A 54,167-nucleotide genomic window follows, 5' to 3' on the forward strand; every position below is an offset into this window, starting at 1 on the left:
GGTGCACGCGCTCCAGCAGCATCTCGAAGGTGACGCCGTCGAACAGGTCCTCGCCCGGATGCAGTTCGAAGGCCAGGTCGACACCGGCCTCGCCGTAGGCGTCCAGTATCGGCAGCCAGCGTTTGGCCAGTTCGTCGAACGCGGTCTCGATCAGTCCCGGCGGGCGCTGCGGCCACGGGTAGAGGAAGGGCCAGGCCAGCGCGCCGGAAAAGCTGATGGACGCGTCCAGGCCCAGATTGGCGGACGCCTTGGCCGCCAGCAGCATCTGCCGAACCGCCCATTGCTGGCGCGCCGCCGGGTTGCCGCGCACGGAGGCAGGCGCGAAGCCGTCGAAGGCCTCGTCGTAGGCCGGGTGCACGGCCACCAGTTGCCCCTGCAGGTGGGTGCTCAGTTCCGTGATCGCCACGCCGTTCTCGCCGGCCACGCCGGCCAGTTCGTCGCAATACGTCTTGCTCTCCGCCGCCAGCGCCAGGTCGAACAAGCGGGTGTCGTTGGACGGCACCTGCACGCCGCGATATCCCAGTTCGCCCGCCCAGCGCGTGATGGACTCCCAGCTGTTGAACGGCGCCTGGTCGCCCGCGAACTGCGCCAGGAAGATGGCCGGCCCCTTGTTGATGGTGGTCATGTGATGGTTCCCTCTCACACCGTGGCGCTGATGGTGCAGTTGGTGACGGGACTCCAGGGCAGGTAGGAAATGCGCAGCTGCACGGAAGCGGTGACGGTGTGCGCGCCCGGCGCCAGGCCGCCCGGCTGCAGCACCAGGACCTCGGCCACCTCGCCGAACTCCCAGCGCTCGTCGTAGGTGGTTTCCAGCTCGTCCAGCGTCCAGGTCTTGCCGCGCACCGAGAAGCGCACGCTTTCGCGCGGCACCTTCACGCCGTCCACGGTGACGCCGATGTCTTCCACGGCCGACAGGATCTGGCCGCGGTAGTAAGGCAGGCGCGCCCCCATGCGCCAGCCGGTGACGGTGTCGCCCTCGCGGGTGTTGCCCACGCTGCCGGGGAAAATGATGTGTTGATCGTACATGGTTCCGTTCTCCTTAGACTTCGCCCAACAGGCGCTTGAACATCTCTTGCTGGCGGCGCACCTGCTCGCGGCCATCGACCTCGAAGGCGTCCTCGATATGGCGCTGGCCCTCGTATTCGCTGGACAGGTGGCCGCTGTAGCCGCCCTCGATCAGCACGGGGATGATTTCCTCGTAGGGGATGGCCGGCTCCTTGCCGCTGTCGTCGATCTCGTAGAACTTGGCGTGGATGTTGAAGATCCACGGCATGAATTCCAGCATGCGCCGCGGGTTGCTCCAGATGTTGTGGCGCAGCGTCTCGGCCATTTGCAGGTCCACCGCGTTGCCGCCCAGCTTGCGCACGTCCATCAGCACGTAGTCGGGCAGCACGCGCGCGGCGTGCGCCTCGAGGATGAATTCGACGATCTTCGGCGTCGCGCCCAGGCGCAGGAAGCGGTCGCGGAACACGGGCGGGTAGTTCTTGGTGTACATGCCCATGTCCGGCACGTAGCCCACGTGGTCCGAGCCGGTGGCGCGCGTCAGCTCCGTGTAGCGCAGTATCCACGGATGGTCGAAGTGGAACGGCGAGTGCACCTCGATGCCCATGCGCACGTCCAGTTCCTCGGCCAGCGGCACGCAGGCCACCACCACCTCGGGCGGGGTGTTGACGATGACGCGGACGTTGCGGCAGCCGATGCGGCGCGCGAAATGCAGGTCGCGCTTGAGCGAGGCCACCATCTCGTCGAAATTCAGCTTGCGGTCCTTGTACAGCTTCACGTCCAGGAACATGTCGTGGCACTGGGCGTAGGCGCCATGGCGTTCGAGCGAATCGAACCAGCCGGCGATCTGCTCCTCGGGCACGTTGGGGAAACCGGTGAAGGATTGTTCGCTGACGACTTCGATGCCGCGCGCGCCCAGGCCGGCGGCGTGGGCGATGCAGTCGTCAAGGGTCATCTTGCGCAGGAAGGTCTCGTACTGGTAGCTGTAGAGCGAGACGCCGCGCTTGATGCTGTGCTTAGTGTTCATGCAAACCTCGGTTGGAAGAAATGGTTCAAAGGGAAGCGCGCGGTTGCGCTGGCGGCATGCGCAGGCGCATCAGGCATGCCACGATGGCGCACACCGCCGCGATCAGGCCGAAGGCCAGGAAGGCGCCCTGCAGGCCGCCCACCCAGCCGCGCATCAGGTTGACCACGGCGGGCGACAGGAATTGCGCCACGAAGAAGGAACTGGCCCACCAGCCCATGGCGCGGCCGCGGTGCTCGAAGGAGAATTTGCTCTGCGTCCAGGCGATGAGGGCGGGCACGATGATGCCGTTGGCCAGCTGCTGCATGAAGGCGAAGGCCAGCGCCACCTTGTAGTCCGGCGCCATGCCGATGCCGCTCAGCCCCACCGCGTAGCAGAAGAACACCAGGAAGATCTGCGCGCCGGCGCCGAAGCGGGTGGTCAGCTTGAATACGATGGCGCCGATCGGCACGCCGATGCTGGGGATGGCCATGCTCAGGCCTATCGATTTCGGATCGCCGACGCCCAGGTCCTTCAGCAGCAGCGAGAAGTTGATCACCTGGACGTAGTAGATGGTGGACAGCAGCACCGTCACGCCGCACACCATCAGGCCCACCATGTAGGGGAACGGCGTGGCGGCGGGGGCGGCGCCGCCCTGCCCGCGGCGCGGCTCCGGCTCGAACAGGTACACCACGCTGGCCAGGAAGATGGGTATGGCGACCGCGTACACCAGGAAGGGCCACTGCCAGCCCTGCGCGGCCAGGAAGCCCGAACCGGCGATGGTGAGGGTGCCCAGCATGGAGCCGACCACGCCCTGTATCATCAGCCAGCGGTGGCGGGCCCGCTCCTCGTAATAGTCCGCCAGCAGCGTGTTCACCACGGTCAGCACGCCCGCCTCGCCGATGCCGATGACGACGCGCCCGGCCACCACGGCCCAGAAGTTATCGATCAGGAAGGGCATCAGGCCGCCCAGTCCATACATGGCCATGGACCACAGCAGCAACTGGCGCCGGCCGAAGCGGTCGGCGATCACCCCGGCGGCCGGCGCGAACAGCGCGATGCAGGCGCTGGGCGCGGTGATCAGCAGCGGCACCATCAGCCTGGCGTTGGGCACGTCGTGGAAATGGGCCAGCAGCGTGGGCAGCGTGGGCGCCAGCGCGATGATCGCCATGACCGGCAGGAAGCCGGAGAACACCAGGATCCAGCCCTGGCGCCAGTCTGCCTGGCGGCGGGCGGGCGGCGCGGACGCCCCCTCCTGGTGGGAATACTTGGAACCGTGGCTGCGCATTGGACTTGCCTCCTGAATTATTATCACTGCATGCCTGTCTCGGCGGGAAAAACATAACCGGGATTATGATATCGCTTTCCCAGCCATTTCCCAACCAGGAAAACGCCGGGAGCAACGGCTTTTTATCGATACGTCGTATCCAAATCTTGAATACCCCCGAGGGCCGGTTGGGACGGATTTTTCCGGTATAGTAGGAAAACTTTTTCCCACCAGCCCCGCCATGTCCACTAAACGCAACGATCCCGCCCCCGCAGTCCCCGCCAGCGGCAAGCTCGCCTCCATTTCCGCCGTCGCCCAGCACGCCGGCGTCTCCATCGCCACCGTGTCGCGCGTGTTGAACGGCACCAAGGCGGTGAACGACGACACCCGGGCGCGCGTGGAGGCGGCCGTGGCGGCGCTGGGCTACCGCGCCAACGCGCTGGCGCGCAGCCTGATGCGCGGCGAGACGCGCTTGCTGCTGGTGCTGGTGCCGGACTTCGCCAACCCCTATTTCGCCGAGATAGTCAAAGGCGTGGAATCGGTCACGCGCAAGAACGGCTACGGCCTGGTGGTGGCCGACGCGTCTGAAACGCTGTCGCGCGACAGCCCCTCGCTCGATTCGCTGTACAACCGCCTGGCCGACGGCGTGATCAGCCTGGCGCGCTTCGCCGACCTGAAGCCGCTGCTGATGGAGATCCCCGACCTGCCGTGGGTGGCCTGCTCGGAGTTCGTGGAGGACGGCGAGATTCCCAACGTGAGCATCGACCATCGCCAGGCGGCCATCGACGCGGTGCAATACCTGATCAATCGCGGCCACCGCCGCATCGCCCTGCTCACCGCCGACGAGGACTACCAGTGGGCGCGCCAGCGCCGCGAGGGTTACGAGTTCGCGCTGCGCCGCGCCAACATCCCCATCGATGCGCAACTGGTGCGCATCGCGCGCGGCACCGATTACGTGTACGGCATGGAGGCCGCCGGCACCCTGCTGGCCATGGAGACGGCGCCGACGGCGGTGTTCGCGGTGTCGGACACGCTGGCCATCGGCGCCATCAAGGCCTTCCGCCGGGTGGGCCGCCGCGTGCCCGAGGACATCGCGGTGATGGGCTTCGACGACATCCCGGTGGCGCGCGTGTTCGAGCCGGCGCTCACCACCATCGCCCAGCCGGTACGCGAGCTGGGCGCCACGGCGGCCGAGCTGCTGCTCAAGCGCCTGGCCGGCGGCCCCGCCGAATCGTGCACGCTGCAGCACGCGCTGATCGTGCGCGCGTCCGCCTGACGCGCCCGCCCCGACAAGCAAGGAGGCGCCATGCGTTTCAATAAACTGGACCTGAACCTGCTGGTGGCGCTCAACGCGCTGCTGGCGGAGCGCAGCATCAGCCGCGCCGCCGAGAAGATCCACCTGAGCCAGCCCGCCACCAGCAACGCGCTGGCGCGCCTGCGCGCGTACTTCAACGACGACCTGCTGGTCAGCTCCGGACGCCAACTGCTGCTCACGCCGCGCGCCAAGGAGCTGGTGGAGCCGGTGCGCGAGGTGCTGATGCGCATCGACAGCACCATCGCCGCCCAGCCGCGGTTCGACCCGGCCGCGGAGACGCGCGTGTTCACCTTCCTGGTGTCGGACTACACCACGGCCGTGCTGGTGCCGGCGCTGCTGGAGACGCTGTACCGCGAGGCGCCCGGCATGCGCATCAACCTGCGCGACCAGTCGGACAAGCCGGCCGAAGTGCTGGAACAGGGCGACGCGGACTTCCTCGTCATCCCCTCGCAGTTCCTGTCCAAGGAACACCCGTCCGCCGCGCTGTTCGAGGAGGACTATCTGTGCGTCACCTGGGACGGCAACTCGCGCGTGCGCGAACGGCTCACCTTCGACGACTACCTGGCCTGCGGCCACGTGATCGCCACCTTCGCCAGCACCAACCCGCTGTCCACCTTCGACGGCTGGTTCATGGAAAGCTTCGACGTCAAGCGCCGCGTGGAAGTGACCGCGCCGACCATGACCGCCCTGCCATCGCTGGTGGTGGGCACCGACCGCATCGCCACCGTGCACCGCCGCATCGCGCTGCGCGCCCAGGAAACCCTCCCCATCAAAGTGTGGGAACCGCCACCGCGGATTCCGCGCCTGGTCCAGATGCTGCAATGGCATAAGCACCGCAACAACGATCCGGCCATCAGCTGGATACGCGACCGGATCGTCACCGCCGCCATGCGCGTGTAGCGGCCCACCCGGCCGGCGCGCACCGGCCACTGAAACAACAAGGAAAACTCGAATGAATGAAGCCGTCAGGAGCACGGAGGGCAGCGCTTTCCATGCCGCCTCCTCTTTCACGCCCCGCCGCCGCACGCTGGCCTTGGTCGCGGTGGCCCTCGCCTTTGTGATGGACCTGCTGGACACCACCATCATCAACGTCGCCATCCCGTCCATCGGCCAGACCATGGGCGCGGACAAGGCCGCGCTGGAATGGATCATCGCCGGCTACGCGACCGCGTTCGCGGTGCTGCTGATCGTCGGCGGCCGGCTGGGCGACAGCTACGGCTACCGCCGCATGTTCCTGATCGGGATCGCGCTGTTCACCGCCACCTCGATGGCCTGCGGCATGGCGCCCACCGCTTTCGCGCTGCAGGCCGCGCGGCTGCTGCAGGGCGCCAGCGCGGCGCTGATGGTGCCGCAGGTGATGGCGCTGGTGCAGGTGATGTATCCGCCCGAGCAGCGCTACAAGGTCTACACCGTGTTCGGCTTCCTGGGCGGCTTCTCGGCCGCGCTCGGGCCCATCGTGGGCGGGCTGCTGATCGACGCCAACTGGTTCGGCCTGGGCTGGCGGCTGACCTTCCTGATCAACCTGCCGATCGGCCTGTTCAGCCTCGCCGCCGGCGTGCTGCTGCTGCCGGCGGGGCGCGGCGTGAACGCGGTGGCGGTGGACCTGCGCGGCGCGGCGCTGTCCATCGTGGTGCTGTTCGCCATCCTGGCGCCGCTGATCGAGGGACCGGGCCGCGGCTGGCCACCGGGCCTGGTGCTGCTGCTGGCCGCAACCGCGCCGCTGGCCTGGGGCACGGTGCGTTACCTGCGCTGGAGGCAGGCCGCGCATGGCGACGCGCTGGTCAGCCCGGCGCTGTTCAAGCTGAGGAAGGTGTCGCTGGGATTGCTGTGCACCCTGTGCATCAACCCCGTGCTGCCCGGCTACCTGCTGGTGATGACCTTCGTGCTGCAGACCGGCATCGGGCTGTCCGCCTCGCAGATGGCCTACGCCTGCGCGCCGATCGCGCTGGGGGCCATGGGCGCCATCACGCTGCTGGGTCCCTGGCTGTTCCGGCGGCTGGGCGTGCGGGTGATGATGATAGGCGTGGGCGTGACCAGTTTCAGCCTGTGCCTGGCCGCGTGGTCGGTGCATGGCGGGCTGCTGGCGCACGGCGCGCTGGCGGTGGCGCAATTCGGCATGGGCCTGGGCATGGGCTTGTGCGGACCGCAGCTGTCCAACGCCACGCTGCAAGACGTGCCCATGTCCGACGCCGGCGTCGCGGCCGGCCTGCTGACGGCGGTGCAGCAGATCGCCGCCGCGCTGGGCGTGGCGCTGGCGGGCATGGCATTCTTCCACGGCCTGCACGCCACGACGGCGAGCGCGTCCGACTACACCAATGCCTATTTGCAAGTGCTGCCGCTATTCCTCGGCCTGATGGCCGCCGCCCTGTTTGGCGCCACGCGGCTGGCCAAGGCAATGGAAAAACAACGGCAAGTGTTAGGGGACCAAAGTTCTCTGGAATGCCCGATCATCCACGACCAGGTTCGGTGATCGGTAGATTCCGAGGCGGCGACGCTCCGGCCTTGGTTTCTTTTTCCGCTACCCTTTTACTTTCGGCCTCCAAAATCTTTTGACAGGTGTTGATGGTTGCGCGCAGTACCAACACTGGATTCACTTGAGTCTCGTTATCCCTTGGAGACTGAGCCTTCTCAGCGAATCCGGCCAGCTTTTCAAGGGATTCAGGGTTTTGCATAATTTCAAGCATCCATGCCAGGCAACCATCCTTCGTGTAGCTGAGATTGATCTCCCTGACGATTTCGGTCACTGCGGCAGCAAGTGCGACATTGGAATCCGTTGTCGCTTTGGCGACATCACCTAGACGCCCTGCCCCGGAACCCGATGCGGCCACGCTCGACTTCGCCTGATTCAGTTCAATCCCCGCGAGCCGTTTCACCTCATAGGCGGCATCGAGCTTACGCCGCTTGTCGGCCAGATCCAACTGTGAAGTCTGCTGCTCAGCCTGTAGTGTCGCGAGGGAAGTCACCAATGAATCGATGTCCGCCTGCACCGGAGGCTTAACATTTCGAGCGACAGCCAACTTCTGCTGAGCGTCCGCAACTCCTTTATTTGATGATTCAAGTTTTGCGCTTGCTTTGTCCAACTCAGTCTGGGCGACAAGCACCGCATCTGTAGCAGTTTGAACCTTAGCTTGCGCCGTCGACACGGCTGCATCGCCGGCCGTTGCGCCGGCCTTCGCATCAGCGCTGGCGATCAGTAGCGCTTGCGACGCGACAACCGGCCCTGTGAGTTGCTCAATGGCGATCAACCCCATCATCGTGCTCTGATAGCGCCGTTGCATCGCTGCGAAATCGGGCTGGGTGACGGCTCCTGAGGCATAGCCCTCGCACAGCCGGTACATTGCGTCGCGAAGCAGCTGAATGGACTGAGTCCGAAGGCCTACAAACGCGCCGCTTTCAGAGAGCGCGGTGGCAAAGCTTCCTGATGTTCCCGAACCTCGATTAAGCGAGATTCCGGCAGATGCGCCAATCACTGTCAGCGCATCAGGGCTGGGTTCAGCGCAGATCACAGATAACGATTGTCCGACTTCTGAACGCGATTGAGAAATAACAACCCGTTGTTTTACGTCAAGTGCCAGCGATTGACTTCGTAAATCAACATTTTTGGTTGAAGTGGTGAACTCGGCGCATGAGCTCAACAATGCCCCGACGATTATCGAGATGACTCCACGGCACACAATACGCATGGCAGGATCCTTCACGGTTTGTTGCGCTTATACCGCCTACTGCGAGCAATTGACACAACGTCGATCGGCTGCTTGCCTTGGACGCATAAACGTGTCCAAGTGAGTTAGCACACTGCGCTAGCGCATTGCCATTTCGACATATTGCGAATTATCAATAAAACATCGCCAAACTTACCAAATATCTCGCCGCCTGCCCATTGAAATATTCGCTATTGCAGGTTATGAGGCTTTATTTTGACAAGTGAGAATTGAATAGTTTTAGAACGAGGAATTTATGCAAGAAATTGTCTATCAATGAGTAATCCGCCTATACATCGATGATGTCCATGCACTTGCGGATGATGGCGGCCTTGTCCTGGCCCGCCGATGGCGTCCATTCGTGGCTGATGAAGCCACGGTAGCCCAGGTCGGCGATGGTCTTGGCGATGTGGCGGTAGTTCAGTTCCTGGCTTTCGTCGATCTCGTTGCGGCCGGGGACGCCGCCGGCGTGGAAGTGGCCTATCTTGCCGATGTGCTGGCGCAGGAAGTTCACGATGTTGCCGTCCATGAGCTGGGCGTGATAGATGTCCACCAGCAGTTTGACCCGCCGGGAGTTGAGTTGGGTGACGACGTCCAGGCCCCATGGCAGGTGGTCGAACATGCTGCCCGGCGCGGCGGGCGGTCCGCCAAGGTGGCCGGAGTTGATGTTTTCCATCACCAGCGTGACGCCACGCGCCTCAGCGTGCGCACGCACCCGCTGGAGGAAGGCGATGGCGTTGCTCTTGCCCTCCTCGTAACCCAACGCTCCCCGCTCGCCGCAGGTGACGATGATGTTCGGGATGCCATTGGCCGATGCGGCGTCGATGCGCTCCCGCAGCGCGGCCTCGAACACGCCGTCGCGGTCGGGCGTGCCGATGGCGTTCCAGCCGGGCGGTCCCGCGGACGCGCGGCCCGGCTTGGAGCTGCCGCCGCCATAATCCACGCGCAGCACGGACACGATCAGGCCATGGCGCTTCAATGTCGGCCAGTCGGCCGGGTCGCTGGCGAAATCCAGGCCCTGGATGCCGAGCGCGGCAGCCATGCGGCAGGTGTCCTCCATGCCGGCGTTGAAGAGATGCGGCGTCAGGCCTTGGCGCAGGCGCCCGGTCAGCGGCGGGAAGGCCGGATAGGCCGGCGCCTGCGCCTGGGCCGTGCTTTGCGCCATCGCCGGGGCGAGGCTGGCGGCATCGGCCATCACGGCCAGCGCGGCCAGTTGCTTCAGTATCCGCCGTCGTCCGGCGGAAGAGGGTTCGACTCGCATATGGTTGCTTTCTTTGAGCATAGAAAAAAGCCTGGCGCTTCGCGAGAAACGCCAGGCCCGGTCACCTGGATTCAGCGGACGCCCGCTCAGGCATCCAGTCCCAACGCGCGCCTGGTCAGCGCCAGCGATTCGACGCCGGACACGGTCGGGAAGTATTCAAGGCCGATGTCGCCCCGGTAGCCCTTCTCCCGCAGCACTTGCATCACGCCCGGCCAATCCAGCTTGCCGGTGCCCGGTTCGTGGCGGCCGTCGGTGTCGGCGACCTGCACGTGGGCCACCAGCGGTATGCGCTCGCCGATGGCTTGCGCGAAGTCCTCGCCGGTCTGCGCCGAGTGGTACACGTCGGCCAGCAGGCGCAGGCCGGGACTGTCGACGGCGGCCACGATGTCGAGGCCGCGCGCGATGGTGTCGACGAACATGCGCTGGCCGTTGACCACCATGTACACCGGCTCCAGCCACAACACCGCGCCCGCCTCCGCTGCCAGCGCGGCGGCGCGCTTCAACACGGCGACGGCGGCGTCGAACTGCTCGTCCACCGGCACGTCCGGCCGGGTAAAGCCGGACGCCACCACCATGCCCGCGCCGGGGAAGCGCCGCGCCACGGGGATGGCGTCCGCCACCGCCGCCATCACCTTGCCGTGGTCGGCCGGATCGACCAGGCTGCAGCGCGGCTCCACGCAGAAGCTGCGCAGGCGCACGCCCGTCTCGTCCAGCGCGGCGGCGATCGCGTCCAGCGGTTTTTCCCGCCACAGGTGGAACTCCACGCCGGTGACGCCGGCCGCGTGGGCGGCGCGTATGCGGGAGGCCAGGTCGTCATGGCCTTCCACGAACATCCATTCAATACAAGCTGCGAATTGCATAGTCTTCTTTCATTTAATGTGTGTATTCATCGCCGCGCGCGGCCCAGGTGCGCGCCGCCGAGGGCCGCCGCGACGGCCAGGCAGATGGCGCCGATGGCGGCCACGCTGGCCAGGAAGCCGCCAGCCGCGGTTCCGATCAGGGTGACCAGCGGGGGACTGAGGAACTGCCCCAGGAAGAAGGCGCCGCCCCACAGGCCCATGCCGCGTCCGCGATGTTCGTAGCCGTAGTGCCCCAGCGCCCAGGTGACCAGCACCGGCAGCAGCAGCCCGCCGCCCACCTGGCCCAGCGCGTCCAGCGGCAGGCCGATGGCCAGGTTGGGCGCCCAGGCCACGCCGATGTAGCAAACGCCATAGAAGGCCAGGATGACGCTCATCCACAGGTTCACCGGCACGTTCGCGTAGCGCTTGAACAGGTAGCCGCCGATCACCGTGCCCAGGCTGGCCACGGTCGCCAGGATGCTGATGCGTTCCGGCGAGGCCACGCCCATGTCGCCGAAGATGCGGCCGTGCTGCACCGCCTGCACGAAGAACACCAGCGAGAACAGCACCGTCACGCCGCACACCAGCAGCGTGGAACGCCACGGGAACGGCGAGCTCGCGGCTTGCGGTTCGGCGCGGTGTTCGGCGCGAAGTTCAGGGCCCGGCTTGCGCGGCTCCCAGCACGCGTGGAACGCGAAGGCGAAGACGGCGAAGCCGCTCAGGTACAGCAGGAAGGGATAGCGCCAGTGCAGCCCGGCCAGGAAACCGCCGGAGAGCAGGATGGCGGAACCGATCAGCGGCGCGAACATGTTCTGGTAGCCCAGCCACTTCTGCCGCTGCTGCCCTTCGAAGTAATCGCCCATCAGCGCGTTGCCCACCGTGAGGATGGCCGCCTCGGCCAGCCCCACCACCACCCGGCTGGCGACGATCAGCCACAGGCTGTCGAACATCATCGGCGCAAGGCCCAGCAGCGAGAACGCCAGCAGCGCGGCCAGCAGCAGCTTGCGCCGCCCCCAGCGGTCGGCGATGGCGCCGGCCGCGCCGGAGAACAGCGCCACGCACAGCGAAGGCACGGTGATGATCATCGGCACCAGCAGCTCGAAGCGCGGCACGGACGAGAACTGCTGGAACAGCTGCGGCAGGCCGGGCACCAGCGCGGCCAGCGCCAGCGTGGGCATGCTCATCACGGCCAACAGGGCGATGCCTTGCGCCGCGCCGGCCTGGCGCGCGGGCGCGCCGCCGATGGCCGCGGCTTCGGCCTGTGCCCCGCCCGCCGCTCGCGGCGGGGTGGATGGAAGAGGATTCACGGTGGTCCTTTCAAAGTATCGGTGCCTCGGGCGTAGGAAGGGCGCAGGTCAGCGCGCGGCGCGTTCCAGCACGTTCCGCCTGTACCAGCTGTTGAGCATCATGCCGCTGGCGATGGGCTCCGGTCCCTTGTCGCTTTCGACGATCACCCAGCCAGCATAGCCCAGCTCGCGCATCGCGGCCATCAGCGCCGGGAAGTCCACCAGGCCGGTGCCCATCTCGCCGAACCAGCGCGGGATCTCGCGCTCGCCGCCGGCCGCGATCATCGCGCGTTCGGCGTTCTGCAGCTTGTACTCGTCCAGCGTGTCCACCGCCAGCGCGTCCTTGAAGTGGAAGTGCCACACGCGGGCGTGGAAGCGGCGGTACAGCGCCACCACGTCGTGGCCGGCGATGGTCAGTTCGGCCGTGTCGAAGGCCAGGCCCACGCTGCCGCCGTCGCACAGCGCCATCAGCTGTTCCAGTTCGTCCGCGCCGCGCAGCGCGGAGAGCGCGTCCACGTGCAGCACCGTCTTCAGGCCCAGCGCGGCGGCCATGGCGCCGACCTGGTTCCAGCAGTCGGCCGCCGCCGCCAGGCGTTCGGCGTTCAGCGCGCCCTCCTTCCAGAACGACGGGAAGGGCCGCACCACCAGGAATTCGCCGCCCAGCTCCGCCAGCATCTCGGCGTGCAGCCTGGCCTGCGCCACGATGCGCGCGTGGTCCGCCGGCTGGGTGCTCATCAGGCCGAAGTGCAGTTCCTCGAAGCTCATCAGCGTGGGATCGAAGAAGGTGCTGGCCACGCGGTCTATGCCCCAGTCCTTCAGTTTCAGGCGGAAGTGCGTGGCCGAGCCGAAGTTGATGGCGATGTTCTCGGGACGCCCGATCGGGTCCCAGCGGCCGCTGCCCGCGTTCAGTTCCACGGCGGCGAAGCCGCAGGCCGCCGTGACCTTGAGCGCGCGCTCGATCTCCTCCAGCCTGGCGAAGCTGGTGAAGCCGGCCTTCCACTGGTTGACGCCGTAGCCCCATTTGATTTGTTGGTTCATGTTCTGCCTTCCGGGTTATGCGTAGATTTTCTTGAGCACGTGCTGGATGTACCAGGCCGACAATGCCGTGCTTTCGGGGTAGTTGCCGCCGCCGACGTCCGCCTTGTCGTGCTCGACGCCGACCCAGCCCTCGTAGCCGCATTCCTTCATCGCCGCCAGCAGCGCGGGGAAGTCCACCAGGCCCTCCGGCGTGCCCATCTCGTGGAACCAGCGCGGCGTGGTGGGCGCCATCACCTCGGCGTCCGGACGGCGGCGGTAGTCGCCGGTCAGGTCGACGTGGTGGGTGTCCTTCATGTGGAAGCCGCCGCAGCGGTCGTGCAGCTTGAGGTACAGGTCCACCGGGTCCACGCCGGCGATCACGTGCTGCGCGGTGTCGCAGTAGAAGAACACGTAGCGCGGGTCGGTGTATTCGTAGAACTTGCGCAGCTGCTCGGCGCTGCGGATGCCGCAGAAGAACTCGTGGTGGCAGCAGGTCTTGACGCCGTATTCCAGCGTCATCTTGCCGACCCGGTTCCACAGCTCGGCGCAGGCCTTCAGCTTGTCGTCGGTGACCGGCTCGACGTCGTAGTACAGGCCGGCCGGCATGACGATGAAGTTCTCCACGCCCAGGCCCACGCTGGAGCGCATGATGTGCTGGGCGTAGTTGAAGATGTGGTCGTGCGTGGCGCGCACGTGCGGCGCGCTCTGGCGCTCGTCGTACATGACCGCGTGGAACAGGCTCAGCACCTTGTCGATGCCGCGCTCCTGCATGAAGGCGCGCGCGTTCTCCAACGATCCGAACAGCTCGCGCAGCGGTCCCAGGTGGAAGTCGAAGGTCTCGATGGCCTCGTAGCCGATGGCCGAGATCTGCTTGAGGAAGGCGTCGAAGCGCTTCACCGAGGTGTACTGGGACAACTGCCCCTGCGGGGTGTCGATGCGCCAGTGGTCCATATAGGCCCAGCGCAGTTTGGGGGTGGTCGCTGTCATTTCTTTCCTTTGGGTGGGTGATGCAATGAAGGTTAAATTTATAATTAGAATTATAGTTATATTTTTATCCGAAGCGCCGCGCGTGGCCGCGCATTGGCGGCCGGCGCGCGTCAGCGCTTGGGCACGAACAGCAGGAAGGCCAGCACCATGTCGCCCAGGTCGGTGAGCAGCTCGTTCCAGCTGCTGGCCTCGCCCATGCCGCCGACGCTGTCCAGGCCGAGGAAGCGGGCCTGGGTGGCGTAGATCAGCAGCATGGCGGAATCGATGGCGCGCTCCGGGTTCGGGTGGCGGATCTCGGCGCCGCAGGCCCGCAGCAAGCGGATGAACTTGGCGTGGTTGTCCTCGGCCGACTGCCGCCCCGCCGAGTTGATGGCCGCGTCGCTGGGGCCGCGCAGCATGAAGGCGCGCAGCACGCTGGCGTTTTCCTTCAGCAGCGTGCCCAGCCCCGCCACCACGGCCGGCACCACCTGCTCCAGGCCGCGCGCCTCTTGCGCGATGCGCTCGGCCTCCTCGGTGAAGCGCTCCCCCATGCGTTCCAGGAAGCGCACCTGCACCACGCGCAGCAACTCGTCCTTGCCATCGACGCGGCCATACAGGGAGCCGGTCGAAACGCCGGAGCGCTGGCAGATCTCGGCCAGCGTGATCTGGTCGTAGGCCCGCTCGCGCAGCAGGTCGATGGTGGCTTCGATGATGCGTTCGAAGGACTGGCGGCTGCGGCCTTGTTTCGGCGCGCGCGCGTGGGCGCTGGTGGACGGCATGGGAATGGTAGGCAAAGTATAGTTAAGTAAGAATCAACATTCTGATTATAGCCAAAGCCCGTGGCGAAGGGAACGCCGGCCGCCTCACAGCCGCCCCGCCTTCAGCTGGGCCACCGCGTAGTCCACCGCGCGCGCCGTCAGCGCCATATAGGTCAGCGACGGGTTGACGGTGCCGCCGGAGGCCATCGCCGAGCCGTCGGTGACGAACAGGTTGCGCACGCCGTGCACCTGGTTGCGCCCATTGAGCACCGACTCCGCCGGGTCGTGCCCCATGCGCGCGCCGCCCATCTCGTGGATGGAGACGCCGGGCAGCGCGCGCGCCGGGATCAGTTGCACCCGCTTGGCGCCGGCCGCCAGCAGCATTTGCTCCGCCTGTTTGCCCGCGTCCACCGCCATGCGCCGCTCGTTCTCGCCGTAGGCCACGTCGAAGCTCAGTTGCGGCAGGCCGAAGCCGCCCGGGTTCTTGTCGTTCAGCGTGACCCTGTTGTGCGCCTGCGGCAGCTGCTCGCCGAACGCGCCCAGGAAGGCGATCCAGCGGCCCGGCCGCGCGATGTTGCGCTTCATGCCTGCGCCGAAATCGTCCGTCAGCGCGGCGGTGTTGGTCCAGTCGTCGCGCATGGCGCCGCCCTGGAAGCCGTAGCCGCGCGTGAAGTCGGCATCCGCGTCCTGCCCGCCCAGGTTGCGGAAGCGCGGCATGTAGACGCCGGTGGCGCGGCGGCCCTTGTAGTTGCTGTCGTCGAAACCGGGGATCTCGGCGAAGGCGCCGACGCCGTGGTGGTCGATCAGGTAGCGGCCCAGCGCGTCGCTGTGGTTGCCGATGCCGTTGGGGTGGGCCGCGCTGCGCGACTGCAGCAGGATCTGCACGCTGCCGAAGGTGGACGCGCACAGGAACACCACCTTGGCCTTGAAGGTCATGCGCTGGCCCGTCTTGGCGTCGATGACGCGCACGCCGGTGGCCTGCCTGGTGCGCGGATCGACCTCGATGGCCTCCACCACGCTGTCGGTGCGCACCGTCAGGCGGCCGGTCTTTTGCGCCGCCGGCAGGGTCGCGCTGAGCGAACTGAAATAGGCGCCGAAGGAGCAGCCGCGGTTGCAGATGCTGCGGTTCTGGCACGGGCCGCGGCCATTGTGCGGCACGGTGAGGTTGGCCACGCGGCCGATGGTCAGGCGGCGGTCCTGCCACTTGGCCTCGATGCGCTGCTTCAGCGCGCGCTCCACGGCCGTCATCTCCATCGGCGGCAGGAAGTGGCCGTCGGGGAAGCTGTCCATGCCCTCGGCCTGGCCGCTCACGCCGATGAATTTCTCGACGTGGGTGTACCACGGCGCCAGGTCGGCGTAGCGGATCGGCCAGTCGTTGCCGTGGCCGTCGCGCGCGTTGGCGCGGAAGTCGTCGTCGCCCCAGCGGTAGGACTGGCGGCCCCAGGTCAGCGAGCGTCCGCCCAGCACGTTGGTGCGGTGCCAGCGGAAGGGCTTCACCTGCTCGTAGGGGTTTTCGCGGTCGTTGATCCAGTAGTGGCGGTTGGCCCAGCTGAAGGCGCCGCGCTCGATCTTGCTCTGGATTGGATACTCGCGCTCGTCCAGCTCGCGGTCGGGCAGGCCCTGGTTGGGCGCCTGCCACGGCGGCGTGAATTCGTGGGTGTAGCCCTTCTGGTGCTCGACCAGGCCGCCGCGCTCCAGCACCAGCGTTTTCAGGCCCTTCTCGGTGAACTCCTTGGCCGCCCAGCCGCCGGTGATGCCGGAGCCGATGACGATGGCGTCGAATTGGGTGGATTTGCTCATGTCGCTCCTTCTTAGATGACGGTCTGGTAGGGCCAGGTCTTGATGTCCAGGTTGGACTCGAACTTGCCGGGCACCGGCAGATAGCGCAGTTCCCTGGTGCTGCCCGCCTCGGAGGTGAAGTAGCCCAGCACCACCAGGTCGCGCAGGCGCAGGTAGAACGGCGCCTTGGGGTCCGTGACCCGGTCGGCCAGCGAGAAGGTGCGGCCGGTGTAGGGGCTGGACTCGCGCAGCGCCTGCAGCAGCGCGGCGCCCTGCTCCGCCGTGCATTCGGCGTAGCCGCGCTGGAAGCGCTCGCGGGCGCTGGCGTCCAGCGCGGCCAGGCCGTCGCGGAACCGGGCCGCCTCGTCGGCGCGCATCCAGCGCGCCACCAGGGCGTCGATGAATTGCGGCACGCCGGCCTCGGTGGCGCCGGGCGTGTCGGTGGCGGGGACGATGACCTCGGCGGCGGCCGTCAGCACCGCCAGCTCCGCCTTGCCGAGGCCCGGGTTCGATGGCGCAGGGGCGCCCGCCGCCTTCAGCGCGGCGGCGGCCGAGGCGCTGCTCCACACGCCGGCCACGGCGGCGCCGGCCAGCAGCGCGGCCAGCACGTCGCGGCGCGAGACGCCGCCTTCGGCGTGCCCGCCGTGGTCCGCGTGATCGTGGTGATCGCCGTGCGCCGCGCCGGGCAGGCTGGTGAACTGCACTTTACTGATCTTCATGCTTGCCTTTCTACTGAACTAGAACTGCGCGCCCGCGCGCAGCCCGAACGTGCGGGGGGCGCCCAGGCCGAAGCCGCCGGGCAGCAGGCTTTCGATGGTCACCGTGTTCTCGATGTTGCGCACATAGGCCTGGACGAAATAGCGCTGCGACGGCGCCGTGTAGCCCAAGCTGGCGTCGGACTTGCGGTAGGACGGCTGCCGGTAACGCACCGCCGCCGCCGAGTCGCTGAGGAAGTAGGCGCCGTTCAGGCGCGTGCCCACGCGGGCCGCGACGCTGGCGCCGCTCTCCAGCGCGAAGGTGTGGGCGTAACCCAGGCTGGCGTTGTAGGCCGGCGCGCGGTCGATCTGCTGGCCGGACCAGTCCCGCCCCGCCACCGGCTGGTAGGCGTTGAACTTGCCGTCCGCCGTGGCGGCCGAGAAGGTGACGCGGTCGTCCGGCGTGGCCGCGTAGCTGCCCTCGACCTCCACGCCCTTGATGTTGGCGCTGGAGGCGTTGGTGGTGAGCGCGCCGCAGTTGGCCGCCGTGCCGGCGCCGGCGCAGACCACGGAGGTGAGCTGCATGTCCTTGTAGTCGTAGTGGAAGGCGGCGGCGCTCAGGCGCAGCTTGTTGCCGAGGAAGCGGCCCTTGACGCCGCCCTCGATGGAGACGATGTTCTCCGGCTTGTAGCCCGAGCCGCTGGTGTCGTTGAAGCCGCCCGCCTTGTAGCCGGTGGAGACGCTCCCGTACAGCATCACGGCCGGCAGCATGTCGTAGTCCGCGGCCAGGCGGAAGTTGGACTTCGCGCTCTCGACGCGGGCGCTGTAGCCCGGGCCCGTGGCGCTGCCGCTGAGCGGGTCGTGGCCGGACTTCTCGTCGCGCGTGGCGCGCGCGCCCGCCGTCACGCGCAGCTTGTCGCCCAGGCGCCAGGTGGCCTGCCCGAAGGCGGCCTTCGAGCCGCTGTGCACCTCCGGCCGGAACGGCACCGTGATCAAGGGACCGGGCGTCTGTGTGTTGTAGGTGGAGGCGCGGAAGATCTCCTCGTCGAAGTGGTACAGGCCCGCCACCCAGCTCAACGCACTTTTGCCGGCCGAGTTGAGGCGCAGCTCGTGCGTGAGCTGGGTCGACTCGCCCCGCACCACGCTGTACAGCGGGAAGCCGAAGTAGGTGCCGTTGTTGATCTGGTCCACCTCCGCGCGCAGCCGCGCGAGCTGGTAGGTCAGGTCCACCGCGCCCAGCGTGGTCTTGAACTCGGAGCGCAGCGAGCTGGCCACGTCGCGCTTGTGGGTGTCGCTGTTGATGAAGCGGCTGGCGGCGGTCAGTTGCGCGCGCGCGCCCCGGTCCACGTACACGGGGTCGGCCAGGTTGTTGCCGCCCGCGATGGGCGCGCCGCTGAAGAAGTTCGTCAGCGGCACGGTGCTGCCGCCGTTGCCGCCGGACTTGCTGCGCTCCGCCGTCAGCAGCCACGAGGTGGCGGGCGAGAACGTGAACAGCGCGTGCAGGCGGGCCGCGTTGTCGTCCTGGTTCTCCAGCCCCACCGTGTTGGGGCCGGGACGCAGGTAGGTGTCGCGCCGCACGGCGGTGGCGGCGGCGCGCAGCGCCAGCGCGCCGTTCACCGGCACATTGAGCATGGCCTCCGCGCGGCGCGCGCCGTAGTCGCCGATGTCGGTGTCCACGCGACCCTCCAGCCGGGGGCCGGGCTTGTTGGTGATCAGGTTGATGGCGCCGGCGGTGGCGTTGCGTCCGTACAGCGTGCCCTGCGGCCCGCGCAGCACCTCGATGCGCTCCAGGTCCAGGAAGGCGCCCAGTTGCGCCTCGGTGCGCCCGACGTAGGCGCCGTCCACGTTGAAGGCGGTGGACGAGTCGCCCTTCTCGCCGGTGTCCAGGCTGACCACGCCCCGGATGGCGACCTGCAGCTTGCCCGAGTCGGTCGATATCTGCACGTTGGGCGCCAGCTCGGTCAGCGCCACCGCGTTGGTGGCGCCGGCCTGGCGCAGTTCCTCGCTGCCGATGACGGACAGCGACAAGGGCGTCTTGGACGCGGGCTGGGCGATCTTCTGCGCCGTGACGACCACTTCGATCATCGGCGCCTCCTGGGCGGCGGCGGCGCCGGCCGCGCACCAGCCGGCCAGGATCAGCGCCTGGCGCGGCCGGACCAGGGCCATGCGGTTTGCAACGGTTGGGTGGGGCACGCTTGTCTCCGGATTTCTGGTTTTTTTATGCTTGCTGCGGATGAGCATAGCACAATTTATAGAACCAACATTCTAATTTTTATTGATGCGCCGCCGACGTGCTGCGCGCGCCCACCACCTGCTCCGCCAGCAGGCGCAGGCTGGTTTTCACCTGCTCGTCCAGGCACTGGCCGTCGGCGCCGAACAGGCGCGTGCCGGCCGTGTTCAGGGTCACGCCCAGGGGCGTGGGCCAGCCGCGCAGCGCGTGCACGATGGAGCGCATGGCGCCCAGCGTGGTGTTGCAGCCCTGCCAGCCGGCCGCCGTGACGATGCAGCCCACCGGCATGCCGTCCAGGTACACGCGCTCGTCCGCGCGCAAGTCCTCCAGCAGGTCGATGGCGTTCTTCACCAGGCCGGACACGCCGCCGTGGTAGCCGGGCGAGGCGAAGATCACCGCGTCGGCGCGGCGCACCGCCTCGACGATGGCGCGCTGGCCCTCGCTGCGCTCGTTCTGTTCCGGCGAATAGCCTTCCAGCGCGGCCAGCGCCTCGCCGCCGAACAAATCGGTGTGCGCGCCCAGTTCACGGGCGTGCTCCAGCGCCACCCGCAGGGCGCTTTCGGTGCTGGAGCCGGGACGGGTGGTGCCGCCGATGCCGACGATGTAGGGCGCGCGGCCGTTGGCTTTCGCGACGATGGATGGCTGGTTCATGATGTCTCTCCTGTTTTCTTGATTGCCTGGTTTGCGTGGCGGACCGGCGGCCCGCCACGCTTGTTTAGCTTGTTTGTTCAAACGCCCCGCGGGACCACTTGCACCGCCAGCGGCAGCTCGTCGCTGGCGCGCCCGATCAGCAGGTCGACCGCGCCGGGCAGCGTGCTCCAGCCGTCGCGCCACACCTGCAGGCGGCGCAAGGCGACCGGGATGCGCACCTCGCGCTCCTCGCCCGCTTCCAGCGCCACCTTGGCGAAGGCCACCAGCGTCAGTTCCGGCTGCGCGCGGTACACCTGCACCACCTCCGCGCCGGCCCTGCCGCTGGTGTTGCGCAGCGTGACCGTCACCAGCCAGCCGCCGTCCGCGCCACCGCCCTCGTCCCGGACCACGCGCGCGTCGCGCATGGCGAAGGCCGCGTAGCCGAAGCCGCTGCCGAACGCCTGGCGCGGCTTGACGCCGTTGGCGGCCAGGCCCCGGTAGCCGATCCGCACGCCGTCGCCGTAGCGCAGGTCGCCGTTGGCGTCCGGTTGCAGCGACAGCGCCGGGTAGTCCGCGTCCTCGCGCGCGATGGTGACGGGCATGCGCCCGCCCGGTTCGCGGTCGCCCGCCAGCACCTGGGCCAGCGCCGGGCCGAACTCCTGGCCCGGATACCAGCAGTGCAGCACCGCCCTGGCCCGGTCCGCCCAGCGCGTGTCGAAGGCGTGGCCGACGTTGGTGACCACCACCGTGTCCGGATTGGCCGCGCAAACGCGCTCGATCAGCGCGACCTGCTCCGCCGGCAGGCGGGTGTCCGGCCTGTCCTTGCTCTCCACGCTGGCGTCGGACGTCTCGCCCACCACCAGAATCACCGCGTCGGCCTCGCGGGCGGCCTGTTCGGCGCGCGCCATCATGGCCTCGGCGCCGCCGGGACCGCGCACGCCGTACCACAAGCCCTGGCAGCGCGCGGCGGTGTAGCGCAGCTCCACCACCACGTCCACTTCCCCGCCCCGCTCCAGCGCGATGCCGACGCAATCGGCGTCGCCGCTTTTCAGGCGGCCCATCACGTCGCCGGGCGCCAGCTGCTCGTCGCGGCGGAACACCTCCTCGCCGCCGACCAGCAGGCGCAAGGCGCCGGTGCCGCCCACGTAGAACAGGTGCTCGCCCGATTCGGCGGCCGTGTAGACGCCGCTGGCGCGGGTGGCGGCGGCGCGCTGCAAGGCGCCGGCAGGATGCACGCCGTGGAACCAGGTGAGCGAGTTGGTGTCGCGCGTTTCGCTCAGCAGCGGCGCGCCTTCCAGCGCGGCGTTGTCGAAGTAGTCCACAGTCATGCCCTTGACGCGGCCGTCGCCCAGCGCGCGGGCCGGTGTCACGGTCATGCGCGGCAGCTTGGGCTGCGGGTCGACGCCGGGCTCGTAGCACACCAGCGCCTCGCCGAAGCGCGCTCGCAGCGCCTCCAGCGGCAGCGCCGCATCCGGCTTGACGGCGATCTTGGCGAAGGTGCCGCCCTGGAAGCAAGGCGCGCTGGCGTTGGGGCCGATGACGGCGATGCGCGGCCAGCGCCTGGTGTCCAGCGGCAGCATGGCGTCCTCGTTGCGCACCAGCGTGAAGCCGGCGGCGGCGGCCTCGGTCAACAGGGCGGCCGCCTCGCCGTCCGGCATGGGCGCCCCCTTCCCCGCGCCGAAGCGGCGCGCGGCGGTGGCCACGCGTTCGGCCGCGTCCCGCAGGCGTTCCAGCGGAACCTCGCCCCGCTCCACGGCGGCGGCGCTGCGCGCGCCCAGGTGGCGGGCCGGTCCCGGCATTTCCAGGTCCAGGCCGCCGGCCAGCGAGCCGGCGGTGGAATGGGTGCCGAACCAGTCGCTCATGAACACGCCGGGGAAGTTCCACTCGTCCTTGGCCACGCGCCGGATCACGGGCGCCGCCTCGGCGCACCAGTCGCCATTGACCTTGTTGTAGGCAGTGAGCATGCCGGCGCAGTCCGCGCCCGCCGCCATCTCGAACGGCAGCAGGTAGACCTCGCGCAGCGTGCGCTCGTCGACCACGGCGTTCATCTGGTCACGCGCGGTCTCGCTGTCGTTGCACACCAGGTGCTTGGCGATGGCGCCGGTGCCCACCGACTGGCAGCCCCGGATCCAGGACGCGCCCAGCGCGCCGCACAGCAGCGGGTCCTCCGAGTAGTACTCGAAGGCGCGGCCGGCCAGCGGGCTGCGGGCCAGGTTCAGGTTGGGGGCCAGCATCAGGTCCACGCCGTGGCGTATCGCCTCACCGCCCACCAGGCGCCCCACCCTTTGCGCCAGCGCCGTGTCCCAGCTGGCGCCCAGCGCCACCGGCGAAGGCGTCAGCAGCGAGACGTCGCGCTCGTCGATGCGGGCGCCGGCCACGCCCATCGGGCCGTCCGCCATGTGCAGCGGCGGGATGCCCGCCTCAGGCACCGCCGCCGTCGCCCACATCGACGCGCCGGCGGTCAGCATGGCCATCTCGTCCAGGGTCAACTCTCTCGTCATTCCGATCTCCTCCCGCATGGCCGCCGGCGCTTATTTAAAGGCCGGGAACACGTGTTCGGCCAGCAGGCGCAAGGTCTGGTTGGCGTAGGCCATGCGCTCCTCGGTCACGGGGCCGGTGGTGGTGCCGCACAGGATGTTGCCGATGCCGACCTCCTGGTAGGCGCGCAGCTTCCCGATCACCGTTTTCGGGCTGCCGTACAGGCACCACGTGGCCATCCACTCCTCGGTCAGCGCGTGGCCGGTGCGGTCGGTCTTCTTGTTGGCGTCGTCCGACTCCGCCTTGGCGTTGAAGGCGGCCTCGCGGTCGATGGCCTCCTGGTAGGACGTGAGGATGCGCAGCATTTCCTCGTGCGCCTGCTCGTCGGTCTCGGCCAGGTGCACGGCCTGGTAGCTGTGGGTGGTCCACGACAGCGCGTCGGCGACGGTGTCGTCCGAATGGCCGGCGGCCAGCAGCTGGTCGTGGTAGCTGGCGAAGTACTTCTTCACGTGGCTGATCGGGTCCGTGCCGCCGATCTGCGGCGGCGTGAACGCCGGGATGAAGGCGGGCCAGCCGTTGACGGCGGCGCGCGTGATGCTGCTCTCCTTCATCGCCACCGGCATCAGGCGCGCGTGCTTGCGGCCGTACGGGCCGGGGGCGATGCGCTGCAGCACCTTGCCCTTGTGGAAGCCGTGCAGCTCGATCGGCTCGTCCTCGACCTTCTTGGCCCATAGCGCCTCCGCCGCCTGCAGGTTTTCCTCGGCGATGCGGCCGGCGTCCTTGTAGTTGACGCCGAAGCCGATCATCTCCTCCGGCGTGGTGCCCGAGCCGATGCCGACCAGCAGCTTGCCCTTGGTGAGGTGGTCGAGGATGTTGATGCGCTCGACGAAACGCACCGGGTGGTGCAGCGGCACCGAGGTGACGGAGAAGCCGAAGTGCATGTCCGGCAGCTTGGCCGCCAGGTAGGAGGCGAACATGTAGCTGTCGCTGGCCACCGGCATGTAGCCGTTGAAGTGGTGGTCGGGCAGGAAGATGGCGTCGAAGCCCAGCTTGCCGGCCAGCAGCGCGTGCTGTTCCAGGTCGACGATCAACTGCTTGTCCGCGTCCGCGCTCATGGTGCGGCCATTGAGAAAGACTGAGAAGCGCATAGTAGGTTCCATAGTGTTGGGTTAGACGGCGTGGCGACCCGGACGCGGCGCACCTCGGCGGTGTCGCCAGCCTTAAATCATAATCCGAATTCTAATTATGTTATTGCGGTTTCAAACCGAAGTCAACGAAACCTTGAAAATTGTGGCAGCGCCGCGGGCGCGCCCGGCACAGGCGGCGCTGGCCCAAGGCCGCCATAACGTGATATTGTTGCGCAATCAATAAATGATTGCGCAAACATAATGCCCACAAAAATCAGGGGACTACGTTGGTGGATGATAGGTTTGATCATGCTGGGCGCGGTCATCAACTATCTGACGCGCAGCACGCTGGCCGTGTCGGCGCCCACGCTGCTCTCCGAACTGAACATCACCACCCAGGAATACTCGTACATCACGGCCGCCTTCCAGGGCGCCATCATGCTGCAGCCGCTGTGCGGCTACGTGCTGGACGTGATCGGCCTGAAATACGGATTCGCCCTGTTCGCGGCGGCGTGGTCGGTGATCTGCATGGCGCACGGCCTGGCCACCAACTGGCAAGCCCTGGCCACCCTGCGCGGCCTGCTGGGACTGGCCGAGGGGTCGGCCAACCCGGCCGGCATGAAGGCGGTTTCCGAATGGTTCCCGGCCAGGGAGCGCGGGCTGGCGGGCGGCATCTTCAACATCGGCGCCTCCCTCGGCTCCATGCTGGCGCCGCCGCTGGTGGTGTGGGCCATCCTGCATTACAACTGGCAGTCCGCGTTCGTGATCACCGGCGCGCTGGGCCTGGTGTGGGTGGCGGCCTGGCTGCTGCTGTACGACGCCCCGGCCCGCCACCGCCGCCTGTCGGCCGCCGAGGCGCAACTGATCGCCGCCGGCCAGGAAACGCACCTGCAAGGCGACGGCGCGCGCCCGTCCATTCCCGCCATCCTCAAGATGCGCAACTTCTGGGGCATCGCCCTGCCCCGCTTCCTGGCCGACCCGGCCTGGGGCACGCTGTCGTTCTGGGTGCCGCTCTACCTGACCACGGTGCGCCATTTCGACCTGATGCAGATCGCCATGTTCGCCTGGCTGCCGTTCCTGGCAGCCGACCTGGGCTGCCTGTTCGGGCCGCTGGTGGTGCTGGCCCTGCAAAAGCGGGGGGTGCGCCTGATCAACGCCCGCCGCGGCGCGTTCACCCTGGGCGCCTGCATGATGATGGGCGTGGCCTTTGTCGGCTTCGTGGACAGCCCCTACGCCGCGATCGCCTTGCTCAGCCTGGCCGGCTTCGCGCACCAGACCCTGTCCGTCACCGTCATCACCATGGCGTCCGACCTGTTCCGGCGCAACGAGGTGGCCACCGTGGCAGGCATGTGCGGCACCTTCGGCAACCTGGGCCTGCTCATCTTCTCACTGCTGATCGGCGGGCTGATGGCCAGCGTCGGCTACACGCCCTTCTTCGTCAGCCTGGCGGTGCTCGACCTGCTGGCCGCCGTGCTGCTATGGACCCTGGTGCGCGAGCCCGCCCCCCTCATCGAAAAAACAGCATGATACGAAACCCCATCCTCCCCGGCTTCAATCCCGATCCGTCCATCGTGCGGGTGGGCGACGACTATTACATCGCCACGTCCACCTTCGAATGGTATCCGGGCGTGCAGATCCACCATTCGCGCGACCTGGTCAACTGGCGCCTGCTGACGCGCCCGCTCACGCGCGCCAGCCAGCTCAACATGCTCGGCGCGCCCGACTCCTGCGGCGTGTGGGCGCCTTGCCTGAGCCACGCGGACGGCTTGTTCTGGCTGGTCTACACCGACGTCAAGCGCTACGGCCGCACCTCCAGCGGCGGCGCCGCCGGCGCCGCTTCGCTGCGCGACTTCCACAATTACCTGGTCACCAGTCCGGCCATCGACGGCCCGTGGTCCGATCCGGTCCACCTCAACAGCAGCGGCTTCGACCCCTCGCTGTTCCACGACGACGACGGCCGCAAATACCTGCTGAACCAGCTGTGGGACCACCGCCCCGGCGGCAACCGCTTCGCCGGCATCGTCGCGCAGGAATACTCGGTGGCGGAACGCCGGCTGACCGGCCGCCGCGAGAACATCTTCAAGGGCACGGCGCACGGGCTCACCGAGGGCCCGCACCTGTACAAGCGCGACGGCCACTACCACCTGCTCACCGCCGAGGGCGGCACCGGCTGGAACCATGGCGTGACCATGGCCCGCGCCCGCCATCCGCATGGGCCGTACGAGCTGCATCCCGACCAGACCATCCTCAGTTCGCGCCACCGTCCGGACGCGGAGCTGCAGCGGGCCGGCCACGCCGACCTGGTGGACACCCGGGACGGCCAGACCTATATGGTGTACCTGTGCGGCCGGCCGCTGCGCAATCGCGGCACCTGCACGCTGGGGCGCGAAACCGCCATCCAGCCCGTTGTGTGGGGCGAGGACGGCTGGCTGCGCACCGTCGATGGACGGGGAACGGCGGAGGCCAGGGCCGCCGCGCCCAAGCTGCCGGAGCACCGTTTCGACCCCGAGCCGGCGCGCGAGGAATTCGACGCGCCGCGACTGCCGCTGGCCTTCCAGTGGCTGCGCACACCGTGGCCGGAAGAGCTGTTCAGCCTGGCCGCGCGGCCCGGGCATTTGCGCCTGTATGGCCGCGAAAGCCTGGGCAGCCTGTTCCGCCAGGCGCTGGTGGCGCGGCGCCAGCAGGCGCACTGCTACAGCGCGAGCACCGTGGTCGAATTCGAACCCGAGCATTTCCAGCAGCAGGCCGGGCTGGTCTGCTACTACGGCGGCGCCAAGTTCCATTACCTGTACATCACGCACGACGAGACGGTGGGCAAGCATTTGCGCGTGATGAGCAGCCTGCCCAACCACGTGCAGTCGGACAGCTTCACGGCGCCGGTCGCGCTGCCGCCCGGCGTGCCGGTGCAGCTGCGCGTGGACGTGGACGAGGAGCGCCTGTATTTCGGCTACCGGCTGGACGACGGCGACTGGCAATGGCTGGCGCAGCAATTCGACGCCAGCATCCTGTCGGACGAGGCGAACGCGCCCGGCCAGCCCAACTTCACCGGCGCCTTCGTCGGCATGGCCTGCCAGGACATGGCGGGCACCGCCCTGCACGCCGACTTCGACTATTTCGAATACCGCGAGCGGCCATATTGCGTCAACCCGATGGGGGCGCCGTCCGCGGCCGAGCCGGCCTAGGCGAACGATCCGGTGGACCGGGTCAGGCTGCGCGCGCCGGCATCGTCCTCAGCACGTCCGCGATAGCCGCGCGCATCGGCTTGGCCCGCAGCTGCGCGTCGTACGGACATGGGCGCGAAGGCAGGCCGTCGCGGCGCTTGGCGTCCTTCCACGTTTGCAGCCAGCTGACGTCGTCGCTCAAGCCCCACAACAGGAAGTCGCGGCAACGCGGATAGCTCAGCGTCAGCTCGAGGAAATCGCGCGCGATGCCCGCCGCCGCCGCGTCGCGCTGCGCGATGTCGGCCGGCAGTTCGCGGTCGCTGACGTCGAACTCGGTGATCAGCAAATCCAGCCCCATGCCGCTGGCCTCGTCGAGGAAGGCGCGCCACTCGCGCAGACCGCGTGCGCGCGCCTCGCCGTCGCCGGCGCCGCCCCACGCGCCGATATGACTTTGCAGGCCCAGCGCGTGCACGGGCGTTCCGCGCGCCTTCAGGCCGGCCAGCAGTTTCAGCACGCCGGCGCGGTGTTTGGCGCTGTCCTTGCCCGGCCCCATGTAATCGTTGTAGACCAGCTGCGCGTGCGGCGCGTGTTCCCGCGCGAGGCGGAACGACAGGTCGATCTGCTCCAGCGCGCCCATCTTCTCGTTGAGCGCATTGGCGATCAATTCGCCGGTGCCGGGGTTGACGGCCTCGTTGACCACGTCGTAGCTGTACACGTCCTTGCCGAAGTGGCCGCAGGTGGCGGCGATATGCTCGCGCAGCAGACGCTCCGCCTCTTGCGCGGGATTGGCGCCGAAACCGTGGCGGGTGACCCATTCCGGCAGCCAGCGCGGGTCCTGCCACACCAGGCAGTGGCCGCGGATCAGCATACCCTGCCGCTTGGCCCAGCCGAACAGTTCATCGGCCCGGCGGAAATCGTGCGGCCCCGGCTTCGGCTGCAGCGCCTGCCATTTGCTTTCGTTTTCCGCCACCAGTACGCCGCATTCGCGCGCCATCAGCGCGCGATAGGCCGGATTGTTGAAATGGGTCCGGCTGGCCTTGTCGTTCATCGTGCCGATGGCGTTTCCGAAGCGCAGGCCCTTGCGGGCCGCCAGCGCCTTCAGGGTTTCCCCGCCTTCCTCGTCCTTCCCGGCCGCGCCCCAGGCGGCGGGCGCCGCCAGCATGGGGGCCAGCGCGGCCAGTTGCAACAATGATTGTCGGCGCGTCGTCATGGATCGTGTCTCCGGTTGTTGTATGTGATGCACGAGTGTAGGAGCGCGCCGGCGTGAGTGTCAACATATTTTGTTATACGCAACCATTCACAATAAGCCATCCGTTTCTCTTGCATGGCGGATTCGTGTAACATGAAAACTGTTTTTCTTGATAGCGCAAACATTCAATAAAAGGAGACCGCACTTGATAACACCACGCCCCGCCGCCGCGCTCGTCGCACTCGCGCTTCCCCTCATGTTCGCTGCCGCCTCGGCGCAAGCCGCGCCGGACTTCCGCAACCCCGTCATCACGGGCTTCAGCTCGGACCCCAGCGTCTGCCGCGTCGGCGGCGACTACTATCTCGTGGCCAGCACCTTCAGCTACTTCCCCGGCGTGCCTGTCTTCCACAGCAAGGACCTGGTGCACTGGCGCCAGATCGGCAACGCCCTGACCCGCCCTTCCCAGCTGCCGCTGGAAAAGCAGGCCACGTCGCGCGGCATCTTCGCGCCCACCCTGCGCTGCCACGGGGGCCGGTTCTACCTGGTGACCACCAACATCAGCAACGGCGGCAATTTCATCGCCACCGCCACCGATCCGGCCGGCCCCTGGTCCGAGGTCACGTGGCTGAAGGATGGCGGCGGCATGGACCCCTCGCTGCTGTTCGACGACGACGGCAAAATCTATTACACGCGCCACGGCGGCGGTGAACACGGCGGCGCCTACCAGGCCGAACTCGATCCGCAAACCATGCTGCCCAAGGAGGCGCCGCGCGAGATATGGAAAGGCACCGGCGGCGTGTGGCCGGAGGGGCCGCACCTGTACAAGCGCAACGGCTGGTACTACTTGATGATTTCCGAGGGCGGCACCTCCTACAACCACAGCATCACGGTGGCCCGTTCGCGCTCGCCGTGGGGGCCGTTCGAGGCCCATCCCAGGAATCCGCTGATCACCCACCGCGACCATCCCGGCCTGCCGCTGCAGGCGGTCGGCCACGGCGACCTGGTGCAGACAGCCGAGGGCGATTGGTGGATCGTGATGCTGGCCATCCGCCCCCACGAGCGCACCCACCATATCGGCCGCGAAACCGTGCTGGCGCCGGTCACCTGGAGCGACGACGGCTGGCCGGTGATCAACCATGAAAAGCCGGTGACGCTGCGCATGTCCGGTGACCGCCTGCCGCCATCGCGGCCCTGGCCCGCCGCGCCGGACACCGAGTCCTTCGACGGCAAGGACCTGGGCGTGGAATGGTATTCGCTGCGCGCGCCGGCCAGCGCCCTGTATTCACTGAGCGAACGCCCCGGCCACCTGCGTCTGAAAGGCAGCGGCGACACGCTGGCCACGCTGACCACGCCGGCCTTCGTCGGCATCCGCCAGCGCGACCTCGCCATGCACGCCTCCACCGCGCTCGATTTCAAGCCGGGCGCGGACGGCCAACTGGCCGGCATCGTCGTGCGGCAGGACGAGAACAACCACTACCAGCTGGTGGTGACGCGCGACCAGGGCCGGCGCATGGCGCGGCTGGTGTCGGTGGTGAAGGGCCAGGCCACGGTGGTTGGATCGCAGCCGCTGCCCGATGGCGGGGACGGCGAGGTGACGCTGGCGATCGACGGCACGCCGGCCGCCTACACCTTCAGCGCGACCGCGCAAGGCAAGACCCACGCGCTGGGCGCCCTGCCGACCGCGCCGCTCAGCTCCGAGAAGGCCGGCGGATTCACGGGCGTGTTCATCGGCCTGTACGCGAGCAATCCGGCCAAGGCGGCGATGCCGCCCGCCGATTTCGCGTGGTTCAAATACCAAGGCAAGGAATAAAAAAAAGCCCGGCGGCTTGGCGCCGCCGGGCTTTTCAACCGCCGCCCTACCCCGCCGTCAGAACGTCGAGCGCAGCGACATGGTGTAGCTGCGGCCCGGACGGTTCTCGTCGAAGATCGCGTTCGAGAACTGCGTGTAGGTCTTGCTGATGGCGTTGTTCAAGTTCCACGCGCTGAGCGACAGGTCGACGTTGTACGGGAAGTTGAACGCGCGTTTCAGGTTGACGCTGGCCGACAGGTCGATCTGCGCGCGCTCGGTCGAATACGCGTACGCGCCGCCGGGCACATTCAGGCCGGTATTGGTGTTGACCACCATGGTCGACGTGAACTGGCGCGACACCCGCATGCTGTAGCCATTGCGCTCGTAGTACACGGTCAGGTTGTTGGTGCGGGGCGGCACGCCGGCGATCGGCGCCGCGTTCGGCGCGCTGTCGGTCTGCTTGGTGTAGGTGAAGTTGCCCGTGAAGCCGAAACCCTTCACCGGCAGCATGTCCAGCGGCTGCTGCCACGTGAACTCGAGGCCGCGCACCTTCAGCTTGGTGTCCGTATTGAATGGCTCCGTCACTTCCACCAGGTGCTTGTCGCGGCCGCCGCTGGCGGTCACCGACTGGTTTTGCGCGTCGGTCAGGCCCACGGTGCCATACATCTGGTCCAGCTGCGCCAGCGAGAAGGTCGACGTGCGCGAGCCGGGCCGGCTGGTGATGTCCTTGGCGAAGCCGCTGACGGCGACATAGGCTTCGCGCGTCATGTAGTACTCCAGGCCCAGGTCCAGGTTGTTGGCCTCGAACGGTTTCAGGTTCGGGTTGGTCACGTTGCCCTGGCGCGCGCCCTGGTCGCCGATCGACAGGCGGGTCTGGCGCAGCTCGGCCGGATTGGCGCGGGTCATCGACTTCGACGCGGATGCGCGGGCGATCAGCGACGGCGTGAGGTTGTAGGCCATGGTGGCCGAAGGCAGCAGGTTGTGGTACTTGATGGTCTCGTACGCCCACGACGCGATGTTCGGGTACAGGCCGCCGTTGCGCAAGGTGGCGTTGCGCGGATCGGCGGCGGCGGTCAGGTCGCCGATGGTCTGCTCGGTTTGCGCGTAGCGCACGCCCGCGTTGTAGCGCAGCATGCGGCCGAGCACCGAGGCGCGGCCGTTCGATTCCACATACACGCCGCCCACCTTCTCGCGGATATAGCCGCCGCTGCCGCTGTTGAAGCCGAGGTAGATGTTGTCGCGGAAGTACTGGTAATCCGTGTCCTGCGCGAAGCGCGGCCAGTCCGCCGTGATGAAGCCGTGGTTGGAGGGGACCGCGTACTTGGTGATGTCGGCGTTGGTGACCTTGGAACCGAGGTAGGTCAGCGGCGTGCCGCCGGCCGTGTAGCCGGTGCCGTAGCCCGGGTAGGCGGTGGCGGCGTCCGCCATCGCGCCCGGCGTGCTGCGGCCGTCGCAGCCGGGGCTGCGCAGCTGGGTGTTGGGCGCGAACAGGCGCGCGCTGACGTTGTTGCCGCAAGCGACGTTCATCCACGCGTCGGCCACGCCGAAGCTGCGGTAGCGGCGCTCGATGTCGTCCAGCGAGCCGCCGAACTTGATGTTGAAGTCGGCGTCGCCCCAGGCCAGGTTCAGGCGCGCGCCCTTGGTGCTGTTGGTGCGCTCGTACAGGTCCATGCGCAGGCCGGACAGGCCCTGGCCGGCCTGGTACCAGCCGAAGTTGCCCGGGTCGTTGGGGTTGAGGTTGCCGGCGTAGACCGGGGTCTGGCCGGGCACCGTGTTGTCGTAGGTGATGACGGACGGCGCCGAGCGGGTGGCGAACAGCACCGTCGGCATGTCGCGGTAGAAGGAGCTGGACGTGTAGTTCACGTGGCCGTCGATGGTCCACTTGTCGTTCGGGCGCCATTCGAAGCCGGGGTTGATGCTGCGGAAGTGCGTGTTCTCCTTCATGGGGCGGTATTCCAGCGACCAGAAGGTGTTCGCCAGCGTGGCCTTGGTGACGGTGCAGCCCTTGCTGCAATCGCTGCGGTCGAACTCCATGCCGATCGGGATGGGCGTGTTGGCGCGGGTGCCGACGTTCATGCCCTGCTGCGTCATGTTGGTGCCCTTCTGGGCGAACAAGGTGTCGAGGTAGATGTCCCACTGGTCGTTCGGCTGCCACTGGAAGCTCAGCACTTCGCCCTTGCGCTCGCGGGTGCCGCTGTAGACGATGTGGCGGCCCAGGCGGCCCATCAGGCCGTTGTCGATCTGCTCGATGGTGGCGCCGGGATTCAGCGCCAGCAGCATGGCGCGGTCGATCTGTTTGCCCGGCACCAGCACGGCGCGCGCGTAGTCGGGCAGCAGGCTCAGCGGCAGGCCGGACGGCACCGTGTCCGGCGTCGATTGCGAACCGCCGCCGGTGGCGTTGGCCTTGTCGGTGGCGTTGGTCTGGAAGGACTTGAGCTGGAAGTTGCGCATGTCGACGGTCTGGAAGGCGTCGGTGTAGAACTTGGTGTTGCCCCAGGCGAAGCCGCCCAGCACGCCCACCTTGCCCCACGGGGTCTGCCAGGTGTTGCTGATCAAGCCGGAACCGGTGTTGCCGAACTTGCCGTCGCGGTCGCGGTAGTTGCCGGAGAGCGTGAAGGCCGAGCGGAAGCCGCTCTTGTCGAAGGGACGCACGCTGCGCATGTTGACCGTGCCGGCCACGCCGCCCTCGATCAGGCTGGCCTGCTGGCTCTTGTACACGCTGGCGCTGCGGAACAGTTCGGACGGCAGGAAGTCCATGTCGACTTCGCGGTTGGCGCTGATGTTGCCGCCCCAGCTGCCGGCCGACGCCGACGCCATCGGCGCGCCGTTCAGCAGCACACGCGTGAAGGCGGCGCCCATGCCGCGGATGGAGATGTTCAAGCCTTCGCCGTCGATCGATCCGCGGGTCACCTGCACGCCCGGCACGCGGGCCAGCGCGTCGGCGATGTTGGGGTCGGGGAACTTGCCCATGTCCTCGGAGAACACGGTGTCGGTCAGGCCGACGTTGTCGCGCTTCTCGTTGGCGGACAAGGCCAGCGAGCTGCGGAAGCCGCTCACGGTGACGACCGCCGGCTCCTTGCCGGTGGCCGTGGTCTGGTCCTGGGCCTGTGCCTGCTGCGCGAAGGCGCTGGAAATCAGACCGGCGATGGTGGTCAGGACGAAGGCCTGGCGCCCCCTGCCCATACGACGCCCGACGGCTACCCTGGATGCGTTGTTCATTGCGTTTGTCTCCTCGTGGTTTGCGGCCCTGTGGGCCATCTGTTTTAGTGCCAAGACCGAACTACAACAATGGTGGGTGCGTGCCGGCGAAGCTGGTTTTCAGCGGCTTTCCGGCGCGTCCCGCGCCTGCGTAACTGTTATATCACTTAAAATGTTTTACGCTACCATTTCACTATATCGGCTTTCAAGATTGTCAGTCAACCAAAAAAGAGCGGTGTGGTTTGGTAATGACACGATGTTGCGAACATCGGACGGTTGCGCTAACAATCCTGCTGGGAGGAGGTCGGAAGGGTGGAGCCGAGCGCGCCGGCGGCGCTCGGAAAATAGATCGAAGTGGCCAAGCAGGACCACTTCCTCATCGATGCTTCCCCGGCCGTTGGAAGGCCAAGGGTGGCCGGGATCGGCCGGGTTTTACCGCCTACCTGATCGCCACCGCCACGTCTTCAGGTGATCGCCATCCGCCCCCCAGCGCCTTGAACGCGGCGACCGCCGCGCGTGCCGATTCGGTTTGCGCCTGCGCCCGCATATCGGAGGCGCGCAGCAGGTTCTCATCGGCCTGCAGCACTTCGACCAGGCTGACCACCCCTTTCCGGTATGCCGCCAACGAAGCCTCCTTGGCCCGGCCGAGCGATTCGACGCCCTGGGTCAGCACGCCGGCCTGCTCCTCGCGTTTCACCAAGGCCGAGAAGGCGTTTTCGACCTCTTCCGTGGCCCGCAGCGCGGCCAGACGATAGGCGGCCAGCGCCTCGGCTTCCTGGCCCTTGGCCAGGTCGATCTGCGCGTTGATGCGGCCGAAATCGAACAGACGCCAGCGCAGGCCGAGAACGCCGGCGGCCTGGCTGGCGCCGCCGGTGAACAGATTGCCCCCGGACAGCGATGTCGCGCCGCCGACCAATCCACTCAGGGAGAACTTCGGGTAGTACTCGGCGATCGCCATGCCGATGCGGGCGTTCGACGCGGCCAGGCGGCGTTCGGCCACGATCAGGTCAGGCCGGCGCCTGAGCACATCCGCCGGCGAGCCGGTGGCCGCGACGCGCGGGGCGGCGGGGATGGCGCGGGCGGGCGCCAGCTCCTCCCGGTGCGTACCGGGCGGCGTGCCCAGCATCACGTCCAGCGCATTCATCGCGGCGTCCAGCCCCGCTTCGAGGAGCGGTACCGACGCCCTCACCTGGGCCAGCGCGCCCTCGGCCTGCCGCAGCTGAAGCTCGGCCGCCAGGCCCTGGCCATACAGCAGATTGATCGTTGCGAGCAGTTCCTGTTGCGTTCGCACCTGCCCGCGGGCGACGTCCAGCCGGGCCTGCAGGCCGCGGATGCCGATGTAGATATCGGCCGTCTGCGCCGCCACCGCCAGCCGTACCGCCGCCGCGCCGGCCTCGGAGGCCTGGTACTCGGCAAGCGCGGCCTCCCTTCCGCGACGCAGGCCGCCGAACACGTCCAGCTCCCAGCCCGCGCCGAGGTTGGCCTCGTAGGCGTTGCCGTGGCGATCGAAATTCGGCTGCGAATTCAAGACCCGCCCCAGCGGCGTTTCAAGCGACTGGTACGCCCGCGCGCCTTGGGCGGAAACCTGGCCGGAAGGGGACAGCGCGGCGTTGGCCGAGCCGAGTCCGGCGCGCGCCTGGGCGACGCGCGCGGACGCTTGCGCCAGGTCCAGGTTCTGCGCCACCGCCAGCACGACCAGGCGGCTGAGCTGTGGATCGCCAAAGCCTTCCCACCACGCGTCGAGTTCGGCGCTGGCATGGGCTTGCCGCTGCTCGACCGCCGTTTGGCCCAGGTAGCGATCCTGCACGGGCGGGGCGGGGCGTACGTAGTCCGGCCCGACCGCGCAACCCGCGGAGAGCATGGCGATGGCAGACAAGAAAAGAGTGCGTTTGAGAGGCATGGGCATCATCCGTGAGGGTGAAAGAAAAAGTATCCAGTGACTATATCATAATTTAGTCACACATGAAGACGCGCCCGCACAACTATCCAGCCTGTTGGTGCCCGGCTTTTCTCCGCAGGCGCACCATGGAGAGCTTGTGACTCTTGACATATTTAGTCACTAGTACCAAAATAGAATCCTGTCTGATTCTCTTATGGGATTGCCATGCTCCGCCGCCTTGTTTTCTCCACCGTCATTGCCGCTTTGCCGCTTGCCTTGCTCGCCTGTGGCGAAAAGCGGCCATCCGATCCACGCACCGAGGCGCCGCTGGTGCGCGCGGCCGCGATCCAGGGCGCGGCCGCCGCGCCGCGCGCGTTCACCGGCACCGTGGCCGCCCGGGTTCAAAGCGACCTGGGCTTTCGGGTCCCCGGCAAGGTGCTGGAGCGCCTGGTCGATGCCGGACAAACCGTCAAGCGCGGCCAGGCGCTGATGCGCATCGACCCCACCGATCTGAAGCTGGCGGCGCACGCCCAGCGGGAAACGGTGGCGGCCGCCCGGGCGCGGGCTCGGCAAACGGCGGAGGACGAAGCCCGCTACGGCGCCCTGAGGGGCACCGGCGCGATATCGGCCTCGGCCTACGACCAGGCCAGGGCCGCGGCGGACGCCGCCAAAGCCCAGCTCAGCGCCGCCGAGGCCCAGGCCGAAGTCGCCAGCAACACCAGCCGCTACGCGGAACTGGTGGCGGACGCGGATGGCGTCGTCATGGAAACGCTGGCCGAACCCGGCCAGGTGGTCGGCGCGGGACAGGTGGTGGCGCGCGTGGCCCATGCCGGCCACCGGGAAGCCCTCGTTCAATTGCCGGAAACCCTGCGCCCCGCGGTCGGCTCGGGCGGGATGGCCACGCTGTTCGGCAAGGAAGGCCTTGCCGTTCCGACCAGGCTCAGGCAGCTGTCGAACACGGCCGACCGGCTCACGCGCACCTTCGAGGCGCGCTATGTGCTGGATGGCGAACTGGCCAACGCGCCGCTGGGCGCCACCGTCACGATTCGGATTCCGGACGCGCAAGCCGCCACGCCTGGCGCCCTGTCGGTGCCGATCGGCGCGCTGTTCGACGCGGGCAAGGGACCGGGAGTCTGGCTCATCCAGGGCGAGCCGGCCAAGGTCAGCTGGCGGCCGGTGACGGTACAGCAGCTGGGCGACGACTTCGCCCGCATCGCGGGCCAGCTCAAGCAAGGCGACCGGATCGTCGCGCTGGGCACGCACCTGCTGCGCGAAGGCGCGCCGGTGCGGGTGGCCGGCGACGCCGCCGCCACGGCGGGAGCGGCGCCATGAGCGCGGGCCGTTTCAACCTGTCGGCGCTCGCCGTGCGCGAGCGCTCCGTCACCTTGTTCCTGATCTGCCTGATCTCGCTGGCGGGCCTGATTTCCTTCTTCAAACTGGGACGGGCGGAAGATCCGGCCTTCACGGTCAAGGTCATGACGGTCGTGACCGCCTGGCCCGGCGCCACGGCCCGGGAAATGCAGGACCAGGTCGCCGAGAAGCTTGAAAAGCGGCTGCAGGAACTGCGCTGGTACGACCGCAGCGAGACCTACACGCGGCCCGGGCTGGCCTTCACGACCTTGACCCTGCTGGACAGCACGCCGCCTTCGGAAGTGCAGGAGCAGTTCTACCAGGCCCGCAAAAAGGTCGGCGACGAGGCGGGCAACCTGCCCTCCGGCGTGATCGGCCCGATGGTCAACGACGAATACGCGGACGTGACCTTCGCCCTGTTCGCGCTCAAGGCGAAAGGCGAACCGCAGCGCCTGCTGGTACGCGACGCGGAAACGCTGCGCCAGCGGCTGCTGCGCGTGCCGGGCGTGAAAAAGGTCAACATCGTCGGCGAGCGGCCCGAGCGCATCTTTGTCGAGTTCTCGCACGAGCGCCTGGCCACGCTGGGCGTCAGCCCGCAGGAAGTGTTCGCCGCGCTCAATAGCCAGAACACGCTGACGCCGGCCGGCTCCGTGGAAACCAGGGGGCCGCAGGTGTTCATCCGCCTGGACGGCGCTTTCGATGAATTGCAGAAGATCGGCGACACGCCTGTCGTGGCGCAGGGACGCACCTTGAAACTGTCGGACATCGCCACCGTCAAGCGCGGCTATGAAGACCCGGCCACGTTCATCATCCGCAACGGCGGCGAGCCCGCCCTGCTGCTCGGCGTCGTCATGCGCGACGGTTGGAACGGGCTCGACCTGGGCAAGGCGCTGGACCAGGAGGTTGGCGCGATCAACGCGGACCTGCCGCTGGGCATGGGTCTGAGCAAGGTCACGGACCAGGCCGTCAACATCGGTTCGGCGGTCGACGAATTCATGGTCAAGTTCTTCGCCGCGCTGCTGGTGGTCATGCTGGTGTGTTTCGTCAGCATGGGCTGGCGCGTGGGGATCGTGGTGGCCGCGGCGGTGCCGCTGACGCTGGCCGCGGTGTTCATGGTGATGGCCGCCACCGGCAAGAACTTCGACCGCATCACCCTGGGCTCCCTGATCCTGGGGCTGGGCCTGCTGGTGGACGACGCCATCATCGCCATCGAAATGATGGTGGTGAAAATGGAGGAAGGCTACAGCCGCGTCGCAGCGTCCGCCTATGCCTGGAGCCATACCGCCGCGCCCATGCTGTCGGGCACGCTGGTCACGGCGGTCGGCTTCATGCCCAATGGCTTCGCCCGCTCCACCGCCGGCGAATACACCAGCAATATGTTCTGGATCGTCGGCATCGCGCTGATCGCGTCCTGGGTGGTCGCCGTGGTGTTTACGCCCTACCTTGGCGTCAAGCTGCTGCCCGACCTGAAACAGGTCGCCGGCGGCCACGACGCGCTCTACGACACGCCCCGCTATCACCGCTTCCGCCGGGTGCTGGCGCGCGTCATCACCCGCAAGTGGCTGGTCGCCGGCGCGGTCGTCGGCCTGTTCGTGGCGGCCGTGCTGGGCATGGCCGTGGTCAAGAAGCAGTTCTTCCCGATCTCCGACCGCCCCGAGGTGCTGGTCGAGGTGCAACTGCCTTACGGCACCTCCATCGTCCAGACCAGCGCCGCCACGGCCAAGGTGGAGGCATGGCTGGCCAAACAGGCGGAATCGAAGATCGTCACCGCCTACGTCGGCCAGGGCGCGCCGCGCTTCTACCTGGCCATGGGCCCGGAATTGCCGGACCCGTCGTTCGCCAAGATCGTGGTGCGCACCGATAGCCAGGAAGAGCGCGAGGCGCTGAAAACGCGCTTGCGCAAGGCCATCGCCGACGGCCTCGCCCCCGAGGCGCGCGTGCGTGTCACGCAGCTGGTGTTTGGTCCCTACTCGCCGTTTCCCGTCGCCTACCGGATCAGCGGGCCGGACCCGGACAAGCTGCGCGCCATCGCCGCCGATGTCCAGCGCGTGATGGATGCCAGCCCGATGATGCGCACCGTGAACAACGACTGGGGCACGCGCTCGCCAGCGCTGCACTTCACCCTGCAGCAGGATCGCTTGCAGGCCGTGGGGCTGACCTCCAGCGCCGTGGCGCAGCAACTGCAATTCCTGCTGAGCGGCGTGCCGCTCACCGCCGTGCGCGAAGACATACGCACGGTGCAGGTCGTGGCCCGTTCGGCCGGCGGCCTCCGGCTCGACCCGGACCGCATCGCGGACTTCACGCTGGCCGGCGCCGGCGGCCAGCGCATCCCGCTGTCGCAGGTGGGCACGGTCGAGGTGCGCATGGAGGAGCCCGTCATCCGCCGGCGCGACCGCATGCCGACCATCACCGTGCGCGGCGACATCGCCGACGGCCTGCAGCCGCCGGACGTGTCCGGCGCCATGAGCCGGCAACTCCAGCCCATCATGGACAAGCTGCCGGCCGGCTACCGTATCGACCAGGCCGGCGCCATCGAGGAATCGGCCAAGGCGACCACGGCGATGCTGCCGCTGTTCCCCATCATGCTGGCGGTCACCCTGCTGATACTCATCTTCCAGGTGCGCTCGATCTCGGCGATGGTCATGGTCTTCCTGACCAGCCCGCTGGGCCTGATCGGCGTGGTGCCCACGCTGATCGTGTTCCAGCAGCCATTCGGCATCAACGCGCTGGTGGGGCTGATCGCGCTCTCGGGCATCCTGATGCGCAACACACTGATTTTGATCGGGCAAATCCACCATAACGAACAGGCCGGACTGGACCCGTTCCATGCGGTTGTCGAGGCCACCGTGCAGCGCGCCCGGCCGGTGGTGCTGACCGCGCTGGCGGCGATCCTGGCCTTCATCCCGCTGACCCATTCCGTGTTCTGGGGCACCCTCGCCTACACGCTGATCGGCGGCACCTTCGCCGGCACCGTGTTGACGCTGGTGTTCCTGCCCGCCATGTACGCCATCTGGTTCAAGATCCGCCCGGCCAACGCGGCTGAAAAGAGCCATCCGGCGGAACGGACGCCATCGCCGGCGCCGGCGCCGGCCGGGCGGCGGGCCGAGAACCAGGCCGATGCGGTGCTCGCCGGGAACGATGCGCAGTGAAGCCTGACGGCGGGGCGCCCATGCCAGGCCCCTGCCCTATTCGCTGAACAACCGCGCCATCACCTGCCGCAGCCAGCGGTTGGAGGCGTCCGCGTGATAGCGCTCGTGCCAGTGCTGTTTGACCGAGAACGCCGGCAACGCGACCGGCACCGGCAGCACCCGTATCGCCTCGCTGACGGCGGTGACCACCCCGTAGCGATGCGGCACGATGGCGATCAGCTCCGTCTCAGCGACGATGCGCGCCACGCCCAAAAAGCTCGGCAGCCGCAGTTGTATATTCCGCTCCACGCCCTCCCGGGCCAGCACCTTGTCCACGATCGCGTGGCCGGTGCCGGAAGTGCGCACCACCACATGGCCCTCGCGCCGAAGCGCATCCACGTCCAGCACGTCGTTCACACGCGGGTGCCGCCGCGACACCAGGCAGGCGAAGCGCTGGTCGAACAGCTTTTGCTGATAAAACCCGGCTTCCAGGTGCGGCATGAAGCCCACCGCCAGGTCCACCGTGCCGTCCGCCAGTTCCACCGGGCTGTCCGCCGAAATCTTGGAGATATCGATGCGGATGCCCGGCCCCACGGTTTTGAGGTGGTTCAGCAACTGCGGCAGCAGCACGATTTCACTGATGTCGGTCATACAGATGCGAAACTCGCGGCGGCTGGCCGCCGGATCGAACACCGGCTGGTCCGCCAGCGCGTGCTGCAAGGCCTGGATCGACAGGCGGACGTCGCCGATGGCGCCTTGCGCGCGCGGCGTCGGCTCCATGCCCTTGGCGGTGCGGCTGAACAGGCGGTCGTTGAAGTGCTCGCGCAGTTTCGCCAGCCCGATGCTGACCGTCGATTGCGGCAGCTCAAGATTCGCCGCCGCGCGCGTGACGTTGCGGGTCTTGTAGATCTCGTCGAAGATCAGCAGTAGTTCAAGGTCGAAACGGGCCATGGCGCACCATTATTTAAAAACATGATTGTAGCAATCTCATTCCATCCATTTCGGAAATAAAGCAAATCGCGCAGACTGGCTCCACCTGAAATTCACATGGAGACGAAATGAAACCCCTGGAGAGCAAGCGCCCGTCGGTGCTGATCGCCGGCGGCGGCATAGGCGGGATGGCCGCCGCGCTGTCATTGTCGCGCCTGGGCATGCCGGTCACGGTGCTCGAACAGGCCTCCGCGCTGGGCGAGATCGGCGCCGGGCTGCAGCTGGGGCCGAACGCTTTCGCCGCGCTGGACGCGCTGGGCGTCGGCGCCGCCATTCGCGACCGCGCCGTGTTCACCGACCGCCTGGTGATGATGGACGCGGTCGACTGCGCGGAAGTCGGCACGTTTGAAGTGGGACAGGCGTTCCGCGAGCGCTTTGGCAATCCCTATGCCGTGATCCACCGCGCCGACATTCACACCGCCATCCTGGAACAAGTCCGCCACACGCCGCATATCGAACTGGTGACCTCTTGCCGGATCGCCGCCATCCGCCAGGACGGCCATGGCGTCCATGTGACGGACGCGAACGGCCGCGCGTTCAGCGCCGATTACCTGATCGGATGCGATGGCGTGAAATCCGTGGCGCGCGAGCAGATCGTCGGCGACGGCGTGCGCGTGTCCGGCCATGTGGTCTATCGCGCCGTGGTGCCGACCGAGGTGATGCCGGAGGAGCTGCGCTGGAACGCCCCTGTCGTGTGGGCCGGTCCCAATTGCCACCTGGTGCACTACCCGCTGCGCAGCGGCGACCAGTACAACCTGGTCGTCACCTTCCACAGCCGCGACCCGGAGGTATGGGACGTGCGCGATGGCAGCAAGGAGGAGGTGCTTTCCTACTTCACCGGTATCGCCGAGCTGCCGCGCAAGCTGCTGGAAACGCCGTCGAGCTGGCGCCGCTGGAGCACGGCGGACCGCGATCCGGTGGCCAACTGGACCCGGGGGCGCATGACGCTGCTGGGCGACGCGGCCCACCCCATGCTGCAATACATGGCCCAGGGCGCCTGCATGGCGCTGGAGGATGCCGTGACGCTGGGCGCGGCCATCCGCCACCGCCAGTACGACATGGACGCGGCCTTCGCGCTGTATCAAAAGTCCCGTATTCCCCGCACCGCCCGGGTGGTGCTGTCGGCCCGCGAAATGGGACGCCTGTACCACGCCGCCGGCGTCGAGCGCCTGGTGCGCAACGACCTTTGGAAGGGACGCAAGGCCGAGGGTTTCTACGACGCGCTGCAATGGCTGTACGGCTGGACCGCCGACAACTGCCTCGCCACATGACCAGGGAGACCGATATGAACACCAAGCTGCTTGAGGCCCGCCGCGACCTGTACAAAAGCATGCAAGAGCAGTGTCTGGCCCCGCTGTGGGAGTCGCTGCACAACCTGGTGCCAAAACAGCCGGCGCCACCTTATGCCGCCGCTCTGTGGCGCTACCAGGACATCCTGCCCCACCTGCTGCGCGCGGGCGAACTGATCACGGCCGAGGAGGCCGTGCGCCGCGTGCTGGTGCTGGAAAATCCCGCCATGCCGGGCCGTTCATCGATCACCCAGTCGCTGTACGCCGGTCTGCAACTGATCCTGCCCGGCGAAGTGGCGCCTGCGCACCGGCACACGCAATCGGCGCTGCGTTTCATCGTCAGCGGCAAAGGCGCCTACACGGCGGTCAATGGCGAGCGCACCACCATGCACCCGGGCGACTTCGTCCTGACCCCGTCGTGGAACTGGCACGACCATGGCAATCCCGGCGTCGACGGCGTGGCCGAACCGGTGGTGTGGCTCGATGGGCTAGACATTCCCATGGTGCGTTTCTTCGACGCCGGCTTTGCCGAGAACGGCGACCAGGCCAGCCAAAGCGTGGTCCGCCCGGAAGGCCACAGCTTCGCCGCCTACGGCAACAACATGGCGCCGGTCCGCACGGTGCACAAGGAGCGCAAGGAGCTCGGCTCGCCCGTGTTCAGCTATCCGTATGCCCGCAGCCGCGAAGCGCTGCATACGCTGGCGCGCAACGAAGACATCGACGCATGGCATGGCGTGAAGCTGCGCTTCATCAACCCGCAAACCGGCGGCGCGCCGATGCCGACCATCGGCGCCTGCATGCAGCTGCTGCCCAAGGGCTTTTCCGGCCTGCGCCACCGCGGCACCGACGGCACGGTGTACAGCGTGGTCGAAGGCCATGGCAGCGCCACCATCGGCGGCCAGCGTTTCGCGTTTGCGCCACGCGACACCTTTGTCGTCCCGTCCTGGGCCACCGTGTCGTTCGACGCGCCGGAAGACGTGGTGCTGTTCTCGTTCTCCGACCGTCCCGTGCTGGAAGCCATGGGGCTGCTGCGCGAGGAATTCCTGCCCGATTAACACCACAAACCCACTTGGAGAGACCCACCATGAACTTCATCTTCCCGCCGCAGCCGATAGTCGGCTTGCCCGTCAACGGCGCGCATGCCGCCTTCCCGGTGCGCCGCGTCTATTGCGTCGGCCGCAACTACGCGGCCCATGCGCGCGAAATGGGATTCGATCCCGAGCGCGAGCCACCCTTCTTCTTCTGCAAGCCGAACGACGCGCAATCCATCGTTCCCGTTGCGGCTGGGGCCACGGTGGAACTGCCCTACCCTTCCCGCACTGAAAACTACCACCACGAGATCGAGCTGGTGGTGGCGATCGGCAAAGGCGGGGCCGACATCGCGGTGGAGGACGCCGCGCAACACATCTTCGGCTATGCCGTCGGCCTGGACATGACGCGCCGCGATCTGCAAATGCGCATGCGCGAACAGGGCCGCCCGTGGGAAATCGGCAAGGCGTTCGACTTCTCCGCGCCCATCGGTCCGATCACGCGGCTGGCCGACAGCGGCGAGATCAACAGCGGGGCGATCGTGCTGACCGTGGACGGCAATCCGGTGCAAGGCAGCGACCTGAGCCACCTGATCTGGAGCGTCAGCGAGACCATCGCGCAGTTGTCCACGCTGTTCGCGCTGCAGCCGGGGGACCTGATCATGACCGGCACGCCCGAGGGCGTGGGCGCCGTGGTCCGGGGCGACACGATGGTCGCGCACATCGATGGCCTGACGCCGATCACCGTCAACGTCGTGTAAGCGCCCGGCGCGATGAAACCGCACACCTGTTACCGCGGCTCCGCGTCCCACCGTGTGCGCATCGCGCTCAAGCTCTAGCCCGCCACCGTATCGACCCGGCCGGCGCCATCGAGTCAGGATGTGTTCACCGCGCGGCTTCGGCCCGGGCCGGCGCGACGCGCCAGATTTCGCCGGTCACGTCGTCGACCACCAGCAGCGAACCGTCGTCCTGCACCGCCACCGAGGACGGCCGGCCCCACACCTCGCGGTCGCTGACCACGAAGCCGGTCGCGAAGTCCTGGTAGGAACCGGTCGGCACGCCGTTCTTCATGAACACGCGCACCACCTTGGAGCCGGTGCGGGTGGCGCGGTTCCAGGAACCGTGCAGCGCCAGGAACATGTCGCCGTGGTACTCCGCCGGGAAGCGGCTGCCGGCGCCGGGGCCGGGGCCGGCCTCGTACACCACCATGCCCAGCGGCGCGGAATGGGCCGTCACCAGCAGGTCGGGCTGGCGGACCTTGTCCCTCAGGTCCGGGCGCACGCCCTGCAGGCGCGGCTCCTCGTTGGCGCCGATGTAGTACCACGGCCAACCGAAAAAGGCGCCGCGCGGTACGCGGGTCAGGTAGTCGGGCGGCAGGTTGTCGCCCAACAAGTCGCGCTCGTTGACGCTGCAGAACAGGTCGCCGGTGCCGGGGTGGCGATACATGCCCACGCAGTTGCGTAAGCCGGTGGCATGGGTGCGGCGGTTGCCGCCGTCCGGATCGAAGCTGAGGACCACGCCGCGGTCGGTCTCGTCGCCCCAGGCGCCGCCCAGCCCGTGCTTCGCCTCCCAGTCCGCCAGCGGTTCCGCCGGGCGCGGGCCAATCTGCTCGCCGATATTGGACGCCGAGCCGATCGACACGTGCATGGTCTTGCCGTCGGCCGAGAACACGAGCGTGCGGGTGGTGTGCGAACCCGGCGCGGCGACCAGCGACGGCACCACGACTTCCGGCTCGGCGCCGGCCACCAGGTCGCCGTTCTTGTACGGGAAGCGCACGATGGAATTGACGTAGGCGACGTACAGGTATCGCGGGTTTGGCCCGACCGGCCAGAACGCGAAGCCGAACGGACGATTCAGGCCGGAGGCGAACACGCTGACCGTGTCCGCCCGCTCGCCCGTCGAGGAACGGAACACCTTGATCAGCCGCTTCGACATCGACGACATGAAAAGGTCGCCGTTGGGGGCCTTGACCAGCAGCCGCCCCTTGTCCGGATCGGTCGCCCACAGGTTCACCTTGAAACCGGCCGGCACGGCGGGCACGGCGTCCCTCGGGCGCGGCACCGTCCGCGGACTGTTGCCCGCGCTGGGCGTGGCGAACGGCGCCGCAAGCCGGTCCGCGCGCACCTCGTGGACGCGCCCTGGCCGGTCCGCGCTCCAGTGCTCGCCGCCGGCCGCCGCCGGCGCGGGGGGCGGGATGGCGGCTGCGGGCGCCGCCGCCTGACCCTCGAACGTCTTCAGGTGGGCGATCAGCGCCGCGCGCTCGGCCGGATCCGGCACGCTCACGGGCATCGTGGTGCCGGGCGTATGGGCGGCCGGATCGAGCAGAAACCGATCGAGCTCGCTTTCACTCCAGTTGCGTCCACCGCCCCCGGCGGAGGCCAGCGCCGCCGAATAGCCGTAGCCCGGGGCGCCGGCGATGCGCCGGCCCAGCAGCTTGAACAAACCCGGCCCGGCGAGCGGCTGAAGGTCCGGCGTCACGCTGTGGCACATCGCGCAGTTGGCGGCGAACAGCCGGGCGCCATCGGGCGGCGCCGCGTCGGCGGCGAGCGGGAGTGTGACTATGGCGAACGAGAGCAGCAGACGTGAGCGGTGGTTTTTCATGGCGGGCGCGCTTTGATGATCAGGGGATTATCCCTGAAACGGCGCCGCCGCCGGATCACAAAGCTGATTGTTTGCGATGCGGCCGGCGCCGGGCCAGCACACCGGCGCGCAGGCCGGCGAGCAGCACCAATTCCTGGGGCGTCGCGCGCGCAAAGTCCCAACAATCAACATGTTGAGCAATGCGGGCGGCCGCGTATCGCGCGCGTCAGGGGCCGAGCCGCACGGCGCCGGTCTTCACGTCGATCGACCACTCCGTGGGCCGGGGGAGCCAGAGCCGGCCGTCGCCGATCTCCATGGGCATCCACAGGTAGCGGCTGTCCCACTGGGCGGTGGGCCGCCACTGGTCGCCCATGAAGATGACGGTCGTCCGCTCGGTGCCGGCGACCTTCAACAGCAGCGTGGATTGGGCGCCGTAGGTCTTGGTCTCGGGCGGGGCGATGTCCTTGAATCCGCTCCACGGTCCTTTGAGGTCTTTCGCGGTGGCGTACTGGTTCGGGTTCGGCGCCCAGCCGGTGAGCGCCGAGCCGAGCAGGTAATACAGGCCGTCGTGGCGCACCAGCGCGCCGCCCTCGATGGGGGCCCCGATGAAGGCGGTGCGCTCGGCGACGTCGAGATAGTCGTCCGACAGTTTGGCGATGAAGAAGCCCTTGGTCGGCCGGCTTTCGAAGATCAGGTAGGCGCTGCCGTCGTCGTCGACGAACTGGCCGATGTCGCGGCTTTCCTGCCCGAGCGGACGGAAGGAGCGGAGATAGGTGTAGGGCCCGGCGACGTTGTCGGCCACGGCCACGCCCACCCTGGCCAGCTGGTAGGCCATGCGGGGGTTGGTCTCGTTCGGATCGAGCGGCCCGTCGATGTGCATGTACATGACGAACTTGCCGGTCTTGGCGTTGTGGAAGACCTTGGGCCGCTCGAGCACCCAGTTGGCGCCGATGCCCCCGGGCGGCCCCATGTCGACCGGAAGGCCGCGGAAGGTCCAGTTCACCAGGTCGGTGGACGAATAGCAGGAAACATAGCGCCTGCCGGGCACGGCGTCCTTGGGGCGGTATTCGCCGAACCAGTACCACGTGTCGCCCAGCTTGAGGATGCCGCCACCGTGCGCGTTGATATGCTCGCCGCGGTCGTCGCGCCAGAGCTCGCCGGGCCGGATGGCCGGCGCCGCGACGCGGGCCTGGGCCTGGGCCTGGGCCTGGGCCTGGGCCTGGGCCTGGGCCTGGGCCTGGGCCTGGGCCTGGGCTTGGGCTTGGGCCTGGGCCGACAGCAGCGCCACGCACAGCAGCGCGGCCTTCGCGCACGTCGAGATCCTTGATTTCATGAGCGTCTCCTTTTAATAGTGCCGCCAGCGCGCGGCCGTCGATTCAACGCCGGGTGGCCGGACGCCTCCCCCTTGCGCGTGGGAATCCCATACCGGCCCAGGCGATACTACGGAAATTTCCCGCAGCGCGCCATCCATCTGCGCCAGGGCGGCGCCTGCGCGGCGGATTAACACCTCGCCGGTGCCCGTTGGCGCAAGCCCGCGCGCCGTGCGCTCGAAAAGCCGGCCGCCCAGTGCCCGCCCCAGGTCGCCGAGCAGCCTGGAGGCCATCCACTTCCTTGCAGCGGTCGGGCAGGTTGGCGATCAGGCCGATGACCCATTTCAGCTCGAAGCGGGCCAGCGCCACGCGTTCCGGCGTGGGCAGACATATATCCCATTGTAGGGTGGGCGCTGCGCGGCCAACTCGGCTAAGCGGTTCGCACGCGATAAAGACGTGGCTGCGCCACGCACACGAGACAAACGACAACACTGTCCACGTAGTGTATCTGCAACAAGTCCGCTTATTTTCGTCATTGTGATGATTGGTGATTATTCCTTCGGACTTTATCTATAGTCTGTCTAAACTAGTTCACACCAATCGACAGGCATGTGCTGCGAAACGTCGCGGGCAACATGCCCACGACGTCCTGTTCGGGATCGATCCACCCATGCTTGCAATTCTGGACTGGATGATGCCAGGGATCGATGGAATTGATCTTTGCCGCGCAATTCGCACGAACCGCAAAGACAGCTACACCTATCTCATCATGCTGACTTCGCGCTCCGAAACCGAATTCGCTGTCGAGGCAATGAATGCGGGCGCCGACGACTTCATCGGCAAACCCTTCCACCCGGGAGAACTCGAGGCGCGTGTCCGTGCCGGAAAGCGCATTTGCGAGCTGGAGCAACTGTTGCGGCAGAAAGCCATCTACGATGCGCTCACCGGCATCTACAATCGCGGCGCGATTATCGACATCCTCGATAAAGCCGTAGCGCGCCAGCAGCGCGACCACGGGGGGCTGACCCTGGCTTTCGCGGATCTCGATCATTTCAAGCAAGTCAACGACGTTCACGGCCATACGGCAGGTGATATCGTTCTGCGCGAGGTGGCGCGGCGCATGGGCCAGGTGCTCAGACCCTACGATTCCCTGGGCCGGTACGGCGGCGAAGAACTGATGGTTGTCCTGCCTGGCTGCGAGGCGAATAGCGCGCTTGAAATCGCCGAACGGATCAGGAAAAACGTGTGCGCCGAACCGATCGCGACCGACTTTGGAGCGATTCACGCATCGGTCAGTATCGGCCTCGCCGTGCTAAGCGAGGGCATGAGATCGACATATGGCGACCTGATCCAACTGGCGGACCGCGCTTTATATGTCGCCAAGAATGAAGGCCGCAATCGCGTTTTCTTGGCAGCGTGAGCGGCTAGCCCGCCGATCACGCTTTCAATACGTCGATGGAGCGCGATCGTTTCTACTGGCGATCATCGGTAGCGACCTCGCTGGCGTCCTCGCGCTCCATGCGCTGTCCGATTGCCAGCGGCTGTCCACCCAGACCTTGTTTCTGGGCCACGATATTGCGCAGCTGGCGATTGCTTGCAGCCAGATCCTTGTTCGCTGTCTGCACGATGAGATTAAGCCGGCGGTTCTCGTCTACCATTTCCTTGTGCGCGAACGCTTCTTCCAAATGTTTGCGCAACTGATCATCCTCCCACGGTTTGGTTAAAAACCGGTAAACCGCGCCCGCATTGACCGCATCGGTGATCGACTGTAACTCGGTGTATCCCGACAATACAATGCGCATCGTGTCAGGATATTTTTGCTTGGCGGTACGCAGAAACTCCACACCTGTCATACCTGGCATGCGCTGGTCCGCCAGGATAACATCGACCCGGTTTTCGGCCAACAGTTCCAGGCCTTCGCGGCCGCTCCTTGCCATGAGAATCCTGATACCCGTGGAGCGCAACGCGCGTCTCAGTGCCAATCCAACATTCCGTTCGTCGTCCACGATCAGCAGAGTGCGCTGCGGCGCACGCAGGCGCAAGAGATTCGCAGGCAGTGTTTTTTTCTCTTGCAGCATGGTTTCGATCGTTTCGGCCGCAACCGGCCGGGAGAACCAATATCCCTGGATCTGATCACACATGTTCTGGCTGAGCGTGTCGCATTGGGCTTCGGTTTCGACGCCCTCGGCAATCACATCGATGCCCAGGTTGTGCGCCATTGCGATGATCGCGTTCGCGATCGCCCCTTTGTCGGCACCCTCGGTGATATCGGCCACGAAGGACCGGTCGATCTTGAGCACGTCGATTGGAAAACGCTGGAGATACGATAGGCTCGAGTAACCGGTGCCAAAGTCATCAATGGACAGCTTTACACCAAGCGCCTTGAACGCGTTCAGCGTGTTGACTGCCTCCTCCACATCGGTCATGACGATCGATTCGGTGATCTCGATATCCAAAAGCTGGGGTGCCAGTCCGGTTTCCGCAAGGACCGAGGCAACCGACTCCACCAGGTTTTCCTGGGCAAACTGCCGAGCCGACAAGTTCACGGCGATGCGTAAATTTCCCAAGCCGGAACGCTGCCACGCCTTGTTCTGCGCGCATGCGGTTCGCATCACCCACGCACCAATCGGAACGATCAATCCTGTTTCCTCCGCGAGTCCTATGAATTGATCGGGCGGAACCATGCCAAGCTCCGGATGCTGCCATCGAATCAGCGCCTCCATGCCGACGATCTCGCCTGTCGTCAAATCCACCTGCGGCTGGTAGTGAAGTATGAATTCGTCGCGTTCAAGCGCATTGCGCAGATGCTTTTCCAGCCGTAGGCGCTCCAAGGAAAACTCGTTCATCGCCGCCGCGTAAAACTGATAGGAATTGCGGCCTAGCTCCTTGGCCCGGTACATCGCTCTATCCGCGTGGTCAACCAGAGTCTCCGGGTCCGCGGCGTCGTTCGGATAAACGGCGATGCCCATGCTGCACGACAAGAAAAACTCCTGCTCCTCGATGACGACTGGCTCGGCGATAGTGGACATGACACGATGCAAGATACTGGGTGCGAGCCCTTCCTCGAAACACTCCGACAGGATCAAGACGAACTCGTCACCTCCGAACCGCGCAGCCGTATCGGTCCCGCGCAACACCAGTTTCAGCCGCGTCGCGATCGTATTGAGGAGGCAATCGCCCGCCTTGTGGCCAAGCGTGTCGTTAACCAGTTTGAAGCGATCAAGATCGATAAAGATCACCCACACCCGATACCCATAGCGGTCCGCGTGGACAATCGCCTGGCGCAGCCGGTCCTGCAAGAGGGAACGGTTGGGCAGACCGGTCAGTTTGTCATGGTGGACCAGATATTGCAGTTCGTTTTCCGCTTGCCTGGTTTGCGTAACGTCCTCGTGTGCGATGACCAGACGCGTGGCGCCCCCGGCTGGAAACCGCGTTACCCTCACGGTAAACCAGCGTTGCGCGGTGGGCGAATTGCGTCGATACCCCATGTTGAACTCGTCGCGCACGCCGCACGCCACCTCTCTCAGGCCGGCCGCTAATACGCCCGCGTCGTGCGTCCCCATGTCGGCCGCCTGTTCATGTATGGCAAGGTAGTTTTTCCTTTCCCATGCGGCACCCAGCAGGACACCGTTCTCAAGCGCGAATTCCTGCCAGGCCTTGTTCACCGTCAGAATAGTCCCATCCTCATCAGTCACGCAGATGTGCTGTGACAGCGCGTCGATCGTCGATTTCATGAAGCGTTCCGACTGTCGCAATGCGTGTTCCATTTGCTTGCGCGCTGTTATGTTTTCGATGACCGCGATCAGGTGCTTGGGAGATTGCCGGCCATCACGTACCAATGAGATGGCCACGGATGTCCAGATAAAATCGCCATCCTGACAGCGATATCGCCTGTCGCAACGATGTGAAAAGGCCTCAGGTCCGGCGAGCAGGCGGGCGATGGTCGGCCCGAAATCAGCACCTTCGTCCGGATGGGCTATCTGGTGAATCGTCAAACTTGAGATCTCATCGTCGCCGTAGCCGAGCATGTCGCGAAATTGCGCATTGAATAGCAAAAACTGCCCGTCCAGCGCCATGTGCACGATACCGACCGGCGCCAGGTCAAACGTCGCGTGAAAGCGCTGCGTGCTTTCGTTGAGCATGTCTTCCGAATGCTGCCGGAGGCGCAGAAACGCTTCGAGCCTCGCCAACAAGTCATCCTTTTGAAGGGGAAGCCGCAGGACATCGTCGAATCCCGCGCGCAGCCATGCCGTGGCGCGCGCCTTTCCAGGCAGCGCCAACAGCATCGGCACATATAATGGCCTTTGCCGCTGCCGCAGGGCTGACAGCTGAACATCGTGGCGGCGCGCTGATGATTCGTCGACGATGATCAATGATGCCGCGGGCTCACCTTCCTCAAGGCCGGCCGGAGTCAATACGACAACGGAATAGCCGGTCTGGCGCAAAAGTTCGGCGAGCAGTTGCTCATCCGGCCGATTTGCGATCAGCAGACCAATCACTGCAACTTTGGGCAAACGATTCATGGCGGCCTACATATCTTTGGTGGACGCAGGAATTCCAGTGAGAATGCCGCGCAAGTGCTCCAACTTCTCGCTGACATGGATTCCGGATTCATCGACCCGAATTTGTCTCAGCTCGGGCTCGAAATTGCCTACCCGTTTCTTGAGGCAGCCGACAATCTTGATGACTTTTCCCGCGTATTCCGCATAGCGCAGCAGCACGATATTATCGGCCAGGTGGCTGCCCCCCAGATCGGTCGCCTTCAAGCTGGTGCTGGTGATGTGTTCGACTTCATTGATTAAAATGGTGGTGACGCCCAGGCGGGAGAGATAGCTGACAAGATTATGAATGTGGGCCTGCGGCTTGCCGAACTCCTCCATCGCGAACTGATACCCGCGCAGGCTGTCGATCATCACCATGGTGCACCCGTCGACTTCCACTGCGTGGCGGACCATCGCCAGAAACTCATCTGGATATAGTTCCAGCGGATTAATGCGGATGATCTTCAGCATTCCCGAATCCACGATCATATCGACGGGTTTGCCCAATCCTCGACTGCGGGCAATAATAAAACTGGGAGGCTCTTCGAAGGTGAACAAGATTGCGCGGCCGGTGGCGGCGTGATGCGCCAGAAATTGGGTACCCAAGGTGCTTTTTCCCGTCCCGGTGGGGCCGGTGAGCAGCGTGGTCGTTCCGGACTCCAATCCTCCGCCAAGCAGCGAGTCCATCGCCTCGATGCCCGACGAGAATATACTTTCGCCAGGGGGGCGCAAGCCGGCGCCTTCAATGCGATGCGGGAACACACTAAAACCACCTTGAGAGATGCGAAACGGATGCCGTCCCGACATGAAGTCCGAACCGCGCATCTTATCGACTTGAATGCTGCGCAATCCGATCGCCAAGGCCGGAGAAATCTCAAAACGCAGACGGATGACGCCATCGGCCGCAAGTGCCACGGCAGTATCCCGATCCATCTCAGTAGGCTCAAAGACGAGGAAGGAAGTGATGTTCGCCTTGTCCAGAAAATTGACCAGGCCGAGAATATTTTTACGAAACTGATACTCATCAGTCGCAAGATAGCGGAGTTGCGTGACCGAGTCGATCACAAGCCGATGAGGCGACTTCGCGCGGACCGCCTGGTAGATCGCGTTCCAGACCGGCACACTCTCGACTTCGCTGGGGGGAAACATATGGTAATCGCCCGAATTTTCCCCGAGCGCCTCACCGCTGGGTGAAAGGTCGACGATATCGACCTCGTTCATATTCCAACCAAACGCGGCCACATTTTTGACGATCGAATCGCCGGGTTCACACAAGGTGATGTACATGCATTTTTCTCCGCGACGCAATCCATCGCGCAACCACTGCAAAGAAAAAATTGTTTTCCCCGCTCCAGGCGTTCCGGCAAGCAAATATGCATGGCCTGCAACTAATCCGCCGCCCAAGATGTCATCGCAGCCCGGGACTCCCGTTGAAACCCGCGCGGTCGGAATATTGGTATGCATGCTATTTCCTTCACTTCATTTGGACATATGGCTGGGTACCCTCCGAATGGCGTGTGGATTCTCGGGGCGCGCGACGTTTGCAATAAAAAAAATGCCGTCCCAACGAGAATAAAAACAAATTGCCCAATGTTTAACATATGCCACACACTGTTACAAGTTTGATCATTCAATATTTACAATCGTTGTTAATCGGCTGCATCGTTAAGCTGTCGCGGGAATGAGGCGACAATTTTGGCCGATATTTTTGCTCAGGACTTGCAGCGGGGAGTTTGGGCTGGCTGAGCACCTACAAGGTACACTGTTTCTAATAAAAAAGTAATTGCTTCACGTGCATATTATTTTTTTATCGAGGAAAGGAATTCCTACGTTGTTACCATGCAACATCAAGCAGTCGAAATATGAAGATTTCATATTTTGCAAGCACTGACGCGCCATTTCAGATCGCCGTTTTCCCTACCGGAATGATGATCAGGATTCATGGTGTTACAAGAATCAGCATGAACGATATTCGCTTTCTTGATGGGCCTACCAGTGCGGCAGGGCGGCAATGTATCCCTGCCATGATTTCATGATGCAAGTATTGAACTTCGGGCTCGGCCCGCTCTACATGCTATGTGGGCCGGGCCGTAGGCCCCGCTACGGCGCCAAAGAACTTGCTCTGGCATTAAAAAATAAACCCTCGTGTGATCATGATTCCAGTCCAACAAGGATGGCGGTGAGACGTAAGCAACTCCACTGTCCCCAAAGGCTTTGCAGGCCGTCCCTTGAATATCAAGCGTTTCGGGAAACACCGCTCGCAACACCGCTTGCACCGACTGGTTGCAGAGCTAACTCCGAACCACTGTAGCGACCCACTGAATTCCTGCTCACGTCATAATTGAGGAAATTATCAGTGAGTACGAAACGCTGGACGGCCAAGCGCAAGAGCGCCCTGGTGCTGGAAATCATCCAAGGTAAGACGACGGTCGCGGAAGCGAGCCGTGCCTACGACTTGGCGCCGTCCGAGGTCGAGGCCTGGGTTGACGACGGCAAGCGCGGGATGGAGAACGCGCTGCGCGCCAATCCGCTCGATGTGCGCGAGCAGTACGAGCGCCAGATCAAGGAACTGCAGGAAGCCTACGGCGAAGCAATGCTGGAGCCGGGGGTACGAAAAAAGCTGCATCACTTACTGGGCATGAACAAGAACACTGTCCAACGCATTTTCCAACTCAAGGGCTGGCAGGTGCGCAAACGCGCCATCGGCTTCCGGCCGCGCATCCAGGCACTGCCCTCGGTGGCGCAGGCGCCCAATGAACGCTGGTCCACGGACATGTGCAAGATCTGGGCCGGCAAGGATGGCTGGGCGACCTTGGCTTTGGTGATCGATTGCCATACCCGTGAACTGCTGGGCTGGCACCTGTCGCGTAGCGGTAAAGCCTGTACGGCATCGAGCGCCCTGGAACATGCCCTGATTGCCCGCTTTGGCACGCTGGGCCGCGTGCCGGCGCCGTTCCTGCCGCGCAGCGACAATGGATTGGTTTTCACCAGCCGCGGCTTCACGGCACTGGTGCGTGGCTATGGCCTTCGCCAGGAATTCATCACGCCACACTGTCCGCGGCAGAAGGAGTGGGCTTCATATTGCACCTTGTGTGGTTGGTTGAACGGCGATAAATGTCGGGGCGGTCGGACTGTAACGCCCACCCTGTCCCTTGACGAGGACGACGTCGCCAAGCGGTTCGAACAGGCAACGATGCTGATTGCCGTAACGATGCTGGCGCAGGAATCCATTTTGCCCCCACAGGTATATCGTTGTCGGGCAAACGGCGAGTTGAGCGGCGAGCTCGTTGGCGGTCAACATGCCGCGCTCGCGCAAACGAACGAAACGGGTCTTGAGATGGTAGGCATTGCGGATGACGATGACCTTCTTGTGCGTGAACG

General features: G+C 66.3%; 39 protein-coding genes and 1 pseudogene (1 of these 40 running past the window's edge). 14 read left to right on the forward strand and 26 right to left on the reverse strand.

The window, feature by feature from the left end; translation table 11 throughout:
* The 4 genes in view from BM436_RS06765 to BM436_RS06780 are tightly spaced (at most 25 nt apart) and all read right to left on the reverse strand, a layout consistent with a single transcriptional unit that may run on beyond the window.
* On the reverse strand, positions 1–625 hold the 5' portion of the coding sequence (locus tag BM436_RS06765) for a sugar phosphate isomerase/epimerase family protein (RefSeq protein ID WP_093554726.1). The gene continues 434 nt to the left of window position 1, outside the view; only the first 625 of its 1,059 coding nucleotides appear in the window; its start codon is at positions 623–625; its stop codon lies off the left edge, out of view.
* Positions 626–639: 14 nt separating this feature from the next.
* On the reverse strand, positions 640–1,026 hold the full coding sequence (locus BM436_RS06770; protein WP_093554727.1) for a C-glycoside deglycosidase beta subunit domain-containing protein: 387 nt from the start codon (positions 1,024–1,026) through the stop codon (positions 640–642).
* Between the two features lie 13 nt (positions 1,027–1,039).
* On the reverse strand, positions 1,040–2,029 hold the full coding sequence (locus BM436_RS06775; RefSeq protein ID WP_093554728.1) for a sugar phosphate isomerase/epimerase family protein: 990 nt from the start codon (positions 2,027–2,029) through the stop codon (positions 1,040–1,042).
* Between the two features lie 25 nt (positions 2,030–2,054).
* Complete coding sequence (locus BM436_RS06780; protein ID WP_093554729.1) at positions 2,055–3,293, reverse strand: MFS transporter; 1,239 nt, start codon at positions 3,291–3,293, stop codon at positions 2,055–2,057.
* A 220-nt stretch (positions 3,294–3,513) separates the two neighbouring features.
* On the opposite strand from BM436_RS06780, the gene BM436_RS06785 reads away from it, so the two are divergent.
* The 3 genes from BM436_RS06785 to BM436_RS06795 are packed head-to-tail and all read left to right on the forward strand — an operon-like array spanning position 3,514 to position 7,057.
* Positions 3,514–4,548: a LacI family DNA-binding transcriptional regulator gene (locus BM436_RS06785; RefSeq protein WP_093554730.1), complete on the forward strand. Its 1,035-nt coding sequence runs from the start codon at positions 3,514–3,516 to the stop codon at positions 4,546–4,548.
* A gap of 30 nt (positions 4,549–4,578) precedes the next feature.
* Positions 4,579–5,487 carry a LysR family transcriptional regulator gene (locus BM436_RS06790; protein WP_093554731.1) on the forward strand — a complete coding sequence of 303 codons (909 nt, stop codon included), beginning with the start codon at positions 4,579–4,581 and terminating at the stop codon, positions 5,485–5,487.
* 52 nt (positions 5,488–5,539) lie between these two features.
* Positions 5,540–7,057: an MFS transporter gene (locus tag BM436_RS06795; RefSeq protein WP_093554732.1), complete on the forward strand. Its 1,518-nt coding sequence runs from the start codon at positions 5,540–5,542 to the stop codon at positions 7,055–7,057.
* Here the strand turns inward: BM436_RS06795 and BM436_RS06800 are convergent.
* The 13 genes from BM436_RS06800 to BM436_RS06860 all read right to left on the reverse strand — a co-directional run bounded on the left by BM436_RS06800 (position 7,035) and on the right by BM436_RS06860 (position 23,375).
* Positions 7,035–8,270, reverse strand: a complete 1,236-nt coding sequence (locus BM436_RS06800) for a hypothetical protein (RefSeq protein ID WP_143132997.1) — start codon at positions 8,268–8,270, stop codon at positions 7,035–7,037. The genes BM436_RS06795 and BM436_RS06800 overlap by 23 nt on opposite strands.
* Before the next feature lie 307 nt (positions 8,271–8,577).
* On the reverse strand, positions 8,578–9,549 hold the full coding sequence (locus tag BM436_RS06805) for a TIM barrel protein (protein WP_177307015.1): 972 nt from the start codon (positions 9,547–9,549) through the stop codon (positions 8,578–8,580).
* Between the two features lie 86 nt (positions 9,550–9,635).
* Positions 9,636–10,409: a TIM barrel protein gene (locus tag BM436_RS06810; protein ID WP_093554735.1), complete on the reverse strand. Its 774-nt coding sequence runs from the start codon at positions 10,407–10,409 to the stop codon at positions 9,636–9,638.
* Positions 10,410–10,435: 26 nt separating this feature from the next.
* Entirely contained in the window at positions 10,436–11,695 is a 1,260-nt protein-coding gene (locus tag BM436_RS06815) for an MFS transporter (protein ID WP_093554736.1), read from the reverse strand.
* 48 nt (positions 11,696–11,743) lie between these two features.
* Entirely contained in the window at positions 11,744–12,712 is a 969-nt protein-coding gene (locus tag BM436_RS06820) for a sugar phosphate isomerase/epimerase family protein (protein WP_093554737.1), read from the reverse strand.
* A gap of 15 nt (positions 12,713–12,727) precedes the next feature.
* Complete coding sequence (locus tag BM436_RS06825) at positions 12,728–13,678, reverse strand: sugar phosphate isomerase/epimerase family protein (RefSeq protein ID WP_229489452.1); 951 nt, start codon at positions 13,676–13,678, stop codon at positions 12,728–12,730.
* Between the two features lie 110 nt (positions 13,679–13,788).
* Positions 13,789–14,436 carry a TetR/AcrR family transcriptional regulator gene (locus BM436_RS06830; protein ID WP_093554738.1) on the reverse strand — a complete coding sequence of 216 codons (648 nt, stop codon included), beginning with the start codon at positions 14,434–14,436 and terminating at the stop codon, positions 13,789–13,791.
* 84 nt (positions 14,437–14,520) lie between these two features.
* Positions 14,521–16,215, reverse strand: a complete 1,695-nt coding sequence (locus tag BM436_RS06835; RefSeq protein ID WP_093554739.1) for a GMC family oxidoreductase — start codon at positions 16,213–16,215, stop codon at positions 14,521–14,523.
* 11 nt (positions 16,216–16,226) lie between these two features.
* The gene (locus tag BM436_RS06840; protein WP_093554740.1) at positions 16,227–16,913 is read right to left on the reverse strand and encodes a gluconate 2-dehydrogenase subunit 3 family protein; all 687 of its coding nucleotides are present in this window, start codon (positions 16,911–16,913) and stop codon (positions 16,227–16,229) included.
* A gap of 18 nt (positions 16,914–16,931) precedes the next feature.
* On the reverse strand, positions 16,932–19,082 hold the full coding sequence (locus tag BM436_RS06845) for a TonB-dependent receptor (protein WP_229489461.1): 2,151 nt from the start codon (positions 19,080–19,082) through the stop codon (positions 16,932–16,934).
* Between the two features lie 79 nt (positions 19,083–19,161).
* Positions 19,162–19,770 carry an NADPH-dependent FMN reductase gene (locus BM436_RS06850; RefSeq protein ID WP_093554742.1) on the reverse strand — a complete coding sequence of 203 codons (609 nt, stop codon included), beginning with the start codon at positions 19,768–19,770 and terminating at the stop codon, positions 19,162–19,164.
* A 77-nt stretch (positions 19,771–19,847) separates the two neighbouring features.
* Entirely contained in the window at positions 19,848–22,250 is a 2,403-nt protein-coding gene (locus tag BM436_RS06855) for a glycoside hydrolase family 3 protein (protein WP_093554743.1), read from the reverse strand.
* A 30-nt stretch (positions 22,251–22,280) separates the two neighbouring features.
* Positions 22,281–23,375: an LLM class flavin-dependent oxidoreductase gene (locus BM436_RS06860; protein WP_093554744.1), complete on the reverse strand. Its 1,095-nt coding sequence runs from the start codon at positions 23,373–23,375 to the stop codon at positions 22,281–22,283.
* A 273-nt stretch (positions 23,376–23,648) separates the two neighbouring features.
* Between BM436_RS06860 and BM436_RS06865 the strand changes: the two genes are divergently transcribed.
* Both BM436_RS06865 and BM436_RS06870 read left to right on the forward strand, forming a co-directional pair.
* Positions 23,649–24,881, forward strand: coding sequence for an MFS transporter (locus BM436_RS06865; protein WP_229489463.1), 1,233 nt, complete (start codon positions 23,649–23,651; stop codon positions 24,879–24,881).
* Positions 24,878–26,536, forward strand: a complete 1,659-nt coding sequence (locus BM436_RS06870) for a glycoside hydrolase family 43 protein (protein ID WP_093554746.1) — start codon at positions 24,878–24,880, stop codon at positions 26,534–26,536. The genes BM436_RS06865 and BM436_RS06870 overlap by 4 nt, the downstream gene beginning before the upstream one ends.
* Positions 26,537–26,558: 22 nt before the next feature.
* On the opposite strand, the gene BM436_RS06875 is transcribed toward BM436_RS06870, so the two are convergent.
* The gene (locus tag BM436_RS06875) at positions 26,559–27,725 is read right to left on the reverse strand and encodes an endo-1,4-beta-xylanase (RefSeq protein ID WP_093554747.1); all 1,167 of its coding nucleotides are present in this window, start codon (positions 27,723–27,725) and stop codon (positions 26,559–26,561) included.
* Positions 27,726–27,909: 184 nt separating this feature from the next.
* Here BM436_RS06875 and BM436_RS06880 point away from each other — a divergent pair, with 184 nt between their 5' ends.
* Positions 27,910–29,514, forward strand: coding sequence for a glycoside hydrolase family 43 protein (locus tag BM436_RS06880; protein WP_143132998.1), 1,605 nt, complete (start codon positions 27,910–27,912; stop codon positions 29,512–29,514).
* Between the two features lie 57 nt (positions 29,515–29,571).
* Here BM436_RS06880 and BM436_RS06885 read toward each other — a convergent pair whose 3' ends face one another.
* Both BM436_RS06885 and BM436_RS06890 read right to left on the reverse strand, forming a co-directional pair.
* The gene (locus BM436_RS06885; protein ID WP_177307017.1) at positions 29,572–32,712 is read right to left on the reverse strand and encodes a TonB-dependent receptor; all 3,141 of its coding nucleotides are present in this window, start codon (positions 32,710–32,712) and stop codon (positions 29,572–29,574) included.
* Positions 32,713–33,130: 418 nt separating this feature from the next.
* A complete protein-coding gene (locus tag BM436_RS06890) occupies positions 33,131–34,591 on the reverse strand; it encodes an efflux transporter outer membrane subunit (protein ID WP_371859625.1) in 1,461 nt (486 codons plus the stop codon).
* A gap of 204 nt (positions 34,592–34,795) precedes the next feature.
* Between BM436_RS06890 and BM436_RS06895 the strand changes: the two genes are divergently transcribed.
* Entirely contained in the window at positions 34,796–35,902 is a 1,107-nt protein-coding gene (locus BM436_RS06895; protein WP_093554751.1) for an efflux RND transporter periplasmic adaptor subunit, read from the forward strand.
* Entirely contained in the window at positions 35,899–39,069 is a 3,171-nt protein-coding gene (locus tag BM436_RS06900; RefSeq protein WP_093554752.1) for an efflux RND transporter permease subunit, read from the forward strand. Before BM436_RS06895 ends, BM436_RS06900 begins: the two co-directional genes overlap by 4 nt.
* Positions 39,070–39,105: 36 nt before the next feature.
* Here the strand turns inward: BM436_RS06900 and BM436_RS06905 are convergent, their stop codons facing one another.
* Positions 39,106–39,999, reverse strand: a complete 894-nt coding sequence (locus BM436_RS06905; protein ID WP_093554753.1) for a LysR family transcriptional regulator — start codon at positions 39,997–39,999, stop codon at positions 39,106–39,108.
* A 107-nt stretch (positions 40,000–40,106) separates the two neighbouring features.
* Here BM436_RS06905 and BM436_RS06910 point away from each other — a divergent pair, with 107 nt between their 5' ends.
* From BM436_RS06910 to BM436_RS06920, 3 genes are read left to right on the forward strand one after another with little or no spacing between them, the layout of a single operon-like run.
* Positions 40,107–41,309, forward strand: coding sequence for a 3-hydroxybenzoate 6-monooxygenase (locus BM436_RS06910; protein WP_093554754.1), 1,203 nt, complete (start codon positions 40,107–40,109; stop codon positions 41,307–41,309).
* A 14-nt stretch (positions 41,310–41,323) separates the two neighbouring features.
* Positions 41,324–42,382: a gentisate 1,2-dioxygenase gene (gtdA, locus tag BM436_RS06915; protein ID WP_093554790.1), complete on the forward strand. Its 1,059-nt coding sequence runs from the start codon at positions 41,324–41,326 to the stop codon at positions 42,380–42,382.
* 29 nt (positions 42,383–42,411) lie between these two features.
* Complete coding sequence (locus tag BM436_RS06920; RefSeq protein ID WP_093554755.1) at positions 42,412–43,116, forward strand: fumarylacetoacetate hydrolase family protein; 705 nt, start codon at positions 42,412–42,414, stop codon at positions 43,114–43,116.
* 124 nt (positions 43,117–43,240) lie between these two features.
* Here the strand turns inward: BM436_RS06920 and BM436_RS06925 are convergent, their stop codons facing one another.
* The 3 genes from BM436_RS06925 to BM436_RS36960 form a co-directional block, all read right to left on the reverse strand.
* Positions 43,241–44,956 (reverse strand): PQQ-dependent sugar dehydrogenase, encoded by a 1,716-nt coding sequence (locus tag BM436_RS06925; RefSeq protein WP_093554756.1) that lies wholly within the window; start codon positions 44,954–44,956, stop codon positions 43,241–43,243.
* 205 nt (positions 44,957–45,161) lie between these two features.
* Entirely contained in the window at positions 45,162–46,268 is a 1,107-nt protein-coding gene (locus tag BM436_RS06930; RefSeq protein ID WP_093554757.1) for a family 43 glycosylhydrolase, read from the reverse strand.
* A 12-nt stretch (positions 46,269–46,280) separates the two neighbouring features.
* Positions 46,281–46,538, reverse strand: a complete 258-nt coding sequence (locus BM436_RS36960; protein ID WP_177307019.1) for a LysR family transcriptional regulator — start codon at positions 46,536–46,538, stop codon at positions 46,281–46,283.
* 377 nt (positions 46,539–46,915) lie between these two features.
* Here BM436_RS36960 and BM436_RS06940 point away from each other — a divergent pair, with 377 nt between their 5' ends.
* On the forward strand, positions 46,916–47,665 hold the full coding sequence (locus BM436_RS06940; protein WP_093554759.1) for a GGDEF domain-containing response regulator: 750 nt from the start codon (positions 46,916–46,918) through the stop codon (positions 47,663–47,665).
* 52 nt (positions 47,666–47,717) lie between these two features.
* On the opposite strand, the gene BM436_RS06945 is transcribed toward BM436_RS06940, so the two are convergent.
* On the reverse strand, positions 47,718–50,768 hold the full coding sequence (locus BM436_RS06945; RefSeq protein ID WP_093554760.1) for an EAL domain-containing protein: 3,051 nt from the start codon (positions 50,766–50,768) through the stop codon (positions 47,718–47,720).
* A 6-nt stretch (positions 50,769–50,774) separates the two neighbouring features.
* On the reverse strand, positions 50,775–52,250 hold the full coding sequence (locus BM436_RS06950) for an ATPase domain-containing protein (protein ID WP_093554761.1): 1,476 nt from the start codon (positions 52,248–52,250) through the stop codon (positions 50,775–50,777).
* Between the two features lie 877 nt (positions 52,251–53,127).
* On the opposite strand from BM436_RS06950, the pseudogene BM436_RS36965 reads away from it, so the two are divergent.
* Both BM436_RS36965 and BM436_RS37770 read left to right on the forward strand, forming a co-directional pair.
* Positions 53,128–53,424 (forward strand): annotated as a pseudogene (locus BM436_RS36965) (transposase); the annotation flags it as partial.
* A 135-nt stretch (positions 53,425–53,559) separates the two neighbouring features.
* On the forward strand, positions 53,560–54,167 hold a 608-nt coding region (locus BM436_RS37770; protein WP_229489487.1), incomplete at its 3' end, for a DDE-type integrase/transposase/recombinase.

The sequence above is a fragment of the Pseudoduganella namucuonensis genome (assembly GCF_900116645.1).
Classification (GTDB): Bacteria; Pseudomonadota; Gammaproteobacteria; order Burkholderiales; family Burkholderiaceae_D; genus Rugamonas; species Rugamonas namucuonensis.

Coding starts and splice junctions, on each gene's coding strand:
- BM436_RS06770 (WP_093554727.1), bottom strand. CDS start 1,026: ATGTACGATCAACACATCATTTTCCCCGGCAGCGTGGGCAACACCCGC.
- BM436_RS06775 (WP_093554728.1), bottom strand. CDS start 2,029: ATGAACACTAAGCACAGCATCAAGCGCGGCGTCTCGCTCTACAGCTAC.
- BM436_RS06780 (WP_093554729.1), bottom strand. CDS start 3,293: ATGCGCAGCCACGGTTCCAAGTATTCCCACCAGGAGGGGGCGTCCGCG.
- BM436_RS06785 (WP_093554730.1), top strand. CDS start 3,514: ATGTCCACTAAACGCAACGATCCCGCCCCCGCAGTCCCCGCCAGCGGC.
- BM436_RS06790 (WP_093554731.1), top strand. CDS start 4,579: ATGCGTTTCAATAAACTGGACCTGAACCTGCTGGTGGCGCTCAACGCG.
- BM436_RS06795 (WP_093554732.1), top strand. CDS start 5,540: ATGAATGAAGCCGTCAGGAGCACGGAGGGCAGCGCTTTCCATGCCGCC.
- BM436_RS06800 (WP_143132997.1), bottom strand. CDS start 8,270: ATGCGTATTGTGTGCCGTGGAGTCATCTCGATAATCGTCGGGGCATTG.
- BM436_RS06805 (WP_177307015.1), bottom strand. CDS start 9,549: ATGCGAGTCGAACCCTCTTCCGCCGGACGACGGCGGATACTGAAGCAA.
- BM436_RS06810 (WP_093554735.1), bottom strand. CDS start 10,409: ATGCAATTCGCAGCTTGTATTGAATGGATGTTCGTGGAAGGCCATGAC.
- BM436_RS06820 (WP_093554737.1), bottom strand. CDS start 12,712: ATGAACCAACAAATCAAATGGGGCTACGGCGTCAACCAGTGGAAGGCC.
- BM436_RS06825 (WP_229489452.1), bottom strand. CDS start 13,678: ATGACAGCGACCACCCCCAAACTGCGCTGGGCCTATATGGACCACTGG.
- BM436_RS06830 (WP_093554738.1), bottom strand. CDS start 14,436: ATGCCGTCCACCAGCGCCCACGCGCGCGCGCCGAAACAAGGCCGCAGC.
- BM436_RS06835 (WP_093554739.1), bottom strand. CDS start 16,215: ATGAGCAAATCCACCCAATTCGACGCCATCGTCATCGGCTCCGGCATC.
- BM436_RS06840 (WP_093554740.1), bottom strand. CDS start 16,913: ATGAAGATCAGTAAAGTGCAGTTCACCAGCCTGCCCGGCGCGGCGCAC.
- BM436_RS06850 (WP_093554742.1), bottom strand. CDS start 19,770: ATGAACCAGCCATCCATCGTCGCGAAAGCCAACGGCCGCGCGCCCTAC.
- BM436_RS06855 (WP_093554743.1), bottom strand. CDS start 22,250: ATGACGAGAGAGTTGACCCTGGACGAGATGGCCATGCTGACCGCCGGC.
- BM436_RS06860 (WP_093554744.1), bottom strand. CDS start 23,375: ATGCGCTTCTCAGTCTTTCTCAATGGCCGCACCATGAGCGCGGACGCG.
- BM436_RS06865 (WP_229489463.1), top strand. CDS start 23,649: ATGATAGGTTTGATCATGCTGGGCGCGGTCATCAACTATCTGACGCGC.
- BM436_RS06870 (WP_093554746.1), top strand. CDS start 24,878: ATGATACGAAACCCCATCCTCCCCGGCTTCAATCCCGATCCGTCCATC.
- BM436_RS06875 (WP_093554747.1), bottom strand. CDS start 27,725: ATGACGACGCGCCGACAATCATTGTTGCAACTGGCCGCGCTGGCCCCC.
- BM436_RS06885 (WP_177307017.1), bottom strand. CDS start 32,712: ATGAACAACGCATCCAGGGTAGCCGTCGGGCGTCGTATGGGCAGGGGG.
- BM436_RS06890 (WP_371859625.1), bottom strand. CDS start 34,591: ATGCCTCTCAAACGCACTCTTTTCTTGTCTGCCATCGCCATGCTCTCC.
- BM436_RS06895 (WP_093554751.1), top strand. CDS start 34,796: ATGCTCCGCCGCCTTGTTTTCTCCACCGTCATTGCCGCTTTGCCGCTT.
- BM436_RS06900 (WP_093554752.1), top strand. CDS start 35,899: ATGAGCGCGGGCCGTTTCAACCTGTCGGCGCTCGCCGTGCGCGAGCGC.
- BM436_RS06905 (WP_093554753.1), bottom strand. CDS start 39,999: ATGGCCCGTTTCGACCTTGAACTACTGCTGATCTTCGACGAGATCTAC.
- BM436_RS06910 (WP_093554754.1), top strand. CDS start 40,107: ATGAAACCCCTGGAGAGCAAGCGCCCGTCGGTGCTGATCGCCGGCGGC.
- gtdA (WP_093554790.1), top strand. CDS start 41,324: ATGAACACCAAGCTGCTTGAGGCCCGCCGCGACCTGTACAAAAGCATG.
- BM436_RS06920 (WP_093554755.1), top strand. CDS start 42,412: ATGAACTTCATCTTCCCGCCGCAGCCGATAGTCGGCTTGCCCGTCAAC.
- BM436_RS06925 (WP_093554756.1), bottom strand. CDS start 44,956: ATGAAAAACCACCGCTCACGTCTGCTGCTCTCGTTCGCCATAGTCACA.
- BM436_RS06930 (WP_093554757.1), bottom strand. CDS start 46,268: ATGAAATCAAGGATCTCGACGTGCGCGAAGGCCGCGCTGCTGTGCGTG.
- BM436_RS36960 (WP_177307019.1), bottom strand. CDS start 46,538: ATGGCCTCCAGGCTGCTCGGCGACCTGGGGCGGGCACTGGGCGGCCGG.
- BM436_RS06940 (WP_093554759.1), top strand. CDS start 46,916: ATGCTTGCAATTCTGGACTGGATGATGCCAGGGATCGATGGAATTGAT.
- BM436_RS06945 (WP_093554760.1), bottom strand. CDS start 50,768: ATGAATCGTTTGCCCAAAGTTGCAGTGATTGGTCTGCTGATCGCAAAT.
- BM436_RS06950 (WP_093554761.1), bottom strand. CDS start 52,250: ATGCATACCAATATTCCGACCGCGCGGGTTTCAACGGGAGTCCCGGGC.